The 57034-nt window shown below is 66.4% G+C and carries 54 protein-coding genes (1 of these 54 cut by a window edge); 37 read left to right on the forward strand and 17 right to left on the reverse strand.

Annotated elements, in window-relative coordinates:
• The 26 genes from QPK29_RS16370 to QPK29_RS16495 form a co-directional block, all read left to right on the forward strand.
• Positions 1–296: the 3' portion of a NuoB/complex I 20 kDa subunit family protein gene (locus tag QPK29_RS16370; protein ID WP_036230641.1), read on the forward strand. Its footprint begins 181 nt before the window's first position; the window shows 296 of its 477 coding nt (coding positions 182–477); its start codon lies off the left edge, out of view; the stop codon is at positions 294–296.
• Between the two features lie 18 nt (positions 297–314).
• Complete coding sequence (locus tag QPK29_RS16375) at positions 315–908, forward strand: NADH-quinone oxidoreductase subunit C (protein ID WP_056137042.1); 594 nt, start codon at positions 315–317, stop codon at positions 906–908.
• Positions 908–2161 (forward strand): NADH-quinone oxidoreductase subunit D, encoded by a 1254-nt coding sequence (locus QPK29_RS16380; RefSeq protein ID WP_056137044.1) that lies wholly within the window; start codon positions 908–910, stop codon positions 2159–2161. The genes QPK29_RS16375 and QPK29_RS16380 overlap by 1 nt, the downstream gene beginning before the upstream one ends.
• Before the next feature lie 17 nt (positions 2162–2178).
• A complete protein-coding gene (gene nuoE, locus QPK29_RS16385; RefSeq protein ID WP_036230634.1) occupies positions 2179–2655 on the forward strand; it encodes an NADH-quinone oxidoreductase subunit NuoE in 477 nt (158 codons plus the stop codon).
• Positions 2652–3947 carry an NADH-quinone oxidoreductase subunit NuoF gene (gene nuoF / locus QPK29_RS16390; protein WP_056137046.1) on the forward strand — a complete coding sequence of 432 codons (1296 nt, stop codon included), beginning with the start codon at positions 2652–2654 and terminating at the stop codon, positions 3945–3947. Before nuoE ends, nuoF begins: the two co-directional genes overlap by 4 nt.
• A 21-nt stretch (positions 3948–3968) precedes the next feature.
• A complete protein-coding gene (nuoG, locus tag QPK29_RS16395; protein WP_371768088.1) occupies positions 3969–6299 on the forward strand; it encodes an NADH-quinone oxidoreductase subunit NuoG in 2331 nt (776 codons plus the stop codon).
• Between the two features lie 21 nt (positions 6300–6320).
• Complete coding sequence (gene nuoH, locus QPK29_RS16400) at positions 6321–7403, forward strand: NADH-quinone oxidoreductase subunit NuoH (RefSeq protein WP_056137051.1); 1083 nt, start codon at positions 6321–6323, stop codon at positions 7401–7403.
• Between the two features lie 13 nt (positions 7404–7416).
• Complete coding sequence (gene nuoI / locus QPK29_RS16405; RefSeq protein ID WP_029757430.1) at positions 7417–7905, forward strand: NADH-quinone oxidoreductase subunit NuoI; 489 nt, start codon at positions 7417–7419, stop codon at positions 7903–7905.
• A gap of 26 nt (positions 7906–7931) precedes the next feature.
• The gene (locus QPK29_RS16410) at positions 7932–8597 is read left to right on the forward strand and encodes an NADH-quinone oxidoreductase subunit J (RefSeq protein WP_056137052.1); all 666 of its coding nucleotides are present in this window, start codon (positions 7932–7934) and stop codon (positions 8595–8597) included.
• Complete coding sequence (gene nuoK / locus QPK29_RS16415; RefSeq protein ID WP_029757428.1) at positions 8594–8902, forward strand: NADH-quinone oxidoreductase subunit NuoK; 309 nt, start codon at positions 8594–8596, stop codon at positions 8900–8902. Before QPK29_RS16410 ends, nuoK begins: the two co-directional genes overlap by 4 nt.
• Positions 8903–8947: 45 nt before the next feature.
• Positions 8948–11065, forward strand: coding sequence for an NADH-quinone oxidoreductase subunit L (gene nuoL, locus QPK29_RS16420; RefSeq protein ID WP_371768089.1), 2118 nt, complete (start codon positions 8948–8950; stop codon positions 11063–11065).
• Between the two features lie 16 nt (positions 11066–11081).
• Positions 11082–12608, forward strand: a complete 1527-nt coding sequence (locus tag QPK29_RS16425; protein WP_371768090.1) for an NADH-quinone oxidoreductase subunit M — start codon at positions 11082–11084, stop codon at positions 12606–12608.
• A 20-nt stretch (positions 12609–12628) separates the two neighbouring features.
• On the forward strand, positions 12629–14155 hold the full coding sequence (gene nuoN / locus QPK29_RS16430; protein ID WP_056137058.1) for an NADH-quinone oxidoreductase subunit NuoN: 1527 nt from the start codon (positions 12629–12631) through the stop codon (positions 14153–14155).
• 7 nt (positions 14156–14162) lie between these two features.
• On the forward strand, positions 14163–14483 hold the full coding sequence (locus QPK29_RS16435; protein ID WP_056137060.1) for a DUF2818 family protein: 321 nt from the start codon (positions 14163–14165) through the stop codon (positions 14481–14483).
• Between the two features lie 153 nt (positions 14484–14636).
• On the forward strand, positions 14637–15068 hold the full coding sequence (locus QPK29_RS16440) for a hypothetical protein (RefSeq protein ID WP_371768091.1): 432 nt from the start codon (positions 14637–14639) through the stop codon (positions 15066–15068).
• A 159-nt stretch (positions 15069–15227) separates the two neighbouring features.
• Positions 15228–15785, forward strand: a complete 558-nt coding sequence (locus QPK29_RS16445; RefSeq protein ID WP_056137065.1) for an NUDIX domain-containing protein — start codon at positions 15228–15230, stop codon at positions 15783–15785.
• Positions 15786–15795: 10 nt separating this feature from the next.
• Positions 15796–16488: a hypothetical protein gene (locus QPK29_RS16450; RefSeq protein ID WP_156404027.1), complete on the forward strand. Its 693-nt coding sequence runs from the start codon at positions 15796–15798 to the stop codon at positions 16486–16488.
• A 10-nt stretch (positions 16489–16498) separates the two neighbouring features.
• Positions 16499–17203, forward strand: coding sequence for a 2-C-methyl-D-erythritol 4-phosphate cytidylyltransferase (ispD, locus tag QPK29_RS16455; protein WP_056137421.1), 705 nt, complete (start codon positions 16499–16501; stop codon positions 17201–17203).
• 15 nt (positions 17204–17218) lie between these two features.
• On the forward strand, positions 17219–17731 hold the full coding sequence (gene ispF / locus QPK29_RS16460) for a 2-C-methyl-D-erythritol 2,4-cyclodiphosphate synthase (protein WP_036230599.1): 513 nt from the start codon (positions 17219–17221) through the stop codon (positions 17729–17731).
• A 92-nt stretch (positions 17732–17823) separates the two neighbouring features.
• Positions 17824–19047, forward strand: a complete 1224-nt coding sequence (locus QPK29_RS16465; protein ID WP_371768092.1) for an MFS transporter — start codon at positions 17824–17826, stop codon at positions 19045–19047.
• Positions 19048–19050: 3 nt separating this feature from the next.
• Positions 19051–19359: a hypothetical protein gene (locus QPK29_RS16470; protein WP_056137068.1), complete on the forward strand. Its 309-nt coding sequence runs from the start codon at positions 19051–19053 to the stop codon at positions 19357–19359.
• 69 nt (positions 19360–19428) lie between these two features.
• Entirely contained in the window at positions 19429–19983 is a 555-nt protein-coding gene (locus tag QPK29_RS16475; protein WP_371768093.1) for an NADPH-dependent FMN reductase, read from the forward strand.
• Positions 19973–20407 carry a VOC family protein gene (locus QPK29_RS16480; RefSeq protein ID WP_371768094.1) on the forward strand — a complete coding sequence of 145 codons (435 nt, stop codon included), beginning with the start codon at positions 19973–19975 and terminating at the stop codon, positions 20405–20407. Before QPK29_RS16475 ends, QPK29_RS16480 begins: the two co-directional genes overlap by 11 nt.
• Positions 20404–21321, forward strand: coding sequence for an ion transporter (locus tag QPK29_RS16485; RefSeq protein WP_371768095.1), 918 nt, complete (start codon positions 20404–20406; stop codon positions 21319–21321). Before QPK29_RS16480 ends, QPK29_RS16485 begins: the two co-directional genes overlap by 4 nt.
• Positions 21322–21405: 84 nt before the next feature.
• Complete coding sequence (locus tag QPK29_RS16490; protein ID WP_056137075.1) at positions 21406–23319, forward strand: two-component system response regulator; 1914 nt, start codon at positions 21406–21408, stop codon at positions 23317–23319.
• Positions 23320–23505: 186 nt separating this feature from the next.
• Complete coding sequence (locus QPK29_RS16495; RefSeq protein ID WP_056137077.1) at positions 23506–24069, forward strand: phasin family protein; 564 nt, start codon at positions 23506–23508, stop codon at positions 24067–24069.
• A 20-nt stretch (positions 24070–24089) separates the two neighbouring features.
• Here QPK29_RS16495 and QPK29_RS16500 read toward each other — a convergent pair whose 3' ends face one another.
• Positions 24090–25313 (reverse strand): acyltransferase family protein, encoded by a 1224-nt coding sequence (locus QPK29_RS16500; protein ID WP_371768096.1) that lies wholly within the window; start codon positions 25311–25313, stop codon positions 24090–24092.
• A gap of 343 nt (positions 25314–25656) precedes the next feature.
• Between QPK29_RS16500 and QPK29_RS16505 the strand changes: the two genes are divergently transcribed.
• Positions 25657–27786 carry a hypothetical protein gene (locus QPK29_RS16505; protein WP_371768097.1) on the forward strand — a complete coding sequence of 710 codons (2130 nt, stop codon included), beginning with the start codon at positions 25657–25659 and terminating at the stop codon, positions 27784–27786.
• A gap of 44 nt (positions 27787–27830) precedes the next feature.
• Positions 27831–28766 (forward strand): SMP-30/gluconolactonase/LRE family protein, encoded by a 936-nt coding sequence (locus QPK29_RS16510; RefSeq protein ID WP_371768098.1) that lies wholly within the window; start codon positions 27831–27833, stop codon positions 28764–28766.
• Between the two features lie 41 nt (positions 28767–28807).
• Here QPK29_RS16510 and QPK29_RS16515 read toward each other — a convergent pair whose 3' ends face one another.
• Positions 28808–29920 (reverse strand): Gfo/Idh/MocA family protein, encoded by a 1113-nt coding sequence (locus QPK29_RS16515; RefSeq protein WP_371768099.1) that lies wholly within the window; start codon positions 29918–29920, stop codon positions 28808–28810.
• A 166-nt stretch (positions 29921–30086) separates the two neighbouring features.
• On the opposite strand from QPK29_RS16515, the gene QPK29_RS16520 reads away from it, so the two are divergent.
• Complete coding sequence (locus tag QPK29_RS16520; RefSeq protein ID WP_371768100.1) at positions 30087–31694, forward strand: S53 family peptidase; 1608 nt, start codon at positions 30087–30089, stop codon at positions 31692–31694.
• On the opposite strand, the gene QPK29_RS16525 is transcribed toward QPK29_RS16520, so the two are convergent.
• Both QPK29_RS16525 and QPK29_RS16530 read right to left on the reverse strand, forming a co-directional pair.
• On the reverse strand, positions 31695–32411 hold the full coding sequence (locus QPK29_RS16525; RefSeq protein WP_371768101.1) for a LytR/AlgR family response regulator transcription factor: 717 nt from the start codon (positions 32409–32411) through the stop codon (positions 31695–31697).
• Positions 32412–32418: 7 nt separating this feature from the next.
• A complete protein-coding gene (locus tag QPK29_RS16530; RefSeq protein ID WP_371768102.1) occupies positions 32419–33492 on the reverse strand; it encodes a sensor histidine kinase in 1074 nt (357 codons plus the stop codon).
• Between the two features lie 90 nt (positions 33493–33582).
• Here QPK29_RS16530 and QPK29_RS16535 point away from each other — a divergent pair, with 90 nt between their 5' ends.
• Positions 33583–33894, forward strand: a complete 312-nt coding sequence (locus QPK29_RS16535) for a YciI family protein (RefSeq protein WP_371768103.1) — start codon at positions 33583–33585, stop codon at positions 33892–33894.
• A gap of 53 nt (positions 33895–33947) precedes the next feature.
• Here QPK29_RS16535 and QPK29_RS16540 read toward each other — a convergent pair whose 3' ends face one another.
• From QPK29_RS16540 to ribA, 4 genes are all read right to left on the reverse strand, one after another.
• Entirely contained in the window at positions 33948–34595 is a 648-nt protein-coding gene (locus QPK29_RS16540) for a dihydrofolate reductase family protein (RefSeq protein ID WP_371768104.1), read from the reverse strand.
• A gap of 86 nt (positions 34596–34681) precedes the next feature.
• A complete protein-coding gene (locus QPK29_RS16545) occupies positions 34682–35650 on the reverse strand; it encodes an FHA domain-containing protein (RefSeq protein ID WP_371768105.1) in 969 nt (322 codons plus the stop codon).
• A complete protein-coding gene (locus tag QPK29_RS16550) occupies positions 35647–37071 on the reverse strand; it encodes a S1 family peptidase (RefSeq protein ID WP_371768106.1) in 1425 nt (474 codons plus the stop codon). The genes QPK29_RS16545 and QPK29_RS16550 overlap by 4 nt, the downstream gene beginning before the upstream one ends.
• A 37-nt stretch (positions 37072–37108) precedes the next feature.
• Positions 37109–37756 carry a GTP cyclohydrolase II gene (gene ribA / locus QPK29_RS16555; protein WP_371764408.1) on the reverse strand — a complete coding sequence of 216 codons (648 nt, stop codon included), beginning with the start codon at positions 37754–37756 and terminating at the stop codon, positions 37109–37111.
• Between the two features lie 204 nt (positions 37757–37960).
• Here ribA and QPK29_RS16560 point away from each other — a divergent pair, with 204 nt between their 5' ends.
• Entirely contained in the window at positions 37961–40246 is a 2286-nt protein-coding gene (locus QPK29_RS16560; protein ID WP_371768107.1) for an ATP-binding protein, read from the forward strand.
• Here QPK29_RS16560 and QPK29_RS16565 read toward each other — a convergent pair.
• The 7 genes from QPK29_RS16565 to QPK29_RS16595 all read right to left on the reverse strand — a co-directional run bounded on the left by QPK29_RS16565 (position 40219) and on the right by QPK29_RS16595 (position 49569).
• Positions 40219–42387: a putative bifunctional diguanylate cyclase/phosphodiesterase gene (locus QPK29_RS16565; protein WP_371768108.1), complete on the reverse strand. Its 2169-nt coding sequence runs from the start codon at positions 42385–42387 to the stop codon at positions 40219–40221. The two genes, QPK29_RS16560 and QPK29_RS16565, sit on opposite strands and share 28 nt — an antisense overlap.
• A gap of 80 nt (positions 42388–42467) precedes the next feature.
• The gene (locus QPK29_RS16570; RefSeq protein WP_371768109.1) at positions 42468–44099 is read right to left on the reverse strand and encodes a family 43 glycosylhydrolase; all 1632 of its coding nucleotides are present in this window, start codon (positions 44097–44099) and stop codon (positions 42468–42470) included.
• A 102-nt stretch (positions 44100–44201) separates the two neighbouring features.
• Positions 44202–45827: a hypothetical protein gene (locus tag QPK29_RS16575; RefSeq protein WP_371768110.1), complete on the reverse strand. Its 1626-nt coding sequence runs from the start codon at positions 45825–45827 to the stop codon at positions 44202–44204.
• The gene (locus QPK29_RS16580; protein ID WP_400189782.1) at positions 45827–47248 is read right to left on the reverse strand and encodes a glycosyltransferase family 2 protein; all 1422 of its coding nucleotides are present in this window, start codon (positions 47246–47248) and stop codon (positions 45827–45829) included. Before QPK29_RS16580 ends, QPK29_RS16575 begins: the two co-directional genes overlap by 1 nt.
• Positions 47248–48342, reverse strand: coding sequence for a HEAT repeat domain-containing protein (locus QPK29_RS16585; protein WP_371768112.1), 1095 nt, complete (start codon positions 48340–48342; stop codon positions 47248–47250). The genes QPK29_RS16580 and QPK29_RS16585 overlap by 1 nt, the downstream gene beginning before the upstream one ends.
• 10 nt (positions 48343–48352) lie before the next feature.
• On the reverse strand, positions 48353–48733 hold the full coding sequence (locus tag QPK29_RS16590) for a response regulator transcription factor (protein ID WP_056137104.1): 381 nt from the start codon (positions 48731–48733) through the stop codon (positions 48353–48355).
• Positions 48734–48867: 134 nt separating this feature from the next.
• Complete coding sequence (locus QPK29_RS16595; RefSeq protein ID WP_371768113.1) at positions 48868–49569, reverse strand: pirin family protein; 702 nt, start codon at positions 49567–49569, stop codon at positions 48868–48870.
• A 155-nt stretch (positions 49570–49724) separates the two neighbouring features.
• Between QPK29_RS16595 and QPK29_RS16600 the strand changes: the two genes are divergently transcribed.
• A complete protein-coding gene (locus tag QPK29_RS16600; protein ID WP_371768114.1) occupies positions 49725–50162 on the forward strand; it encodes a MarR family winged helix-turn-helix transcriptional regulator in 438 nt (145 codons plus the stop codon).
• A gap of 12 nt (positions 50163–50174) precedes the next feature.
• On the opposite strand, the gene QPK29_RS16605 is transcribed toward QPK29_RS16600, so the two are convergent.
• The gene (locus tag QPK29_RS16605) at positions 50175–50588 is read right to left on the reverse strand and encodes an ester cyclase (protein WP_056137107.1); all 414 of its coding nucleotides are present in this window, start codon (positions 50586–50588) and stop codon (positions 50175–50177) included.
• 72 nt (positions 50589–50660) lie between these two features.
• A complete protein-coding gene (locus tag QPK29_RS16610; RefSeq protein WP_056137110.1) occupies positions 50661–50870 on the reverse strand; it encodes a DUF3820 family protein in 210 nt (69 codons plus the stop codon).
• A gap of 52 nt (positions 50871–50922) precedes the next feature.
• On the opposite strand from QPK29_RS16610, the gene QPK29_RS16615 reads away from it, so the two are divergent.
• The 5 genes from QPK29_RS16615 to sppA all read left to right on the forward strand — a co-directional run bounded on the left by QPK29_RS16615 (position 50923) and on the right by sppA (position 56979).
• A complete protein-coding gene (locus tag QPK29_RS16615) occupies positions 50923–51345 on the forward strand; it encodes a DUF1810 domain-containing protein (protein ID WP_371768115.1) in 423 nt (140 codons plus the stop codon).
• 93 nt (positions 51346–51438) lie between these two features.
• Positions 51439–52932 carry an NYN domain-containing protein gene (locus QPK29_RS16620; protein WP_371768116.1) on the forward strand — a complete coding sequence of 498 codons (1494 nt, stop codon included), beginning with the start codon at positions 51439–51441 and terminating at the stop codon, positions 52930–52932.
• Positions 52933–53131: 199 nt separating this feature from the next.
• Positions 53132–53575 (forward strand): hypothetical protein, encoded by a 444-nt coding sequence (locus QPK29_RS16625; protein ID WP_400189783.1) that lies wholly within the window; start codon positions 53132–53134, stop codon positions 53573–53575.
• Positions 53576–53620: 45 nt separating this feature from the next.
• Positions 53621–55096, forward strand: a complete 1476-nt coding sequence (locus QPK29_RS16630) for a sodium:solute symporter (protein ID WP_371768118.1) — start codon at positions 53621–53623, stop codon at positions 55094–55096.
• 11 nt (positions 55097–55107) lie between these two features.
• Positions 55108–56979 carry a signal peptide peptidase SppA gene (sppA, locus tag QPK29_RS16635; RefSeq protein WP_371768119.1) on the forward strand — a complete coding sequence of 624 codons (1872 nt, stop codon included), beginning with the start codon at positions 55108–55110 and terminating at the stop codon, positions 56977–56979.
• Positions 56980–57034: the final 55 nt, after the last annotated feature.

A 57034-nucleotide genomic window follows, 5' to 3' on the forward strand; every position in this document is an offset into this window, starting at 1 on the left:
CGTCGCCGCGCCAGTCCGACGTGATGATCGTGGCCGGTACCCTGTGCAACAAGATGGCACCTGCGCTGCGCAAGGTGTACGACCAGATGGCCGAGCCGCGCTGGGTCATCTCGATGGGTTCGTGCGCCAATGGCGGCGGCTACTACCACTACTCGTACTCCGTCGTGCGCGGCTGCGACCGCATCGTGCCGGTCGACGTCTACGTCCCGGGCTGCCCGCCGACCGCCGAGGCCCTGTTGTACGGCATCATCCAGCTCCAGAATAAGATCCAGCGCACCAATACCATCGCGCGATAATCCAAGCCGGTTTCAACCATGACGACAAAAATCGAAGCCCTCGAACTCGCCCTGAAGAATGCTCTGGGCGAGGGCGCTGCCATTACCGTGGCGCTGGGCGAAGTAACGGTAGTGGTGAAGGCCAGTGACTACCTGGCCTCCATGCAAAAGCTGCGCGACGATCCCGCGCTGCGTTTCCAGGAACTCGTCGACCTGTGCGGCGTCGACTACCAGTCCTACGGCGAAGGCACGTGGGACGGTTTGCGTTTCGCGGTCGTGTCGCACCTGCTGTCGATCGAGCACAACTGGCGTGTGCGCGTCCGCGTGTTCTGCCCGGACGACGACATGCCGCTGGTCGACTCCGTCACGAGCGTCTGGCGCAACGCCAACTGGTTCGAGCGTGAAGCGTTCGACCTGTTCGGCATCCTGTTCGAGGGCCACGGCGACCTGCGCCGCATCCTCACCGACTACGGCTTCATCGGCCACCCGTTCCGCAAGGACTTCCCGATCTCGGGCTATGTCGAGATGCGTTACGACCCCGAGCAGAAACGCGTGATCTACCAACCCGTGACGATCGAGCCGCGCGAAAACATTCCGCGTGTGATCCGCGAAGAAACCTACGGGATGAAATAATGGCTGAGCTTAAGAATTACACCCTGAACTTTGGTCCGCAGCACCCGGCAGCGCACGGCGTGCTGCGTCTCGTGCTGGAACTGGACGGCGAGGTCATCCAGCGCGCCGACCCGCACATCGGCCTGCTGCACCGCGGCACCGAGAAGCTGGCCGAGACCCGCACCTACCTGCAGTCGGTGCCGTACATGGACCGCCTCGACTACGTCTCGATGATGTGCAACGAGCACGGCTACGTGCTGGCCATCGAGAAGCTGCTGGGCATCGACGTCCCGATCCGTGCGCAGTACATCCGCACGATGTTCGACGAGATCACCCGTATCCTGAACCACCTGATGTGGCTGGGCGCGCACGCGCTGGACATCGGTGCGATGGGCCCGTTCCTGTACGCGTTCCGCGACCGCGAAGACCTGTTCGACGTCTATGAAGCCGTGTCGGGCGCGCGCATGCACGCGGCCTACTACCGCCCGGGCGGCGTGTACCGCGACCTGCCGGACGTGATGCCGAAGCACCGCGAATCGCCGCTGCGCAGCAAGAAGGCCATCGACGAGCTGAACGAGACGCGCCACGGTTCCGTGCTGGACTTCATCGAGTCGTTCACGAAGCGCTTCGACGGCTATGTCGACGAATACGAGACCCTGCTGACCGACAACCGTATCTGGAAACAGCGTACCGTCGGCATCGGCGTGGTGACGCCGGAAGACGCGATGGGCATGGGCTTCTCGGGCCCGATGCTGCGCGGTTCGGGCATCGCCTGGGACCTGCGCAAGCTCCAGCCGTACGCCGCCTACGACAAGGTCGAATTCGACGTCCCGGTCGGCACCAATGGCGACTCGTACGACCGCTATCTGGTCCGCATCGAGGAAATGCGCCAGGCCAACCGCATCATCAAGCAGTGCGTCGCCTGGCTGAAGGCGAACCCGGGCCCGGTGATGACGAACAACCACAAGGTCGCCCCGCCGTCGCGCGTGGACATGAAGACCAACATGGAATCGCTGATCCACCACTTCAAGCTGTTCACCGAAGGCTTCCACGTCCCGCCGGGCGAAGCCTACGCAGCGGTCGAACATCCGAAGGGCGAGTTCGGCATTTATATCGTCTCGGACGGCGCCAACAAGCCGTACCGCCTGAAGATCCGCACCCCGGACTATGTCCACCTGCAATCGCTCGATGAAATGGCGCGCGGTCACATGATCGCCGACGCCGTCACCATCATCGGTACGCAGGACATCGTGTTCGGCTCGATCGACCGATAAGAAGGGTAGAAAAGATTATGTTATCTGAGCAGTGCTTGAAAAAAATCGACCGCGAGTTGGCCAAGTATCCGGCCGACCAGCGCCAGTCGGCCGTGATGGCCGCGCTGGCCCACGCGCAGGTCGAAAAGGGCTGGCTGTCGCCGGAAACGATGCAGGAAGTGGCCGACTACATCGGCATGCCCGCCATCGCCGTGCAGGAAGTCGCCACCTTCTACAACATGTACAACATCAAGCCGGTCGGCAAGCACAAGATCACCGTGTGCACCAACCTGCCGTGCGCCCTGTCGGGCGGCGAGCGTGCCGCCCAGCGCATCAAGGATGCCCTGGGCATCAATTTCCGCGACACGACCGAAGACGGCCAGTTCACCCTGCTGGAAGGCGAGTGCATGGGCGCCTGCGGCGACGCGCCGGTCATGCTGGTGAATAACCACCGCATGTGCTCGTTCATGTCGGACGAGAAGATCGACGCCCTGCTGGAGGAACTGAACAAATGACCAGCCTGCACGACCGCCACATCAATCCGCTGATCCTGAAGGATCTGAACGGCGACAACTGGCACCTGGAAGACTATGTCAAGCGCGGCGGCTATTCCGCGTTGCGCCGCATCCTGGAAGAGAAGATCACCCCCGAGGCGATCATCGCCGACCTCAAGACGTCCGGCCTGCGCGGCCGCGGCGGCGCGGGCTTCCCGACCGGCCTGAAGTGGAGCTTCATGCCGCGCCAGTTCCCGGGCCAGAAATATCTCGTCTGCAACACCGACGAAGGCGAACCGGGCACGTTCAAGGACCGCGACATCATCCGCTACAACCCGCACGCGCTGATCGAAGGCATGGCCATCGGTGCGTACGCGATGGGTATCACCGTGGGCTACAACTACATCCACGGCGAGATCTTCCAGGAATACCTGCGCTTCGAAGAGGCGCTGGAGGAGGCGCGCGCCGCCGGCTTCCTGGGCGACAAGATCATGGGTTCGGAGTTCTCGTTCCAGCTGCACGCGCACCATGGTTATGGCGCCTACATCTGCGGCGAAGAAACCGCGCTGCTGGAATCGCTGGAAGGCAAGAAGGGCCAGCCGCGCTTCAAGCCGCCGTTCCCGGCCTCGTTCGGCCTGTACGGCAAGCCGACCACGATCAACAACACGGAAACGTTCGCAGCCGTCCCGTTCATCCTGAACATGGGCGCCGCCGATTACATGGCGCTGGGCAAGCCGAACAACGGCGGCACGAAGATCTTCTCGATCTCCGGCGACGTCGAGCGTCCGGGCAACTACGAGGTCCCGCTGGGCACCCCGTTCGCCAAGCTGATGGAGCTGGCTGGCGGCATGCGTGGTGGCAAGAAGATCAAGGCCGTCATCCCGGGCGGTTCGTCGGCACCGGTGGTGCGCGGCGACGTCATGATGCAGACCGACCTGGACTACGACTCGATCGCCAAGGCCGGTTCGATGCTGGGTTCGGGCGCCGTGATCGTCATGGACGAGACCCGCTGCATGGTCAAGTCGCTGCTGCGCCTGTCCTACTTCTACTACGAGGAATCGTGCGGCCAGTGCACGCCGTGCCGTGAAGGTACGGGCTGGATGTACCGCATGGTCCACCGCATCGAACATGGCCAGGGTCGTCCGGAAGACATGGATATGCTGAACTCGATCGCCGACAACATCCAGGGCCGCACCATCTGCGCGCTGGGCGATGCCGCCGCGATGCCGGTCCGCGCCATGATCAAGAACTTCCGCGAAGAATTTGAATATCACGTCGAGCACAAGCACTGCCTGGTGCCGACTTACCTCTAAACCAGGTCAGGTAACGATCAAATGGTTGAAATCGAATTAGACGGCAAGAAAGTCGAAGTCCCACCGGGTTCGATGGTGATGGACGCCGCAAACAAACTGGGAACGTACATCCCGCACTTCTGCTACCACAAGAAGCTGTCCATCGCGGCCAACTGCCGCATGTGCCTCGTGGAAGTGGAAAAAGCGCCGAAGCCGCTGCCTGCCTGCGCCACCCCGGTCTCGCCGGGCATGATCGTGCGCACGCACAGCGACAAGGCCGTGCAGGCGCAGAAATCCGTCATGGAATTCCTGCTGATTAACCACCCGCTGGATTGCCCGATCTGCGACCAGGGCGGCGAATGCCAGCTGCAGGATCTCGCAGTCGGCTACGGCAAGGGCGAGTCGCGCTACGCGGAAGAAAAGCGCGTGGTGGCACCGAAGGAAGCCGGTCCGCTGATCTCGATGGAAGAGATGACCCGCTGCATCCAGTGCACCCGCTGCGTGCGCTTCGGCCAGGAAGTGGCCGGCGTGATGGAATTCGGCATGCTGGGCCGCGGCGAGCACTCGGAAATCACGACGTTCGTCGGCAAGTCGGTCGACTCGGAAGTGTCGGGCAACATGATCGACCTGTGCCCGGTCGGCGCACTCACGTCGAAGCCGTTCCGCTACTCGGCACGTCCGTGGGAACTGCAGCGCCGCCGCTCGGTGTCGCCGCACGACTCGCTCGGCTCGAACCTGATCGTCCAGGTCAAGGGCGGCAAGGTGATGCGCGTGCTGCCGCTGGAAAACGAGAACATCAACGAGTGCTGGATCTCCGACAAGGACCGCTTCTCGTACGAAGCCCTCGACAACGCCTCGCGCCTCACGCAGCCGATGATCAAGCAGGACGGCAAGTGGATCGAGACCGATTGGCAGACGGCGCTGGAATACGTCGCCCACGGCCTGCGCAACATCCGCCACGAGCACGGCGCCGACAGCATCGCTGCGATCGGTACCGCGCACTCGACGGTCGAAGAACTGTTCCTGCTGCAGAAAGCCATGCGTGGCTTCGGCATCGAGAACGTCGACTTCCGCCTGCGCCAGACCGACTTCGCGCTGGACGGCAAAGTCGTCCCGCACCTGGGCATGCCGATCGCCGAACTGTCGACCCTGTCGCGCGTGCTGGTCGTCGGCTCGTTCCTGCGCAAGGACCACCCGCTGGCCGCGACGCGCCTGCGCGCCGCCGTCAAGTCGGGCGCCAAGCTGTCCATCGTCCACGGTTCGGCCGACGACAACCTGATCCCGACCGCGAACCGCATGATCGCCGCACCGAGCGACTGGCTGGCCGCGCTGACGGAAATCGCCGTCGCCGTCGCCGCTGCGAAAGGTATCGCTGCGCCGGCCGGCTTCGAGGGAGTCTCCGCCGGCGACGCTGCGAAAGCCGTTGCCGCGACGCTGGTCGTGGAAAACGCTGCCGACCTGCCGGGCGCTGTCCTGCTGGGCAATGCCGCGATGTACCACCCGCAGGCATCGAAGCTGCACGCCGTCGCCGAGTGGATCGCTGCCGAGACCGGTGCGAAATTCGGTTACTTCGTCGACGCGGCCAACACGGTCGGCGGCTACCTGGTCAACGCGACCTCGAAGAATGCCGCGAACCTGTTCGCACAGCCGAAGAAAGCGTACGTGCTGCTGAACGCCGAGCCGGAACTGGATGCCGCCAACCCGGCGCAAGCCGTCAAGGCCCTGCGTGGCGCGGAGATGGTCGTAGCGATGTCTGCCTTCAAGCACGGCACCGACTACGCCGACGTGCTGCTGCCGATCTCGCCGTTCAGCGAGACCGCCGGTACGTTCGTCAACTGCGAAGGCCGCGCACAGAGCTTCAACGGCACCGTCAAGCCGCTGGGTGAAACCCGTCCGGCGTGGAAAGTGCTGCGCGTGCTGGGCAACCTGCTGGGCCTGCAAGGCTTCGATTACGAGAACTCGGAAGCTATCCGCGACGAAGCGCTCGGCAAAGGCACCACGGACCTGTCCGCCAAGCTGAACAACCGTGCCAAGATCGCTCCGGCCGGCGCGTTCTTCGGCAACGGCGAGCAGCTCGAGCGCCTGGCCGACGTGCCGATCCACTTCGCCGACGCCGTCGCGCGCCGTTCCGAACCGCTGCTGCGCACGGCCGACGGCCAGGCGCCGCTGGCGACCATCTCGGCGGCACTGGCTGAAAAGCTGGGCGTCAACGCCGGCGACCAGGTCACGGTATCGCAAGGGCAGGGCAGTGTCGTCTTGAGCGCAAACATCGACGCACGCCTGCCGGCGAACGTCGTGCGCGTCGCGGCCGCCCACGAATCGACTTCGGTACTGGGCGACATGTTCGGTCCGATCAACGTAGCTAAAGCATAAAAGCAGGGGAGCCCAAGCAAAATGTCGGTACCTGACATGATCAACAACCTGAACAGCAGCGGCGCGAGCCTGCTCGGCACGACGGCCTGGCCGCTCGTGTGGACGCTGCTGAAAATCGTCGTCGTCCTGCTGCCGCTGATGGGCCTCGTGGCCTATCTCGTGCTGTGGGAGCGCAAGCTGATCGGCTGGATTCACATCCGTATCGGCCCGAACCGCGTCGGCCCCGGCGGCCTGCTGCAGCCGATCTCGGACGCCCTGAAGCTGTTGCTGAAGGAAATCGTGATCCCGGCGAAAGCCACGGCGAGCCTGTTCGTGATCGGCCCGCTGATGACCATCATGCCGGCGCTGGCCGCATGGTCGGTCATCCCGTTCGGCCCGCAAGCGGCCCTCGCCAACGTGAACGCCGGCCTGCTGCTGCTGCTGGCGATCACGTCGATGGAGGTGTACGGCATCATCATCGCCGGCTGGTCGGCCAACTCGAAGTACTCGTTCATGGGCGCGATGCGCGCATCGGCGCAGATGATCTCGTACGAAATCCCGATGGGCTTCGTGATGGTCGTCGTGCTGATGGTGTCGGGCTCGCTGAACTTCTCGGACATCGTCGCAAGCCAGGAGCGCGGCATGTTCGCCGCCCACGGCGTGAACATCCTGTCGTGGAACTGGCTGCCGCTGCTGCCGCTGTTCATCATCTACATCACGTCCGGCCTGGCCGAGTGCAACCGCCACCCGTTCGACGTGGTGGAAGGCGAATCGGAAATCGTGGCCGGCCACATGGTCGAATACTCGGGCATGTCGTACGCGATGTTCATGCTGGCCGAGTACGCCAACATGATCCTCGTCGGCACGCTGGCAGCTATCATGTTCCTGGGCGGCTGGTCCGCACCGTTCTCGTTCCTGGAATTCGGCGCCATCGGCGGATTCTTCTGGCTGTTCGCGAAGATGTTCCTGATCGTCTCGCTGTTCATCTGGGTCCGCGGCACGTTCCCGCGCTACCGCTATGACCAGATCATGCGTCTCGGCTGGAAAGTGTTCATTCCGCTGACCCTGATCTGGCTGGTGCTGGTGGCTGGCTGGATGCAGACGCCGTGGAACATCTGGAAGTAAGGAAGCACACAAAATGACACGAGTTAAAGAGATCCTCGGCAGCCTGATGCTGTCCGAGCTGATTAAAGGTCTGGCCCTGACCGGCAAGTACGCGTTCTCGCGCAAGATCACGGTCCAGTACCCGGAAGAAAAGACCCCCATCTCGCCGCGCTTCCGCGGCCTGCATGCGCTGCGCCGCTACCCGAACGGGGAAGAGCGCTGCATCGCGTGCAAGCTGTGCGAAGCCGTGTGCCCGGCGATGGCCATCACGATCGAATCGGCGCAACGCGAAGACGGCACCCGCCGCACGACGCGCTACGACATCGACCTGACCAAGTGCATCTTCTGCGGTTTCTGCGAAGAGTCGTGCCCGGTCGACTCGATCGTCGAGACCCAGGTGCTGGAATACCACGGCGAAAAACGCGGCGACCTGTACTACACCAAGGAAATGCTGCTGGCCGTGGGCGATCGCTACGAGAACGACATCGCCGCCGCGCGCGAAGCCGATGCCAAGTACCGCTAACAAAAAAAGGGCTCCTGCGTAACGTCATGGATTTCACAACTGTTCTGTTCTACGTCTTCTCGGCCGTGATGGTGCTGGCCGGGTTGCGCGTCATTACCGCCAAGAACCCGGTCCACGCCGCGCTGTTCCTGGTGCTCGCGTTCTTCAACGCTGCCGGTATCTGGATGCTGCTCAAGGCCGAGTTCCTGGCCATCGTGCTGGTACTGGTCTACGTCGGCGCCGTCATGGTGCTGTTCCTGTTCGTCGTGATGATGCTCGACATTAATATCGACCGCATGCGCGAAGGCTTCTGGGGCTACCTCCCGGTGGCGTCCGGCGTGGGCGCGCTGATCGTGCTGGAGATGGCCGCCGTCCTGTGGCGCGGCTTCCTGGGCCAGGGCGATGCCCCGACCGAGGCGACTGTGGGCCACATCGGCGGCACCCATGAACTGGGCCGCCTGATCTACACCCAGTACATCTACGGTTTCGAGATCGCCGGCCTGATCCTGCTGGTCGCCATCATCGCCGCCGTGGCGCTGACCCTGCGCAAGCGCAAGGACACCAAAGCCATCGACCCGGGCCTCGCCGTCCGCGTCAAGCGTAACGACCGTCTGAAGATCGTCAAGATGCAGACGGTGAACCAGAAGGCGATCGACGACGCGGCTGTTGCTGCCGCTGCGGCCGCCGCTGCTGCCAATAAGGAGGCGCAATGACTTTATCGCTCGCTCACTACCTGATCCTGGGCGCGATCCTGTTCGCGATCTCCGTGATCGGCATTTTCCTGAACCGGAAGAACATCATCATCCTGCTGATGGCCATCGAACTGATGCTGCTGGCGGTGAACCTGAACTTTGTGGCGTTCTCGCATTATCTGGGCGACGCGGCAGGGCAGATCTTCGTGTTCTTCATCCTGACTGTCGCGGCCGCCGAATCGGCGATCGGCCTGGCGATCCTGGTGGTCCTGTTCCGTAACCTGGACACGATCAACGTGGAAGACCTCGACAGCCTGAAGGGCTAAGCGGTTTGTCTGTCAACCTCCTGATAAATACACAAAAGGTTCAACATGGCGGGGCAAATTATTAACCCTAATCTCTTGCTGGCGGTGCCACTGGCGCCGCTCGCGGGCTCGGCGATCGCCGGCCTGCTCGGCACCAAGTTCTTCGGCAACGTCGTCGGCCGGGTCGTGTCGCACTCCGCGACCATCCTGGGCGTCTTCATTGCCATGGTCATCTCGATCATGACGCTGAACCAGGTCATCGACGGCGCCACGTTCAATGGCGACGTCTACACCTGGATGACGATCGGCACCATGAAGATGTCGGTCGGCTTCAAGATCGACGCGCTGTCCGCGATGATGATGTGCGTCGTCACGTCGGTCTCGCTGATGGTCCACATCTACACGATCGGCTACATGGCGGAAGACGACGGCTACAACCGCTTCTTCTCGTACATCTCGCTGTTCACGTTCTCGATGCTGATGCTGGTCATGTCCAACAACTTCCTGCAGCTGTTCTTCGGCTGGGAAGCGGTGGGCCTGGTCTCGTACCTGCTGATCGGCTTCTGGTACACGCGTCCGACCGCGATCTTCGCGAACATGAAGGCGTTCCTCGTGAACCGCGTCGGCGACTTCGGCTTCATCCTCGGCATCGGCCTGCTGCTGGCCGCGACCGGCACGATGAACTACGACGAGACGTTCGCCAAGGCCGGCGCGCTGTCGGCCATGTTCGTGCCGGGCACGACCTGGCCGCTGCTGACGGCCGCCTGCATCTGCCTGTTCATCGGCGCGATGGGCAAGTCGGCGCAGTTCCCGCTGCACGTCTGGCTGCCGGACTCGATGGAAGGCCCGACCCCGATCTCGGCACTGATCCACGCCGCGACGATGGTTACCGCCGGCATCTTCATGGTGACCCGCATGTCGCCGCTGTTCGAGCTGTCGGACACGGCACTGTCGTTCATCGTCGTCATCGGCTCGATCACCGCGCTGTTCATGGGCTTCCTGGGCATCATCCAGAACGACATCAAGCGCGTCGTCGCGTACTCCACGCTGTCGCAGCTGGGCTACATGACGGTCGCACTGGGCGTGTCGGCCTATAACGTCGCCGTGTTCCACCTGATGACCCACGCGTTCTTCAAGGCGCTGCTGTTCCTCGGTGCCGGTTCCGTCATCATCGGCATGCACCACGACCAGGACATGCGCAACATGGGCGGCCTGCGCAAGTACATGCCGATCACGTGGATCACGTCGCTGCTGGGTTCGCTGGCACTGATCGGTACGCCGTTCTTCGCCGGTTTCTACTCGAAGGATTCGATCATCGAAGCCGTGCATGCGTCGCACCTGTGGGGTTCGGGCTTCGCGTACTTCGCCGTCATCGCCGGCGTGTTCGTGACCGCGTTCTACTCGTTCCGCATGTACTTCCTCGTGTTCCACGGCGAAGAGCGTTTCGGCAAGGCGCATGCCCATGACCACGGCCACGCGCATCACGACGACCACGCACACAATGGGGAAGGCAAGGATCCGCACGCGCTGCACGACTCGGACGCCCACCACGAAGAGGAAGACGACGATCATGGCCACCACGGCCTGGCCCCGGGCCAGAAGCCGCACGAGTCGCCGCTGGTCGTGACGCTGCCGCTGATCCTGCTGGCGATCCCGTCCGTCATCATCGGCTTCTTCGCGGTCGGCCCGATGCTGTACGGTAAGTTCTTCGAAGGCGTCATCACCATCAACGCCGAACGCCACCCGGCGATGGAAGAGCTGGCGCACGAGTTCCACGGCGCCGCCGCGATGGGCGTGCACGCGTTCACGTCGCTGCCGTTCTGGCTCGCGCTGGCCGGCGTCGCCGCCGCGTTCTACTGCTACATGATCAATCCGCGCGTGCCGGCCGCCTTCTACAAGGCGCTGCGTCCGATCCACACGCTGCTGGACAACAAGTACTACATGGACAAGTTCAACGAAGTCGTGTTCGCCGGCGGCGCACGTCTGCTGGGCAAGGGCCTGTGGCAGGTGGGCGACCGCGCGCTGATCGACGGCCTCGTCGTCAACGGCTCCGCGAAGCTCGTGGGCTGGTTCTCGACCATCGTCCGTACGTTCCAGACTGGTTACATCTACCACTATGCGTTCGTGATGATCCTGGGCGTGCTGGGTACGCTGCTGTACTTCTTCCCGTTCTGGCACGCTTAAAAGAGAGAAAAACAAGATGCAGTCTACGATTTCTACCTTTCCTCCTTACCTGAGCCTGTCGGTCTGGTTGCCGATCCTCTGCGGCATCATCGTGCTCGCAGTCGGTCGTGACAGCCGCGCGGGCTTCACCCGGCTGCTCGCGCTCGCCGGTGCTATCACCAGCTTCCTGCCGACGATCCCGCTGTTCACGCAGTTCAGCAACACGGCCCACGGACCCCAGTTCGTGGAGAAGGCCGCCTGGATCGAGCGCTTCAACATCCAGTACTACCTGGGTATCGACGGCCTGAGCCTGTGGTTCGTGCCGCTGACCGCGTTCATCACGATCATCGTCGTGATCTCCGCCTGGGAAGTGATCCAGGAACGTGTCGCCCAGTATATGGGGTCGTTCCTGCTGCTGTCGGGCCTGATGATCGGCGTGTTCGTCGCGCTGGACGGCCTGCTGTTCTACTTCTTCTTCGAAGCCACGCTGATCCCGATGTTCATCATCATCGGCGTGTTCGGCGGCCCGAACCGCGTGTATGCGTCGTTCAAGTTCTTCCTGTACACGTTCATGGGCTCGCTGCTGACGCTGATCGCGATCATCTACCTGTACAACAAATCGAACGGCAGCTTCGACATCCTGGCATGGCACAACCTGCCGCTGACGATGAAGGAACAGGTCCTGATCTTCATCGCGTTCCTGATGGCGTTCGCCGTCAAGGTGCCGATGTGGCCGGTGCACACCTGGCTGCCGGACGCCCACGTGGAAGCGCCGACCGGCGGTTCCGTCGTGCTGGCCGCGATCATGCTGAAGCTGGGCGGTTACGGCTTCCTGCGATTCTCGCTGCCGATCGCGCCTGACGCCTCGCACTACCTGGCCCCGCTGATCATCGTGCTGTCGCTGATCGCCGTGATCTACATCGGCCTGGTCGCGATGGTGCAGGTCGACATGAAGAAACTGGTCGCGTACTCGTCGATCGCCCACATGGGCTTCGTCACGCTCGGCTTCTTCATCTTCAACGAGATCGGCGTGCAGGGCGGTATCGTGCAGATGATCTCGCACGGCTTCGTGTCGGGCGCGATGTTCCTGTGCATCGGCGTGCTGTACGACCGCCTGCATTCGCGCCAGATCGCCGACTACGGTGGCGTCGTCAACGTGATGCCGAAGTTCGCCGCGTTCTCCGTGCTGTTCGCGATGGCCAACTGCGGCCTGCCGGCGACGTCGGGCTTCGTGGGCGAATTCATGGTCATCCTGGGCGCCGTCAAGTTCAACTTCTGGACCGGCCTGCTGGCCGCCACCGCCCTGATCCTGGGCGCGGCGTACTCGCTGTGGATGGTCAAGCGCGTCGTGTTCGGCAAGATCGGCAACAAGCACGTGGCCGAACTGACCGACCTGAACGGCCGCGAGTTCTTCATGCTGGGCGTGCTCGCGATCCTGACCATCTACATGGGCCTGTATCCGGCGCCGTTCACCGACACGATGCAGGTGTCGGTCGCGGACCTGCTGCAGCACGTGTCGGTCAGCAAGCTGCCGCAGGCAGTCGCTGCGGTCGCCGCGCACTGAATAGAGGCACAAACAACGATATGAATCCGATGATTAACACCCAAGCCGTGCTGGCCGCCAACAACCTGGGGCCGGTCTCTGCAGAAATCTTCCTGGTCATCGCGTCCTGCGCCATCCTTCTGATCGATATGTTCCAGAAGGAAGGCAAGCGCACGCTGACCTACGCACTGTCGCTGCTCACCCTGGTGGGCTGCGCCGTGATCACCTACGGCGACTTCACCGCCGGGCATACGACCTACACGTTCTACAACATGTTCGTGTCGGACCCGATGGCGAACCTGCTCAAGCTCTTTACGTACCTGGCCGTGGGCGTGACCCTCGTGTACTCGCGCCAGTACGCCGGCGAGCGCGGCATGATGTCGGGCAACATGGGCGGCGAGTTCTACGTGCTCGCGCTGTTCACGCTGCTGGGCCAGATGATCATGATTTCTGGCAACAATATGCTGCCGATCTACCTGGGCCTGGAACTGATGTCGCTGTCGCTGTACGCGCTGGTGGCGATGCGCCGCGACCACGCGATCTCGACCGAAGCCTCGATGAAGTACTTCATCCTGGGTTCGCTGGCCTCGGGCTTCATGCTGTACGGTATCTCGATGATCTACGGCGCCACCGGTTCGCTGGACATCACGACGATCGCCAAGCTGGTGTCGAGCAACGCCGCCAACCACACGATCCTCGTGTTCGGCCTCGTGTTCGTCGTGGCCGGCATGGCCTTCAAGCTGGGCGCCGTGCCGTTCCACATGTGGGTCCCGGACGTGTACCAGGGCGCGCCGACCGCCGTCACGCTGCTGCTGGGCGCCGCGCCGAAGCTGGCATCGTTCGCGATGATGATCCGCATCCTGGTCGAAGGCCTGCTGCCGCTGGCGATCGACTGGCAGCAGATGCTGCTGGCGCTGGCCGTGCTGTCGCTGCTGGTCGGTAACCTGACCGCGATCGCGCAGACCAACCTGAAGCGCATGCTGGCATACTCGACCATCGCACAGCTGGGCTTCGTCCTGCTGGGCATGATGGCCGGCGTCGTCGGTACCCGCGATGCCACGAATGCCGCGAACATCGCCAACGCCTACAGCGCGTCGATGTACTACACGATCACCTACGTGCTGACCACGCTGGGCACCTTCGGCATCATCATGATGCTGGCGCGCTCGGGCCACGAAGCGGAAGAAGTGGCCGACTTCAAGGGCCTTGCGAAGCGCAGCCCGTGGTACGCGCTCGTCATGACCGCCCTGATGTTCTCGCTGGCCGGCGTGCCGCCGATGATGGGCTTCATGGCCAAGTGGGCCGTGCTGGACGTCGTCGTCGGTTCGGGCCAGCTGTGGCTCGCGATCATCGCCGTGGCCGCGTCGCTGGTGGGTGCGTTCTACTACCTGCGCGTCGTGAAAGTCATGTGGTTCGACGAGGTGGCCGATGCATCGCCGATCTCGACCCCGCTGGACATGCGCGTCGTGCTGTCGTTGAACGGCATCCTCGTCGTGGTCCTGGGCATCCTGCCGGGCCCGTTGCTGGCGGCCTGCCTGTCGGCCATGTCCGCAACCCTGAAGTCCTAAGGCCACGGTGGACGCCTCCCTGGCCAGCTGGTTGGTGATCGCGGTCGCACTCGCGTTCGCCAACCTGCCGTTCCTCAACGAGAGCGTGCTCGGCTTCATTCCCATGAAGCCGGCACTCAACAAGGCGCACGCGAAATACTTCGTCGTGCGCCTGCTCGAGTTGATCGTCCTGTACTTCGTCGTCGGCCTGCTGGCCCGCGGCCTCGAATCCCGCATCGGTACCGCGTTTCCCCAGACCTGGGAGTTCTACGCGATCACCGCCTGCCTGTTTCTCGTGCTGGCCTTCCCGGGCTTCGTCCTGCGCTACCTCCGCAAGCGCCGCGGTTGACGCCGCGCACATCTCCTGCTGACCCTCGTGTCATCGACGCGGTGATCGTGCACGCACGCACGATCATGGTACATTGTTTCCAAGGAGCATCTTCGGCACGGCCGATACTTACGCGGATTCAAACTGATTGTCGATAACGCGAGGAAGAGAAACTTGAAACATAACCATGTAAAAATCGTATGTCTCATAGTCTGTGCAGCAGTGAGCCCGGTTACCTGCGCGGCGAAAGCAAAGTCGCCCGTCGAAGAAGCGAAAGCGGCAGTCAAGGAAATTCTTAAAGACCCGGCTTCCGCTCAGTTCAAGAACATCAAGGTAAATACTGTTGGTGACGTGTGTGGACAGTTCAATGCCAGGAATTCTTTTGGTGGATATGGGGACTACGAGAACTTCCGCTACGAAGTGAAAGACAAGAAACTCACCAATGTCGAGGTTCAGCGCCTGGAGGAAGAGATCGCGCAAGAGAAGAAGATGCGCTACGAGCCTGGTTTTACCGACCCCGATTTTGAGAAGTTCAAAGCAATGAAGGAAAAGATTTCCAAGAAATTCGAGGTTATCAAGAAGATTGACGGATGTGCTCTTGAGTGAAGATTGATGCGTCGAAGCCGGCCCCGGCGAAGCAGAAATCCAACGGCATGGCTCAATACGTTAGCTCTGCGTAAAAGCGGAGGAACGACTGATTGTTTTATACTTCGGGCTCGCCGCACCGCCGGTGCGGCCGTGTTCACCACGACTTCCGGACCGCCCATGGACGACCACCTCAAAGAAACAAAAATCGACGGCCAGCTCGCCTACGACGGCAACTTCCTCAAAGTCTCGCGCGACCGCGTGAAACTCCCCGACGGCAAGATCACGCAACGCGAATTCATCCGCCATCCCGGCGCCGTCGTGATCCTCGCGCTGTTCGACGACGGCCGCGTGCTGCTCGAACGCCAGTTCCGCTATCCGAACGACCAGGTCTTCATCGAATTCCCGGCCGGGAAGATCGATCCGGGCGAGGCATCGCTCGCCTGCGCCAAGCGCGAACTGGAAGAAGAGACCGGCTACACCGCCACCGACTGGCATTTCGTCTGCACGATCCACAACGCGATCGCGTATTCGGACGAGCACCTCGACCTGTTCCTCGCACGCGGCCTGACGGCGGGCGACGCAAAGCTGGACGATGGTGAATTTCTCGAGACCTTCACGGCGACCATCCCCGAGATGCTGGAGATGGTGCAACGGGGCGACATCACGGATGTGAAAACCGTGATCGGCACGTTCTGGCTGGAGAAGATCGCCGCCGGCACCTGGACGCCGGCTTAGTTTGAAGCCTGTGCGCCCGGCCGCGCTCGGCTTGATGCTGCTCGCCTGGAGCGGCTTCGCATCCGCCCGCACGCCGTTCGAGGCGAGTTGCGAAGCCGCGGCCCGGGATGCCGGCGCGACGTTCTCCACGCGCGAGAGCGGCTGGCGCGTCGACAATACGGTGTCCTACCGCGACCTGACGCGCATGAAGCGGCCCGGCGTACGCAACGGCTACGTGCTGGGCCTCACGCGCACGGAGTCGCGCGTCGCGATCCAGGTCGACGGCACCCTGCTCACGTCGCCGGACGGCGCGGCCGAATGCGTGATGCCGCGCATCGCGGTGACCTTGTACTACCAGCCCATCGTCGTGTACGTCAGCCGCGAATTCGAGCCGGACTCGTGCACGTATGACGAGATACTTGCGCACGAAATGCGCCATCTCAAGTCTTACCTGGACTATCTGCCGAAAGTGGAAGAGCGGGTGCGCGCACGCCTCGGCGGCCGCTTTGCCGGCAAACCGTTGTATGCGCGCGCCGGCGAGTCGCGCACGCTGCTCCAGCGCGAAATCGACCGCAACTGGATGCCGTACATTAAGGCCGAGATGGGACGTGTCGAACGCTTGCAGGCCGCGATCGACAGTCCGGCGGAGTACGCGCGTCTGAGCAAAGTTTGCCAAGGTGAGGTACAGTCTCTTATTGGATCGACAAGACGTTCCCGATCGTAGATTGAACAACATGACTCAAGCACCACGTTATTTCGCCCTCATTCCCGCCGCCGGCGTCGGCGCCCGGATGGGCGCCACGAGCCCCAAGCAGTACCTGAAAATCGGCGGCAAGCCCATGCTCAGGCACACGCTCGACGCATTCCTGTCCAGCGAGCTCATCGCGCACACATTCGTCGTCGTGAGCCCGGACGACCCGTACATCGACGCCGTCGCGCCCCATCACGGCGTGACGGTCCTGCGCTGCGGCGGGGCGAGCCGCATGGAATCCGTGCGCAACGGCCTGGCCGTGCTCGCCAACACCTTGTCGCCCGCCGACCGGGTGCTCGTGCACGACGCCGCGCGTCCCGGCCTGACTGCCGAACTGATCGAAAAACTGATCACGGGCACGGGCGACCACCCGGCCGGCGGCCTGCTGGCGCTGCCGGTCGTCGACACGGTCAAGCGCTGCATCGACGGCGAAGCGGCCGGTACCGTGCCCCGCAACGGCCTTTGGCTCGCGCAGACCCCGCAGATGTTCCGCTATGAATTGCTGCGCGAAGCGCTGGCGGCGGCTAAAGATCCGGATTCGATTACCGATGATGCCAGTGCGGTTGAAGCCCTCGGATTGAGCCCCAAGTTGGTGGAAGGGCATCCCCGCAATCTCAAAGTGACATTGCCGGACGATATCCGGATCGCCGAGATGTACCTGGCAGTGTCCCAACCTGAATTCGTATAGCGTGTAAAGAACATCATGGCTCTCGCATCGTACAACCCGACCCCGCCGTTCCGCATCGGTACCGGCTATGACTGCCACGCCCTTGTCGAAGGGCGCAAACTGATCGTCGGCGGCGTCACCATCCCGCACCGGCTGGGCCTGCTCGGCCACTCGGACGCGGACGTGCTGCTGCACGCCATCATCGACGCCATGCTGGGCGCCGCCGGCCTCGGCGACATCGGCAAGCACTTCCCGGACACCGACCCGATGTTCGCCGGCGCCGACTCGCGCGTGCTGCTGCGCGAAGCGGCCAACCGCGTGCTGGGCACCGGCTACACCATCGGCAACGTGGACGCGACCATCATCGCGCAGCAGCCGAAGATGGCGCCGCACATCCCGCAGATGGTGTCGCGCATCGCCGAGGACATCGGCGCGTCGCCCCAGCAGGTGAACATCAAGGCCAAGACCAATGAAAAACTCGGCTTCCTCGGCCGCGAAGAAGGCATGGCGGCGCAGGCGACCGTGCTCCTGATCCGCGCGGCGGGCTGATCAGTCGTTCGGTGGGCACGGCGTGCCCACCTTCAACCTCCTTGGCGTTTCCGTTGTAACATCGTCGGTCTGACGATGACAACGGGGACGACATGACCACCAACACGCCACGTGCGGCCTGGACGCTGATCCTGGCCGCCAGCGCCATCCTGATGATCACGATGGCGGCGCGTCTCACGACGGGCCTGTTCCTGTCGCCGCTGAACACGGCGACGGGCCTCGGCGTCGCGTCGATCAGCTTCGCCATGGCCGTCGGCCAGTTCATGTGGGGCGCCTCGCAACCCGTCTTCGGCGCCGTCGCCGACAAATACGGTTCCATGCCCGTCATCGTGCTGGGCGCCGTGCTGCTGGCCGGCGGGCTCGCGGCGACGCCTTTCGTCTCCACCCAATGGGGCCTGCTCGTCACGCTGGGCATCCTGTCCGCGAGCGGGGCGGGCGCGGGCAGCTTCTCGATCCTCATCGGCGCCACCGCGCAGCGCCTGCCGGCCGAGCGGCGCGCGTTCGCGTCCGGCTTCATCAACGCGGGCGGTTCGTTCGGCCAGTTCGTGTTCGCACCGCTCGTCCAGTTCCTCATCGCGACCACCGGGTGGATCACGGCGATGCTGGCGCTGGCCGCGACGAGCCTCTTCACCATCCCGCTCGCGTGGCCGCTGCGCGGCAAGCCGCCGGCGCAGTCAGTCGTCGGCCACGGCGCGCTTTCGTCCGACCTTACGCTGGGACGCCAGGTGCGCGACGCGATGCGCGACCGCAGCTACCTGTGCCTGCACGCCGGCTTCTTCACGTGCGGCTTCCACATCGCCTTCCTCGTCACCCACCTGCCGGGCGAGGTCGCGCTGTGCGGCCTGCCGGCGGGCGTCTCGGCGACGGCGCTGGGCCTGATCGGCCTGTTCAACATCGCCGGGTCGCTGGCGGCGGGCGCGCTGGCGCAGCGCTACCGCATGAAATGGCTGCTGGCGTTCACCTACGGCAGCCGCGCCGTGATCATCGCGGCATACCTGCTGGCGCCGAAATCCGGCTGGACGTTCTACGTGTTCGCCGCCGCCCTCGGCTTCACGTGGCTCGCGACGGTGCCGCCCACGGCGGGCCTCGTCGGCAAGCTGTTCGGCATGCGCTACCTCGCCACCCTGTTCGGCCTGACGCTGCTGTCGCACCAGATCGGCGGCTTCTTCGGCGCCTGGCTGGGCGGCCTCGCGTTCGTGAAGTTCGGCGACTACTCGTGGATGTGGTACGCGGACATCGCGCTGGCGCTCGCCGCCGCCTTCGTCAACCTGCCGATCCGCGAGGCGAAGCCGGTCCCCGCGGCCGTGGCGGCGTAACGCATGGCACGCGATCCCTGGGCCTACCGCGACGTGGCGGTCGAATCGGTACCGGACCCGCGCACGGGCCGGCTGCGCATCAAGCCGATGGCGGGGCAGGCGTACGCGACGTCGATGCGCGTGCAGTGCGCGCGGGCGCTGTCCGACCCCGAGCGCTATCGCGCCGGCACCCGGTTCCTCATCCGCGCCAAGCTGACGGACCGCGCGGGCGGGCCGCCGTTCCTGTATGCGTGGCATGGCGATCCGGTGCGCGTGCTGACGGCGCGCGAGGTGCGTTCCTTTCTCGACGAATACCGGCGCCGGCGCATCTGATCCGCACGGTCCGCGGAAAATCGTTACACTCTGGGCATCATACGACCCATCAAGACCGAAAGGACCGTCATGGCAACAAGGAAGATTGCAGTGCTCGTCGGCAGCCTGCGCAAGGAATCGTTTACGCGCAAGCTGGCCAAGAGCCTGATGCTGGCCGCACCGCCCACGCTCGAACTGGAGATCGTCGAGATCGGCGACATGCCGCTGTACAACCAGGATGACGAGACCGACACGCCGCCCGCCACCTGGACCGAGTTCCGCGGCCGCATCCGCGACGCCGACGGCGTCCTGTTCTGCACGCCGGAATACAACCGCTCGCTGCCCGGCGTCCTCAAGAACGCCATCGACGTCGGCTCGCGCCCGTACGGCCAGGCCGCGTGGACGGGCAAGCCGTGTGCGGTCGTGTCCAACTCGCCGGGTGCGCTGGGCGGCTTCGGCGCCAACCACGCCGTGCGCCAGTGCCTCGTCTTCCTCAACATGCCGTGCATGCAGTCGCCGGAAGCGTACATCGGCGGCGTGGCCAACAAGTTCGACGGCGACACGCTGACGGACGAAGGCCTGAAAACCTTCCTGCAGCAGTTCATGGAGTGTTTTGCGACGTGGGTGGAGCGCCATGCCGACTGATGCCGTAAAGAGTCCGATCGCGATCCGCGAAATCGATCACATCGTGCTGCGCGTGGTGGATCTCGCGCGCATGCAGGCCTTCTACGGCGACGTGCTGGGCTGCCGCGAAGTGCGGCGCCAGGACGAGATCGGCCTCGTGCAGCTGCGCGCCGGCAGTTCGATGGTCGACCTGATCCCGATTTCCGGCAAGCTGGGGGCGGCGGGCGGCGCGGCGCCGGGCACGGAAGGGCGCAATGTCGATCACTTCTGCTTCCGCGTGGAGCCGTTCGACGAAGACGCGATCCGCGCCCACCTGGCCGCGCACGGCATCGAGGCAGGGCCGGCCGCGTCGCGCTTCGGCGCCGAAGGAGAAGGCCCGTCGATCTACCTGGCTGACCCGGAAGGCAATATGATCGAGCTGAAGGGGCCGCCGACCGCGTCATGAGGCAGGAAGACGACAGCGCGCCGCCGAATGTGCCACCGTATGTGTCGCAGGCGCCCACTGCCTACGGCAAGCCGCCGCCCGGGTGGCGGCGGCACATGTACGACGTCATCTTCGAAGCCGACACCCCGGCCGGGCGGCGCTTCGACATCGCCCTCGTGTGCGCCATCCTGCTCAGCATCCTCGTCGTCGTGCTGGACAGCGTGCCGCGGCTGCACCGCGACCATGCCGACCTGCTGAACGCGTTCGAATGGGGCTTCACCGCGCTGTTCACGGTGGAATACGTGGCGCGCCTCGTGTGCGTGCAGCGGCCGTGGCGCTATGCCGGCGGCTTCTACGGCGTGATCGACCTGCTGGCCGTGCTGCCGTCGTATTTTTCGCTGCTCATGCCGGGCACCGAACTGCTGCTCGACATCCGCATCCTGCGCCTGCTGCGCGTGTTCCGCATCTTCAAGCTGACCCTGTACATCGAGGAGTACACGCGCCTGGGCGAAGCGCTCGCCGCCAGCCGGCGCAAGATCCTCGTGTTCCTGTCCGTCGTGCTGATGGCGATCCTCATCCTCGGCACCGTCATGTACGTCGTCGAGGGACCGAAGAACGGCTACACGAGCATCCCCGTCGCGATGTACTGGGCAACCGTCACCATGACCACCGTCGGGTATGGCGACATCACGCCGCATACCAACCTGGGCAAGGCGATCGCCTCGTTCATGATGCTGATGGGGTGGGGCATCCTTGCCGTGCCGACCGGGATCGTGACGGCCGAGATGACGCTGCGCCGCGGCGACCGAAGGACGGGGCCGGCGCGTTCGACCCTGCATTGTCCTGCGTGCGGCAGCGGCGGCCACGACGCCGCCGCCCGGTTCTGCAAGGATTGCGGGACGGCGCTGCCGGTGCACCGCGCTGGCGCAAAATGAGGGTTGCTCTAATGTTAGAATCGGATAGAATCGTCATTACAGCGTAAGTCTCCGCGAATCGATGGACCAGTGGACGGAACCGATATGACGACTTCTGTCGCGCCCCAGGATGTGGGCACCCCGACCGTCCTGATTGTCGACGATACGCCGGCCAATGTGGGCATCCTCGTCGAGTATCTCGAGGGGCGCCAGGTCCGGGTGGCGGTCGCGCAAGAAGGCGAGGAGGGCCTGGCCCGCGCGGAATTCGTGCAGCCGGACCTGATCCTGCTCGACGTGATGATGCCCGGCATGGACGGTTTCGAGACGTGCCGGCGCCTCAAGGCGTCTCCCCGTACGCGCGACATCCCCGTGATCTTCATGACGGCGCTGTCCGAGACCCACGACAAGGTGGCCGGCTTCGCGGCGGGCGGCGTCGACTACGTCACCAAACCGTTCCAGATCGACGAAGTGTGGGCGCGCGTCACGACCCATCTGGCACTGCGCAGCGCGCAGAAACGTCTCGCCGAACAGAACGCGCAGTTGCGGCGCGCGGAAGCCGAGCTGCTGGCCGCCAATGATCTCCTCGAACAGCGCGTGGCCGAGCGCACCGCGGAGCTGGTCCGGACCAACGCCAGGCTGGAACAGAAGATCGCCGATTACAACCAGGCGGAGCGGCGCATCGACTACATGGCGCACCACGATGCGCTGACGGGGCTGCCCAACCGCCTGCTGCTGGAAGACCGGGTCAACCAGGCGGTCGCCCAGGCGCGGCGCCACCAGGACGAGATGGTCGCGCAACTGCACATCGACCTGGACCACTTCAAGACCATCAACGATTCCCTCGGCGAGCGGATCGGCGACCGCCTGCTGCAGGCCGTCGCCTCGCGCCTGCAGCAATGCACGCGCGAGGGCGACAGCCTCGGCTGCCTGGGCGGGAACGCGTTCGGGATCTGCCTCGCGGCCCTGCGGTGCAGCAACGACGCCGCGCTCGTGGCGGGCAAGATCCTCGAGACCCTGAGCCGGCCGTTCCACGTCGAAGACCACGAACTGCACGTCAGCGCCAGTATCGGCCTGGGCCTGTTCCCGTCCGACGGCAGCGATGCGTCCGCGCTGCTGCGCGCGGCCAATGCCGCCATGTACCAGGCCAAGCAGAAGGGACGCAACACATACCAGTTCTTCACACCGGCCCTGCACGAAGCGGCGAAGCGGCGCATGGCGGCGACCAGCCAGCTGCGCCAGGCGCTCGCCCACGACGAGTTTTCCGTGTACTACCAGCCGCAGGTCGACATGGAGAGCGGCCGGATCTTCTCGGCGGAAGCGCTGCTGCGCTGGACGCCGCCCGGCAAGGCGGCCCGCTCCTGCGCGGAATTCATCGCCATCGCCGAAGAAACCGGCATCATCGTGCCGATCGGCGAATGGGTGCTGCGCCAGGCCTGCGCGCAACTGAGGCGCTGGCGCGACGGCGGCCATCCGGACATGCGGATCGCCGTCAACCTCTCGGCGCGCCAGTTCACCCAGGCCAACCTGACGGAATTCGTGGCCCAGGTGCTGCGCGACACGGGCGTCCCTGCCGACGCGCTCGAACTCGAGCTGACGGAAAGCCTGACGATGCAGCCCAGCGACGACAACCTCGCCGTCATGCGCCGGCTGAGCGCCATGGGCGTCCAGCTGTCCATCGACGATTTCGGCACCGGCTACTCCAGCCTCGCCTACCTGCAGAACTTCCCCATCCACGCGCTCAAGATCGACCGCTCGTTCGTCATCGGGATCAACGAGCAGGCGCACGACGCCGCGATCGTCACGGCGATCATCGCGATGGCGCACAGCCTGCACCTGAACCTGATCGCGGAAGGCGTCGACAGTCCCGAGCACGTCTCCTTCCTGACGGCGCACGGCTGCCTGGCCGCGCAGGGCTATTACTATAGCCAGGCAGTGCCGGCGGAGGTGATGACGCGGTTGCTCGACCAGAGAAACCTGACGCCGAACGGGGGCGCCAGGGTGGGGGCGATTGCGCGCTAGTCTGTCTCATGAGTGCAGGAACTTGGACCGCTGCAAAGTTCAGACCGACATTCGCTACTTCAGGCCGACAAGCCCGGCACGATTAGCCCAGATCAAAGGTAACCAGCCTCGCGCCCTTAGTCTGTGAGCTTCGCGCCGCGGCGCCTGCTGCGGCCCGTTCAACCCAAAACTTTGCGAGGCAAAACCATGTATCCATTTCCACAAACGATCGCCCCGGCGGTGCGCACCCACATCGATGCCCAGACCGCGTTCCTGAACGACATGTCGAAGTCGCTGTTCAGCTCGTTCCAACAAATGTGCGACCTGAACATCCAGCTCATGCAGACGATGCTGGAAGAAACGACCCTGGCCAGCAAGCACGTGCTGAGCGCCGACCGCCAGTCCGAGCTGCTGAGCGCCGCCACGGCGCGCACGCAGCCCACGACGGACAAGCTGCGCGCCTACCAGCAGCACATCGCGCGCCTGGCGGCCGACTCCCAGGTCGAGCTGGCCCGCGTGACGGAGCAGCACGTGCAGAACACGACCCGCACCGCGCGCGCCCTGGCGGACGAGGTGGCGCGCGACGCCACCGAGCAGACGGAGCGCGGCCTGCGCGCCCAGCAGGAAACCGTGCGCCAGTTCAGCGATCCGTTCATCCGGCCGGGCAATGGTGCCGCCCAGCCGCACGCATCGGGTAGCACGGGCCAGACGCAGCAAATGCCGCCGAGCCAGCAGCAGGGCAGCAAGGACCAGCGGGCCGCCACACACTGACCCGGCGCAGTTCCCGGATCTTACACGCCGCGCCCGGCTACCGGGTGCGGCGCGATGATGTCCTGTGCAGCCGGGGCCGCGGTGCGGATGCGCGGCCCGAGGCCGAACAGCGGACGCAGCAACGGCACCCGCCGCACGATCTCGAAGCCGGCGAAGCTGAGCACCGTCACGAGCACGACGAGCAGCACGGCTTCCAGGCCCGGCGCAAGGTGCAGCGGCTTCGATGCATGGGCCAGGACGACGATCAGGCTCTGGTGCAGGATATAGACGGGGAACACGGCCTCGGTCAGGTAACGCCGGGCGGGGCCGTCGCGGTCCAGGTGGCGCTGGGCAAAGCCGCAGGCGGCCAGGATCGCGCTCCACGCCAGCAGCGCGTAATCGGCGCGCATCGGCTTCGCGAGCATTTCCCAGCGCGTGCCGTCGATGCCGCCGGCGTTGTCCAGCGCGATCCACAGCATCAGGAGGGCCCAGCCGGCGAGGGCCAGCGCGAGACACGTCCAGCGCAGCGCCGCGACACGGAGCCAGAAGTCGGGAACGCGCGCCATCAGGGCGCCGAGCAGGAAGACCGGCAGGTACGTCGCATGGTTGTACCAGTCGTCCACGAGCGCGTGGGTGACCGGAAAACGGTTCAGCATCAGGATGCGCGCCAGCGCCAGCACGGCCGCCGGCAGGACGATGATCTTCCAGCCCTCGAGCACGCGGCCGAGCACGGCGGCGAGACCGTCGAAGCGCGGACCCAGGGCCAGCACGACGAGCGCGAGGACGGCCGTATAGGCCCACAGGTAGGCGACAAACCACAGGTGGTTCCAGGTCGGCAGGATCAGGCAGCCGTCCTGGCAGAAGCCGTGGTAGCCGCGCACGTACAGCCGCATGAAGTCGGCGTAGCTGCCCGCATAGCCGAGCTTCTCGACGACTTCGAGATACGACTGCGGCGGCACGATGACGAGCATGCCGAACAGCAGGGGGATCAACAGGCGCCAGCTGCGCTTGCGCAGGAAGGCGAGGGGCCGCAGCTTCGCCAGCATGATGCTGGAAGCGACGCCGGACACGAGGAACAGCAGCGGCAGCCGCCACGGCGACGACAGCATCATGAAAGGTTCGAGGGCGGTGCCGGCGTGCGGGCTCTTCACGTGCCAGCCCCACGTCACGTAATACATGCCCACGTGATACAGGATCAGCAGGAAAAAGGCGATGATGCGTACCCAGTCGAGGAAGTGATGGCGTGGAAGATGTCGGGTGTTCATGGCGGATCGTCGTCGGTTGGTCGATGAAGGAAACGACGTCAGACTAGATCGGCGCAGGTCGCGATGCGAGCGGATTGTGGCGAGGCGGGAGTCGGGTGGGGCGGGCCGGACGGATGCCAAAAAAAAGCCCGCTTGCGGCGGGCTTGAATCTATTTTCTTGGAGGAAGATAGAGGAGACGGTTCGGAGTATGCAGGGGCACAAGAAATAAATCCAATTTGATTTTCAGATATCAATCATACAAATTTCGAATAATATGGCTGAGACAATTGGTGATGTTTGAGCGCGTACGTACGATCTAGAATGGAATGCTGTATTGCAAGCATTCAATTCCTGTTCCCGCTCATGAAAACCGCTCTCATCGGCCGCGCCCTGTCCCTCCTGTTCCTGGCGATGCCGCTGGCGCAAGCCGGCAACATCAACGATCTCGTCGACCAGAACTGGATCGAAATCGACAGCCCGAATTTTCGGGTGGTCACCGACCAGCCGGAAGACGTTGCGCGCCACATGATCGTCGACCTGGAAAACCTGCGATACATCTCGAACCGCGTGCGCGGTGCGCAATCACTGGCCGGGCCGCCGCTGACGATCGTCGCGATGGGCCGGAGCAGCTTCGCGACGCTGGGGCTGCCCCAGAACATGGCCGGGGTGTTCCAGTTGTCGCGCCTTGGTTACGCGGCCGTCGCAAGGATCGAGGATTACGTCACGTCGGCGGCGGCAAGCGACGTGTCGCGCGCGATCATCCTGCATGAATACCACCATTTCCTCCTGCACTATTCGCCCGAGACGACGGCGTATCCGCGCTGGTACGACGAAGGGATGTCGGAGTACTGGTCGTCCCTGGTCATCCAGGACGGCATGGCATGGTTCGGCCACCCGGTGGAAGGCAGCCATCGCGAGGACTGGCTGGTCGACCGGGCGGGCCGGATCAACCTCGATACCAAATGGCTGTTCAACACGAACAAACTCTCTTACGACAACAGCACGCGGGCCGGCAAGATCGACATGGCCCGCTTTTATGCCTGCGCAAAGTACGCGATCCACTACTTCAATTCGAGCCCCGAATTGCGCAGGCAACTCGCGCACTACCTGCGCCTGCATAATATGGGGCTGTCCGAAGACCAGGCCGTGCGCATCGCTTTCAAGAAGTCGTACGAGGAACTCGATGTCGACATGCGGCGCTACGTGGAGCGCCGCTTGATGGCCCGCGGATTCTCGACGGGCAAGGATGGGCTCGACCTGCCGCAAGTCCAGGTAAAGGTCACGAAGCTCGACCGTCCTGCGACCTACGCCGTCCTGGCCGACGTGGTGCCCCGCTTCGCGAAGCACGACGCCAACATGATGCGGGAACTGGTCGAGACGAATCTCAAGCTCCACCCGGACGATCCGAAGGCGACCATCCTTGCCGTCAATCGCCGCGTCGTCGACGACGGCATGGCGCGCCTGGATGCGTTGCTGAAGCGCTACCCGAACGATGCAAACCTGCTCGCCGCGCGCGCCGAAGGCCTGGACATGGCGGCGGCCGCGATGCACGACACCGGCGTGCCCGGCTGGGAAGCGCCGCTGAAGGAGGCGCGCGACCTGGCCCGGCGCGCCATCACGGCGGATCCGTCCAATCCGCTGGCCTACTTCACCCTGGGCCATGCGTACAAGCTTGCGCCCGACATCGGACCGGTACAGGAAGGAATCGCCGGCCTGGACACCCTCGTCATCTACGAACCGGCGCCAGGCAGTCTGCGCGCACTGGCGCACCTCTACCTGCGCAACAAGCAATTGCCGGAAGCGGTCAAGAGCATCCGCAGCGCCGTCGCGTTCGATGCGGCGGGCAAGAATCCGCTCGACGCGTTGTTGATGGAAAACCTGGAACTCGTCGTCGACATGGCCTCCAGTGCGACGCCGGAAGGTAAAGGATTGCGCTACGCGAGCGGCGCCGTCTACGAAGGCCCTGTGACCAGCGGCAAACCGGACGGGAAGGGCAAGTGGCTGCGTCCGGAAGGCAGTTATTACGAAGGCGACTTCGTGCAGGGCCAGCCGTCGGGGCACGGCAAGCTGGTGAGCGAGCGGGGCGTCGCGTACGAGGGCGCGTTCGCGGCGGGCATGGCCCGTGGCACCGGGCGCATCAGTTTCCCGGCCGGCGGCAAGATGGTCTCGTACGAGGGCGGCGTCGAGGATGCCGTGCCATCCGGCCCCGGCGTCCTCGTGACGAAGGAAGGGCGGCTGGAAGCCACGTTCGTGCAGGGCGAGGCGCACGGCGACGGCGTGTTCGTACCCGCCCACGCCGCCCCCATGCGCGGCACATGGCACTACGGCGCGTACCAGTGGCCGGTGGCCGACAAGCTCGTGTTCGTCGGCGGCATCGATGGCGAAGGGCGGCGCCAGGGCCTGGGCTGGTGCCGGGCGGACGCCTCGCCGCGGATCGACCTGTGCCGCTACAAGGAGGATCGCAAGATTGCGTTGGACACGGAAAACGATTGACGCGCTACAATCAATTTCTCCGACCATCGAACGAAAGGCTTTCCATGCAAGCGCGTACCGTCCTCGCCCTCCCTGGCCTCCTGCTGGCCCTGTCGTATGCGGCAAGCAGCCACGCCGCGTCCGCCTGCGGCACGGCACCGTCCGGCGAACTGCGCGCGGAGCGCGTCGCGAGCGTCAAGCCGTCGCGCACCGAGGCCGGCCTGTACGAAGGCCCCGTGTGGATCAAGGACGCGCTGTATTTTTCCGATTTCAGCCTCGGGCCCGGCTTCCCGTCGCGCATCCGCAAGCTGGCGGCGGACGGCACGGTGACGACGGTGGTGGAGGACAGCGGCAGCAACGGCCTGGCCGTCGATGCGCACGGCGACCTCGTCGCGGCCACGCACAAGTACAAGGCGCTGTCCCGCTATGCCATGGCGGACGGCAAGCGCACGACGCTGGCCGGGGAATATAACGGCCAGGTGTTCGACTCGCCGAACGACATCGCCATCGCGAAAGATGGCACGATCTATTTCACGGACCCGGATTTCCAGAAGGCGGCGGCGCCGGGCGGGCAGCCCGTCACGGGCGTCTATCGCGTGGGCACGGACGGCAAGATTACGCTCGTGGACGGCAGCCGGCCGAATCCGAACGGCGTCGCGCTGTCTCCGGCCGGCGACGTGCTGTACGTGAACGCGGGCGACGGCTTCCTGCGCGCCCACCCGATCGTGAACGGCGTGCCGGGGCAGGGGAAAGACATCGTCAAAGGGCTCGACATCCCGGACGGCATGGCCGTCGATTGCCACGGCAATATCTATGTGACCGAGCACCCGGCCAGGCGGGTGCGCGTGTTCTCGCCGCAGGGGAAAGAGCTGGCGACGATCCGCACGGACGCCAACGTGACGAATGCCGCGTTCGGCGGCGCCGACGGCAAGACCCTGTTCCTGACCGGCGCCGGCGCCGTGTGGCAGATCCGGCTGGACGTGACCGGATCGCCGTACTGACAGACGCGGTGCGCGTGCGGTCGCACGCGCACGTGATGGCGTCAGGCCTTCAGCACGATGCGCTTCTGCTCGCGCGCCGACTGGTAGATCGCCTCGATGATGCGCAGGTCGCGCAGGCCTTCCTGGCCGCCGACGATCGGCTCGCGGTCCTGCAATACGCATTGCGCCATGTGGTCCAGCTGGCCGGCCCATTGCGTGGCGCCCGGACCCGGCGGCGGCGTGACTTCCTTGTCGCGGCCATTGCCGCCGACCCACATCCGGTTGCCTTGGTAGCCGGTCGCCGGTTCCATCTCGATGCGGCCTTTATCTCCCACCAGCAGGATGTGGTTCTGGTTGGCGCTGTACATCGACTGGCATGAGCCGATCACGCCGGACGGGAACTCCAGCTGGAAGCCGATCATGTCTTCGACCTCGCGGAAGCGCGGGTCCTTGCGGTCCGTCGTTTCCTGGGCATAGACGGCGGTCGGTTCCTCCCCCGTCATGTAGCGCGCCGCGTTGAGGGCGTAGATGCCGATGTCCATCATCGAGCCGCCGCCCGCCAGCGCCTTTTTCAGGCGCCAGGCGTTCGGGTCGCGGAAATTGAAGCCGTGCTCGGAGCGGAAGTAGCGCAGCTTGCCGATCTCGCCCGCGCGCGCGATGCGGCGCGCTTCCAGGTTGTACGGCTCGAAGTGGCAGCGGTAGCCGATCATCAGCTTCTTGCTGGCCTGGCGGCACGCCGCGATCATCGACTCGCATTCCGCCGACGACACGGCCATCGGCTTTTCGCACAGCACATGCTTGCCGGCCTTGGCCGCGCGGATCGTGTACTCGGCATGCATCGAGACGGGCAGGCAGACGTAGACGATGTCGATGTCCGGATTGTTGCGGATCTCGTCGTAGTTCTGGTAGTTGTAGAGGTTCTTTTCCGGAACGCCGTATTCCTGCGCCACGCGCTTCGCCTTGGCGGCATCGCCGCTGACCAGCGCGACGAGCTTGCTGTTCTTGCAGTTCTTGAATTGCGGGATGATGATGCCCAGGCCATAGGAACCCAGCCCGACGATCGCATAGCCGAGCTTGCGATCGGGCGGGGCCGCCCATGCCATGTCACCCACCGCACCCGCTGCCAGCACGCCGCCGGCGGCAAGGACCAGACCTCGCCGATTCCTGTCGATCATCACGTCTCCTTTGTTATCGATGTTAGCGCTCACAGTCGCGTTCTCATTTTAATACGAATGCACGGGCTCGCCCACAATTGGCGCCAATCAAGAGTCAACCCACCCCGAGGCGCACACTGACAAATGGTGCCCGGACCGGCCGGGCCATCTTCCAGCGAGGTGAATCATGGTCAAACTCCAGGGCAGCGTGCCCGCAACCAGCGCCGACATGCGGTCCCTCGGACCGGCGCCGGACGACGAACGCATCGACGTCACCGTGTTCGTGCGCCGCCGCGCGCCGCTTGCGCCCCATTCGCTCGACGCGAAACCGGGGCAGCGGCGCTATCTCACGCGCGCCGAATTCGCCGCGCAGCATGGCGCCAGCGATGCCGACCTCGACGCCGTCGCCGCGTTCGCGCAGCGCGCCGGGCTCGTCGTCGTCGAACGCCGGCCGGCCGCGCGCAGCATCGTCCTGTCCGGCACGGCGGGCCAGGTGACCGCCGCGTTCGGCACGGCGATCGAGCGGGTCGAGCACGCGGCCGGGATCTCGCGCCGCCGCACCGCGCCCGTGCACGTGCCGCCCGAGCTGGACGGCATCGTCGAAGGCGTGTTCGGCATCGACGACGTCCCGATCGCACGGCCCCATTTCAAGTTCTCCAAAGAATCCGCGCAGGCCGCGATGCTGGCCTCGATGTCACCCGGCGCCGAGCCGTCCGACGCGCAGGCTGCATCCGGCTTCACGGGCATCGACATGGCGAAGCTGTACGACTTTCCGGCCGGCCTGGACGGCAGCGGCCAGTGCATCGCCATCATCGAACTGGGCGGCGGCTACCGCAGCACCGATCTGAAAGCCTATTTCAAGAGCCTCGGCCTGCCGGCGCCGCATGTGACGGCCGTGTCCGTCGACGGCGGCAAGAACAGCCCGTCGCTGCCGTGGAGCGCCGATGCCGAGGTCATGCTGGACATCGAGGTCGCGGGCGCCGTCGCGCCGAAGGCCGACATCGCCGTGTATTTCGCGCCGAACAGCGAGCAGGGCTTCGTCGATGCGATCGCGGCCGCCGTCCACGACGACGTGCGCAAGCCGTCCGTGATCTCGATCAGCTGGGGCGCGCCGGAATCGGAATGGACGGACCAGGGCCTGGCCGCGATGGACCAGGCGTTCGAGGCCGCGGCCGCGCTGGGCGTGACGGTGTGCTGCGCGGCGGGCGACGCCGGCGCGCACGACCAGAACCCGCAGAACGGCACGCCGGACGGCCTCGCGCATGCGGACTTCCCCGCGTCGAGCCCGTACGTGCTGGGCTGCGGCGGCACGCGCCTGACGGTCAGCGGCCATACCATCACCAGCGAGACCGTGTGGAATGACGATCCCACCACCAGTGCGACGGGCGGCGGCGTCAGCGACAAGTTCGCGCTGCCGTCCTGGCAGGCAGATGCGCGCGTGCCGGCGTCGATCAACCCGGGCGGACACGTCGGGCGCGGCGTGCCGGACGTGGCCGGCAATGCGTCGCCGGCGACGGGCTACCGGGTGCGGGTCGACTTCCTGACGACCACGATCGGGGGCACGAGCGCCGTGTCGCCGCTGTATGCGGGGCTCGTCGCGCTGCTGAACCAGAAGCTGCCGCAGCACGTGGGCTGGCTCAATCCGCTGCTGTACGGCCCGCTGGCGGGCAGCGGCGCGATGCGCGACATCACGAGCGGCGACAACGGCGGTTATGCGGCCGGGGCGGGCTGGGATGCGTGCACGGGCTGGGGCGTGCCCGTCGGCTCGACGCTGCTGGCCGCACTCGAAGCTTGATCACCCCAACCGCGCCATCACGTCGGCGCGGTACTGGCGGCTGCACGGCACCCGTGCGCCGCCGCGCAGCAGCAATTCGCCGTCGCCCTTGTCCAGCGTGACCACCCGTTCGATCCAGCCGACTTGCACGGCGGCGCGCCGGTGACAGCGAATAAAGCCGGCGCCGAGCCGGCCGACGAGGCCGGCGAGGGTCTGGCGCAGCAGCGGGCTGCCCGCGGCCGTGTGCAGCACGACGTAGTTGTCGGCCGTCTCGATCCACTGGATCTCCGCGACGCGCACGACACGCGTGACGCCGCGTTCACTCACAAGCAATTGCTCCAGCGGCGAGCGCGGCAGCGCGGCCGGCTGGCCGTCGGCGCCGGCCGCCAGCTTCCGACGCAGGCGCGCCAGCGCGCGCGCGAGGCGGTCGCCGTCGTAGGGCTTGAGCAGGTAATCGATGGCGTCGCAGTCGAACGCCTGGCACGCGTAGCGTTCGTACGCCGTCACGAACACGACGAGCGGCGCCGGTTCCGGCAGGGATGCCGCCAGCTCGATGCCGGACAGCTCGGGCATCTCGATGTCGAGCAGCAGCGCGTCCGGGCGGAAGCTGGCGATCCGCTCCAGGGCAGCGATGCCGTCGGCCGCCTCCTCGACGGCCGTGATGCCGTCCTGCTGCGCGAGCAGGTGGCGCAGTTTTAGGCGCGCAGGGCGCTCGTCGTCGACGATCAGCAGACGCATACGAACCTCAGCAAGGCAACCTCATCTCCGCGCGCACGCCCCCTTGCGGCCGCGCCGCAATGTCGAGCCGGCCCGCGTCGCCGTACAGGGCCTGGATGCGGGCGCGCAGGTTCGACAAGCCGATGCCGCCGGGGCGTTCCGTCGCGGCCAGCTGGCCGGCATCGTCCTCGACGCCCAGCACGATCTCGTCGCCCTCGCGGCGGACGGAGACGGCGATGTGCGTCTGCCCGCGGCGCCGCTCGACCGTGTGCTTGAACACGTTTTCCAGCAGCGGCTGCAGGCTCATCACGGGCACTTCGCGGTCGAGCAGCGCGTCGTCGACCTGCCACGCGATAGCCACGCGGTCGGCGAAGCGCTCGGCCATCACGTCCGCGTACCCGCGCGCGAGGCGCAACTCGGTGGCGAGCGGCGCCGCGTGGCGGTCGCCCAGGGCCAGCGTTTCGCGCAGCACATCGGCCAGTTGGGTGAGCGTCGCGTCAGCGCGGACCGGGTCCGTCCAGATCAGTGCCGACACCGTGTTCAACGCGTTGAACAGGAAATGCGGCTGCATTTGCTGGCCCAGCCGCTGCAATTGCGCCTGGCGCAGCAGCGTGTTCGAACGTTCCGCGCGCAGCCGCGCGTCGAGCAGGGCGCGGTAGGACTGCACGCCGAAGCGGATCGCCATGAACAGGCCGAAGAAGATCGTGATCTTCATCGATTCGTACAGGAACAGCTGCGGCACGGGGTCGTGCCGGTAGGTTTCGCCGACGAGCGCATACACGCCATGGCGCAGGCCGAAGGCGAGGGGGACGAACGCGATCCAGTACATCGACAGCCAGCGCGACTGGCGCGCGAACCAGCGCCAGGGCGTGCCGAGCAGATGGTCGTCCGTATGCGACCAGCGCAACTGCACGAGGGCGAGCAAGGTCACGACGAGCGCCGACGACCCTTCCCACAGCAGCGGTTTCCAGATCGCGTGGCTGTGCTCGTTGCGCATGAAGTCCTGCACGGCGACGAGCATCATCAGGATCCAGAACAGGATCCACGCGGACACGAAGACGGCGTTGCGGCGCAGGAAGGTCATGCGGGGATAATCGGCCATCACCGAGAGATTGTCAAAAGGCACAGGTGCGTCGCGGCCGCCGCGCTTCTGCTAACGTCGAGCCGATCAAACCAACCCCAGGAGAAAGCCATGGAACGTTTCCTGTTCGTGTACCACGGCAAACCGGGCGCCGATGCGGATACGCACCACGATTTGTCGCGCTGGGCCGCGTGGTTCGACGGCATGGGTTCGCGCGTCCTCGAGCGCGGCAGCCTCACGCACAGCGCCGTCGACGTGCCGCGCCGCCTGCTCGGGCCGAAGGAATCCGCCAGTTCGCTGTGCGGCTATTCGGTCGTCGAGGCGGCGGATTTCAACGAAGCCGTCGAGATCGGCGAGCGCTGTCCCATCTTCGACGAGGGCGGCTCGGTCGAGATCGCGCGGCTGACGATCCCGTTGACGTAGGAACCACCGTCGTTCCCGCCTGCGCGGGGGCGACGTGCTAGCGTCGCAGGATCTTACTCCTTGCTCAACACCACATGCGTGGCCGCCTCCGTCGCCACATGCCCGGCGACCTTGAACCCGAGCGCGGGCAGGTCGATGCCGGCCAGCAGCGCCTCGCCGGACCCCAGCAGCACGGGCGAGATCGCCAGGTGCATCTCGTCCACGAGACCCGCCTGCAGGTATTGCCGGATGGTCGATACGCCGCCGCCCAGGCGCACGTCCTTGCCGCCCGCGGCTTCTTTTGCGCGGGCGAGGGCGGCCTCGATGCCGTCCGTGACGAAGTAGAAGGTCGTGCCGCCCTTCATCTCGAGCGGGGGCCGGGCGTGGTGCGTGAGCACGAACACGGGCACGTGGTAGGGCGGCTCGTCGCCCCACCAGCCCTTCCACGCGTCGTCCGGCCACGGGCCGCGCACGGGACCGAACATGTTGCGGCCCAGGATCCACGCGCCGACATTCTCGAAGCCGCGCGCGGCGAACGTCTCGTCCGGACCATCGGTTCCCTTCGATTCATCGCCCAGCATGCGCTGGAACGTGCGGGTCACGCGGAACCATTGGTGCAATGTCTCGCCGCCTTCGCCCAGCGGATTCTGCAGGCTCTGGTTCGGGCCGGCCCCGTAGCCGTCGAGGGATATGGCAAAGCATCGGACAGTCAGTCTGGACATCGTCGTTCTCCTGTTGGACAGGACGCGGGCCGCGTCCCTCGTTCATACGACGAACGGGGCCGCTCCATTTCGACAACGCGGCGCCGTCAATCGTTGATCTCGTCATCGCCCGGCTTGCGCCCGCGGCTGCGGTCGAGCGGGCCCTTCATCGCTTCCACGTCGCGCATGAACTCGTCCACGCCATGGTCGGGGCTCACGCGGATGGCGGGCGGCATCAGCACGGACATGTACAACTCGTCCGATAGACGGCCCGTGCGCTGCACATTGCCAGCCAGAATCAGCCCGGAGCATAGCACGGCAAGGCCGGCGCAGACCCAGCGGTAGCGGATGCGATTGCGGGGGCGAATCGTGCACAGGTGAAAATAAATCATCCCGGCCAGCAGCACCGTCGCGACGTGCGAGGCGTAATGCGTGAATCCTTCGGCGGACAAGGCGTAGCCGAGCGTGCTGCCCAGCAGCGCATAGCCGGCGAGGGCCGCGGCGCCGCAGCCGAACACGAACACGTGCCGGCCCAGCCGCGCGTGGCGCGCGAACAGCCGGTTGGCGCACGCCCAGATGCCGCCCCACAGCAGCGCGGCCGCGAGTCCGCCCGCGAGCGCCTCCGCGTAGCGCGCCAGCTGGAAATATTCCGTGTCGCTGAGCCAGCGCGCCAGCAGGGCCACGCCGCCCGCGAGCGCCAGGCCCGCGGCGGCGGGCAGCACGCCCTCCCAGCCGTGGAACGTGCGGTCGAGGAGTTCCGGCACGACGGGGAAGTCGGCCGCGCGCACGCGCAGCGCCGTGTGGCCGATGCGGACGACCGTGCCGCCCGTCAGCTCGGCGTCCTGCCGGCGCTTGCCCTGGATGACGATGCCGTTGCGCGTGCCCAGGTCGTGCAGCAGCAGCCGGCCGGATGCATCCTGCTCGACGACGGCGTGCGCCGCGGCCGCGTAGTCGTCGTCGAGGATCACGTCGTTGTCGTAGCCGCGCCCGATGCGGATCGGCAGGCCGTCGACGCGCTGGCGGTGCAGCACGTCGCCGTTCCTGGCCAGCAGCTCGACGAACCATGGGCCGTTCATCTGCGGCTCCGTCCGAGGGCCGATAAAAATGCCCGCGTCGCGCGCATGCCGTTCTCGTACGAGACGCCCGCCAGGTCGAGCCGGCTCTGCAGGCTGGCGTGCGGATCGTCCGTGCTGGCAGCCAGCAACGTGAAGTTGTACAGCCCGGCGAACTTGCGGTAGGCGCGCACGCACGTCACGGCGCGCACGGGCAAGGTCGCCGTGTGCACGAACATCTCGGCGCAGGCGGGCCGCGTCAGGCGCGTGTCGCGGCCGGTGCCGATGCTGTCGACGCGAAAGCGGCTGCTTGCCAGCACGGCGAACTGCAGCGGGTGCAGGGAACTCGAACGGAGCACCTGGTGCGTCATCGACACGTGGCCCGTCTGCTGCGTATCCGACACGTAGATCGCCGCTTCCATCGCGCAGCTGACGGAGTCGACCGTGTACTCGGCCTCGGCGCGGAAGTTCGAGCGGCCCCAGCAGCGCAACTGCTGCGATTCGCGCACGGGCACCTGGTACGGCCCCATCGCGCGCATCGACAGCGGCTCGGCCAGCAGGCGGTCGATCAGCGCGCGCTGGTGCGCCAGCAATTGCTGCCCGATCAGCGGATTGAAATCCTTGGGCGGATGCGGCTGCGCCGACGCCTGCCGCAGCAGCGCCTGCGCATACTTGACGGGCACGAGGAAGCTGACCAGCTCGCCGTCGCGGCGCTTGGAGACGTTCACGCCGGCCACCACGCCGGCCGCCGTCACGCTGGGCCCGCCGCTCATCCCGGAGTTGATGGGGCCCGTGAAAATCAGCTGCTCGTAGAAGCTGCGCGTGACGATGCCGTTGTACGAGCCTTCCGAGATCGCGAAGCCGAGGTCGAGCGGATTGCCGAGCGAATACAGGTACTGGCCCTGCACGAGTTTCACGGGTTTTTCTCCGACCTGGAAAAAGCCCGTGCCGTTGCGGTTCACGCGCACGACGGCCAGGTCGTGCAGCACGTCCACCGCAAGCAGTTCGATGGGGCCGCTCTTGCCGTTCGTGTCGACGTATTCGCCGAGGTAGACGTCCGGGTCGAGCGCCATCTGCGACACGACGTGGTAATTGGTCAGCACGAGGTTGCCCGTGCCGACGAGGAAGCCGGAACCGACGCTGGACTGGCTGCGGCCGTTGCGCAGCAACATGCGGATCTGCAGCAGGTCGGCGCTGGCGGCGGAATAGAGGGTTTGCGCGGCGCTGGAGGGCGTGGGCAGCGCGGCCGTTTCGTCCGTCTCGCCGGGGCCGGGCGCGGGTGGCGTCGTCGCGGGCGGCGTGGCGGGCGGGATCACGAGCGGCGGCTGCGGCGCCGGTTTCGCGCGCTGATCCGCCTTGCCCGCAGCACCGGCTAGTGAAGCGGCGACAAGCGAAGCGGCGGCGCCGAAGACGAGGGCGGCAAGGGCGGCGGATGGGAGGCGCATGGTGCCTCCATCTTGCCAGAACCGCCCGCGGCGAGGCTTACGACTCGCCGTCGAGCACCGCTTCGGTGGCCGAGGTCATCATGTGCCCCAGCTTGGCCTGCTTGGTGTTCAGGTAATTCTCGTTGTAGACGTTGCGGTTGACGAGCAGCGGCACGCGCTCGGCGACCTTGATGCCCAGCTTGCCGAGGGCGTCGATCTTGCGCGGGTTGTTCGTCATCAGGCGCACGGCCTCGATGCCGAACTGCTCCAGCATCGGCAGCACGAGTTCATAGTTGCGCGCGTCGGCGTGGAAGCCCAGCTGCAGGTTCGCCTCGACCGTGTCGGCACCGGCTTCCTGCAGGCGGTAGGCGCGGATCTTGTTCACGAGGCCGATGCCGCGGCCTTCCTGGCGCAGGTACAGCAGGATGCCGCGGCCTTCGTCGGCGATGCGGCGCAGCGCGGATTCCAGCTGGGCGCCGCAGTCGCAGCGCTGCGAGAACATCACGTCGCCCGTCAGGCATTCGGAGTGGATGCGCGCCAGCGGGGCGTCGCCCGTGGACAGGTCACCCAGCGTCATCGCCAGATGCTCCTTGCCGGTCGAATGCTCGACGAACGCATGCAGGGTGAACTGCGCCCATGGCGTCGGCAGGGAGCACGACGTGACGTAGTCGACGAGGTTGGACGGCGCGGTGGCATTGTCTTGCATGGCTTTTCCTGGGCGATAGCGCGAATAATGGTTACGTAACAGGCGAGTTTACCGGAAATCGGACATGGCCGTGTAATCAGCCCTTCCGCCTCCCCATCCGATATGGGTGCTGCTGGTCGGAAATACAACAATGCATCGCGGGTGTTCACGTGGTGCAACACAATTCCCGCACGGAATCTTGGCTGTGCTAGGCTCCAAATCGTCATGCCAAATCCCCTGAAATCCATCCGCCGCCTGCTCCCGCGCGCCCTCGGCGCCTGGCTCGCCCTCGCTTTCGTGCTGCTGTCCGTCGTCCTCACGCTGGTGCTGACGTCCATCATCGAACGCAAGTCGGCGGAACAGGTGCAGACGAGCATCGGCCACGGCCTGGCCGAGCTGGCGATGCAGACGTCCGACAAGCTGGAACGCGGCATGTTCGAACGCTACCGCGAGGTGGGCCTGCTGGCCCGGCGCCGCGTGCTGGCCGAAGGGCAGCCGCAGGAGCGCCGCCGCGCCACGCTGGACGGCATCCAGCACAGCCTCGGTTACTACAGCTGGATCGGCCTGGCCGGCCTGGATGGCAAGGTGCAGGTCTCGGCGCAGGGCCTGCTGGAAGGCGCGGACGTGTCCAAGCGCCCGTGGTTCCGCAATGCCCTGCGCGGCATCCACGCGGGCGACGTGCACGAAGCCGTGCTGCTCGCGCGCTACCTGCCCAGGCAGGACGAGCCCTGGCGCTTCGTCGACGTCGCCTTTCCCTACGTCGACGACGAGGGCGTGACGCGCGGCGTGCTGGGCGCGCACCTGTCCTGGCAATGGGCGCGCGATGTCGAGCGTTCCGTGATGGCCGGGATTGCCGCAAGGCGCCAGGTCGAGGCGTTGATCGTGGATGCGGACGGCAACGTGCTGCTCGGACCGGCCGACGTGACGGGCCGGCGCCTGACCCTGCCGAGCCTGAAGGCCGCCCATGCGCAGCGGCGCGGCGGCTACGTCGTCGAGACCTGGCCGGACGGCCGTTCGTACCTCGTCGGCTACCAGTTGGGCCACGGCTACGGCGCGTATCCCGGCCTGGGCTGGACCGTGCTCGTGCGCCAAAACGTCGACGACGCGTTCGCCCCCGTGCGCCGCCTGCGCGAATACGGCCTGGCCTCCGGCGTGGTGCTGGCGGGCGCATTTTCGCTGGCGGGCATGTGGCTGGCGCGCCGCATCACGCGGCCGCTGGGCGACCTGGCCGATGCCGCGCAGCGCATCCGCGCGGGCGAGACGACCCCCATCGAAATCCGGCGGGGCGGCTATGCGGAGGTGCGCGCGCTGGCCACCACGCTGAACGCCCTGGTGGCGAACCTCGTGCGGCGCCGGCGCGCGCTGGAAGACTTGAACGCGACGCTGGAAGCGCGCGTCACCCAGCGCACGCGCGAGCTGGAACAGGCCCTGGCGAGCGTGCGCGCCAACGAGCAGCGCATCGCCACCATCATCGAGACGGCGCAGGATGCGTTCGTCGGCATCGACATGCGCGGCCGCATCTGCGACTGGAACTCGGCGGCCGAGAAGATGCTCGGCTGGTCGCGCGACGAGGCGCTGGGGCGCGTCGTCTCGGACCTCGTGATGCCGGAGCGCTTCCGCGCCCGCTCGCGCGAACTGCTTGCCGGCTTCCTCGAGACGGGCGCACTGGACATCCTCGGCCAGCGCGTCGAACGCATCCTGCTCGCGCGCGACGGCCGCGAAATCCCCGTCGAAATGACGCTGGGCCTGGCCGGTACGGGCGACGGCCTGTTCTTCTCCGCGTTCGTGCACGACATCTCGGCGCGCAAGGAAGTCGAACGGATGAAGGACGAATTCGTGTCGACCGTGTCGCACGAACTGCGCACGCCGTTGACGGCGATTTCGGCGTCGCTGGCGCTGCTGGCCGACGGCATGGCGGGCGAGCTGCCGCCCGATGCGAAAGGCCTCGTCGACGTCGCCAACGCGAGCTCGGGACGCCTCGTGCGCCTGGTCGGCGACGTGCTGGACATCCAGAAGATGGACGCCGGCAGCATGGCGTTCGAGAAGGAAGTGCAGCCGCTGCTGCCGCTGGCGGAGGATGCCGTCGCCGCGATGCAGAGCTTCGCCACGCAGTCCGGCATCGAACTCTCGTGCGTGGCGGCGCCCGGCGCGGAACACGCGCGCGTGGACGTCGACCGCGACCGCCTGGCCCAGGTGCTCACGAACCTGCTGTCGAACGCGATCAAGTTTTCCGAGCCGGGATCTACCGTGCGCACGCAGGTCGAAGCGGGCGCGGAGCACGTGCGCCTGGCCGTGGCCGACGAAGGCGTGGGCATTCCGGAAGCGTTCCGCGAGCGCGTGTTCCAGCGCTTCGCCCAGGCCGACGGCGCCGATTCGCGCCGCCAGGGCGGCACGGGCCTCGGCCTGTCGATCTGCAAGACGATCGTCGAGGAACTCGGCGGGAATATCTGGTTCGACAGCGCCGAGGGCATCGGCACCACGTTCTACGTCGAACTGCCGCTCGCGGCCTGAGCCTGCGCGCGGCCGTAGCGCCGCTCGAATTCGTCCATGGCGACGGGGCGGCCCAGCAGATAGCCCTGCATCACGTCGCAGCCGTGCGCGGCCAGGAACGCGTGCTGCGCATCCAGTTCGACGCCTTCGGCGATCGTCGCCAGATGCAGCTTGCGTGCCAGTGCGATGATCGCTTCGACGATCGACGACGCGTTCGGGTCGTGGTCGACGTCCTGCACGAACGAGCGGTCGATCTTCAGCGCCGCCAGCGGAAACCGGGCCAGGTAGGCCAGCGACGAATAGCCGGTGCCGAAATCGTCCAGCGCGAAATGCACGCCGAGCCTGCGCAGCTGCTGCATGCGGTCGACCAGGTCGTCCGGGTTGCGCGCGAAGACGCTTTCCGTCAGTTCCAGCGTGAGGCGGTCGGCGGGCGCGCCCGTCGCGGCCAGCAGGGTGGCGACGGCGTGCGGGAAATCCGGGTCGCGCAACTGGTGCACGCTGATGTTCACCGCGAGCTTCAACGTGGCGAGATGCGGCGCCCTGGCCCAGCGCGCGAGCGCGTGGCAGCCCTGTTCCAGCACGTCCATCCCCAGCGCGGCGATCAGGCCGCCGGATTCGGCCGCGCCGATGAATTCGCCGGGGGCCACCAGTTCGTCGACGCCGCGTTGCCAGCGCACGAGCGCCTCCGCGCCGACGAGACTCCCGTCATGGCCGAACTGCGGCTGGAAGTACAGCACGAACTGGCGCCGCGCGAGGCCCGTGCGCAACGCGGCCGACAGCGCGGCCTGGCGGTCGACGGCCGCCTGCATGCCGGGATCGAAGAAGCGCAGCGTGTTGCGGCCCTCTTCCTTGGCGCGGTACATCGCGAGGTCGGCCTGGCGCAGCAGCGCGTCGATGCTGGTGGGCGCACCGTCGAACAGGGTGACGCCGATGCTCGGGCTGCTGGCGCACTGGCGCCCGGCCAGCTCGAACGGCTCGCCCAGTACGTCGAGGATCTTGCGGCCTACGGCATGGACTTCGACAGTCGCCTCGTCCGGGCTGGCGCCCAGGTTTTCCAGCACGATCACGAACTCGTCGCCGCCCAGGCGCGCCAGGTGATCGCCTTCGCGCAGCGCCCGGCGCAGCCGCCGCGCCACCTCGCGCAGCAGCAGGTCGCCGACGTCGTGCCCCATCGTGTCGTTCAGCAGCTTGAAGTTGTCGAGGTCGAGGAACAGCAGGGCGCCGTGGCGGCCCGCGCGGCCGTTGCGCGCGAGGATCTGCCCCAGCTCGTCGATCAGGAAGCGCCGGTTCGGCAGGCCCGTCAACTGGTCGAAGTACGCCAGTTCGTGGATGCGGTGTTCGACCTGCTTGCGTTCCGTGAGGTCGGTATTCGTGCCGGACAGGCGCAGCGCCTTGCCGGTGCCGTCGCGCAGGATGAAACCGCGGCTCAGCACGGGGACGTAGTGGCCGTCGCGGTGGAGCAGGCGGAATTCGATGCTGTAGGCCTGGCGCGGGCCGGCCAGCAAGTCTTCCAGGAACGCGGCCACCCAGGCGCGGTCTTCGGGATGCGTCAGGCGCACCCATGCCTCGGGATCGGCCCGCATCTCGCCGGGCACGTAACCGAGCATTTCCCAGTAGCGCGCCGAGTAATAGAGTTCGCCCGTGACGAGGTCCCAGTCCCACGGCGCATCGGTCGAGCCCTGCAGCGCGAGACGCATGCGCTCCTCGGACTTGTGCAGCGACTGTTCCGCGTCCTTGAGGGCCGTGCAGTCCGTGAAGCAGACGACGACGCGGTGGATGGCGCCATGCTCGTCGCGCTCCGGATACGCGTTGCAGATCGCCCAGCGCACGTCGCCGTGGGCCGGGCGGGACACGCCGACGACGAAGTCCGATACCTTGGCGCCCGTGCGCAGCACCGCGTTCACGGGATATTCGGAGGGCGGCATGCGCGAGCCGTCCGCGCGCACGAAATGCCAGGCGTCGTCGCCGCCCGGCGCTTCCTGCGCCTCGCACTCGGTGCGCCCGAGCAGCGCCAGCGCCTGGCGGTTGGCCGCCACCACGCGGCCCGCGGCATCGTGCATCACGACGCCGGCCGGCAGGTGGGCGAGCAGATCGTCGAAGCGGCGCTGGGCGTCGTCGGGGACGTCGCCGGCGCGGCGGGTGCTTGGCGGGTTCGCGGTCATGTGGACTTTTGGTTACGATTCCCGCGCATGCTAGCAGTTCCGGAACACCCGTGGCGCGCGCCCGGGCCGCTTTTGTCGCGTCAACCCGACGGCAGCGCGTGGTAGCGGAAATCACGCAGGCGCACGGTTCCTTTGCCCGCCGCGTACACGCCCACTTTCAGGCTCAAGAAGCCGCCGAACACGTTGTGGTGGATGCCCGACACTTCCATGCGCGTGCCGTGCAGGATCCATGTCTTGCCGCCGTCGAACGAGTAACGGAAGGTCACCACGTTCGCATCGTTCGTCAGGCGCACGCGGACGCTGGAAATCGCTTGCGGACGCCGCGCCCACGGCTGCTCCTCGGCGTACTGGTACGTCTTGATCGTATCCGGCGTGAAGCCGACGCCGACGAACGCCTTCGGGTTGTAGTACAGGAGCAGGCCGCCCTCGGCCGGGCCGACCAGGTCGAGCGTGATCTCGGCCTCGTACGACCGGTCGCCGACGCCGCACGTGAGCGGCGTGCTGTCGGCCGGCATCGACCCCTTGCCCCGGATTTCCAGGCCGCCGTTCGCGAAGCGCACGCGCGTCATCTCGTCCGGCGCCGGGTCGTGGAACGACCACTGGACGCCGAAGCGGTCCTTCGAAAAGTCGTCGGACAGCGCGAAGCCGTTCGGCCCCGCCTTGCCGCCGCGCGGCTTTTTGATCGGCTTCGAGAGGTCGCCGCCTTTCGCGCGGAACCAGCCGTCGGCCGTCCATTCCATCGGCTCGAGCAAGGTCTGGCGGCCCAGGGTGCGGTAGCCGTTCTCGTAGCCGTGGTAGATCATCCACCAGTCGCCGCCCGGTCCTTCGACGAGGGACGCGTGGCCGCGCGACCACCACGGTTCATTGGTGCCGGTCGTGCGCACGAGCGGGTTGTGCGGGCAGTGCTCCCACGGCCCGTCGATCGACTTCGAGCGGGCCGCGATCACCATATGGCCCGTCACCGGACCGGCCGTGCCGCCCACCGCCGTGATCAGGTAGAAGTAGTCGCCATGGCGCAGCAGCTTCGGGCCTTCCGGCGCGAAGTTCTCCGTGACCCAGTCTTCCGGATAGCGCCACGGTTGATAGGCCGGTTCCACGGTGCCGTCGGTCGCGAGGCCGTCGTCCGTGAGGCGGATGCGGCGGATGCCGTTGACGAACAGGTAGCGCTTGCCGTCTTCGCCCACGACGTGGCCCGGGTCGATGCAGCCCGAGATTTTCAGGTCGACCGGGTCGCTCCACGGCCCCTCGATGCGGTCGGCCCAGATGGCGTAGATCGACCACGCATTGCCGTCCGGCGCGGCCGGGATGTAGATGAAGTAGCGGCCGTCGTGCTTGCACAGGTCGAGCGCCCAGATCGTGCCCAGCGGCTTTTTCAGGGCCGGGCCGACGGGCGCCCAGTTCACGAGATCGGTCGAATGCCAGATCACGATGCCCGGATACGAGAAGAAGGACGAGAAGGTCATGTAATAGTCCTTGCCGTCCTTGAGGATCGTCGGGTCCGGGTGGTCGCCCGCGATGATCGGGTTGACGTACGTGCCGTCGCCGCGGTCGGCCTTGCGCTGCCCTTCGATCCCGCGGCCCCAGCCCGGGAAGGCGGGCGCGCAGGCGGCGGTTCCGGATGCAGCGGCTTGCGCGGGCAGGATGGGGAGCGATGCGGCGCCGGCGCCGGCCAGCAGGGTTTTGAAGGCGTTGCGGCGGGATGGATTGGTCAAGCGGGTCTCCAGGTCTTGTGCGTGATGATCGTCGTCAAGATTATATGAAAACGATTTCATCGACAAGGCCGGCCGGCGCTTGCCGCAGTTGACGCGAAGCCGTTACCGCAGCTCGTGGACGGCGATGCCGCCGAAGCCGTCCCACGCGCCGAATTCCGCTTCCAGGCCGGGCAGCAGGCGCAGCAGGGCGGCCTTGTCCTTGTGGAAGGTGGTGGCGCTGCCGTCGATGTCGCGCGTCGATTGCAGGCGGTACAGCCGGGCATCCTTTGCTGTGAGCGGCTGGCGCAGCAGGGCCAGCACCTGGCGGCCGGCGACGTCCACGGCCAGCAGGTCGCCGGGACCGTCCGCGGCCCGCACGTAGCGGCGCTGGACTTCCGGATCGATGGGCCCCGCTTCGAGCGCGATGCGCACCTGGCGGCCATGGGCGCCGGCCCAGTCGAGGAACGGGATCGCGAAATCGACGATCTGCTCGCGGTCGGTGCGGTAATCCATCACGGCGAGGGCGTCCGCGTGGGGCGCCAGCGCATCCAGCAGCGCCTGGTTCTTGCCCCACCAGAACGGCACGACGAATTCCACGCGCAGCGTCTCGCCGGCCGCCGCTTTCACGGCGCGTGCCATGTCGATATAGGCGGCGTCGCGCCTGGCCGCGGGCAGCACGTCGTCCGGCAGCAGATAGGGCTCCACGTCGAACTGGACGCCGCGCAAGCGGGCTTCCGGAGGCTGCGCGGCGTTGTAGGCCGCACAGGCCTGCACGCGCTTCGCGACGGCCGGGATGGCGTCCGCCAGCACCATGTGCGGGTCGCCGTCGACGCTATGGATGCCGATGCCCTTGGCGCCCGCCTGGCGCACGAACGCGGCCAGCAGGTCGGGCGCGCGCACGGCGGCGCCGTCCTTCAGCGGTACCGTGACGAACAGTTCGCCGATGCCCTGGGCCGCGGCCCAGTCGAGCAGGGCGGGGCCGCCGTCGATCCAGTCGCCGGGGCGCCAGACCCACGTCGAACGGGGTGCCGGTGCGGACGCCGCGGCCGGTTCCAGCGCGAGCGAGTCCACGTCGATGCTCGCCTGCGTCGCGGGGCACAACAGCACGAACTGGCGCCAGCCGGCGCGGTCCAGTCGCGCCGGCAGCACGAAGCGCGCGGCCTTCGCATCCGGCGCGGCGGTGCCCAGGTCGAACGCGTCGTCGCGCGCGCGGCGGACCTCGTCGGCCACTTGCCACGTGAACGATCCGCCCTGCGCCGTGTAGGCGGCGGCCAGCAGCGCGTTCGCGCGCGTCATGAACCACGGCCCGGTGAGGATCACGCCGGCGGCGCGCTGGCCGGGGCGGCAGGTCACTTGCAGGCGGCCGTCCGTCAATGTCGCCTGCACGCGTTCCTCGACGCCGAACGTGCGTGCGCGCATCCGCGCCAGCAGGTTCGCGTGAAGAGGCATCGGCCTAGGACGTTCCGGACCGGCTTTCAGTGACGGCAGTTCGTGCTCGCTGACGGCGAAGCGGCCGTCGGCCACGTTGCCGTGCAGGAGAATGGTGTTCTCCGGGGTCTCGCCGGGCGCGAGCGGGTACACCGTCTCGACCAGCGCGCCGGGCGGCAGCGCCACGCTCGTGCAGCCCGGCCTGCGGGGCTGGTCGTCGACGACGTAGCGCACCTTGCCGTCGGCGGCGCACTGGTGCAGCGTGGCGGCGTGGGCCGGCAGGGCCATGGCGAGCAGGGGGAACAGGAATCGATGGATCATCAGGGACCTTTCGGCGTGCTGGCCTGCCAGTCGCCCTTGCGCTTCATCGTACCCCACGTCGATTCCTTCTGCATGACCCAGCGCCACAGGCCGATCAGGCGCCACATCGTGTTGAGTTGCCGGTAGCCGAGGTTCTCCAGCAGCACGACGGCGGCCAGCGCCAGCAGCTGTTTGCCGCGCGGGTAGATGTGGAAGGACATCTCTTCCAGCAGCAGCCCCGAGGCCGACAGCAGGATGCCGAGGCCGATCGCGACGAACATGAACGTGGTGAACGCTTGCCACGAGATCTCGCCCGTGAGGAACGACCAGGTCATGAAGATGTAGCCGCCCACTTCGACGAGGGGACCAAGCCACTCGAACAGCAGCATGAACGGGAAGGCGAGCCAGCCCGGCACGCCGCCGTTGCGCGAAAACATCAGGCCCCAGTTGGCGTTCAGGCTCTCGGCCAGGCCGCGCTGCCAGCGGATGCGCTGGTTTTTCAGCGTCTTGTAGTCTTCCGGCGCCTCGGTCCAGCACACGGGATCGGGCACGAATTCGACCTTGTACGGCTGGCGCTTCTCGCGCAGCAGGCGGTGCATGCGGACGATCAGTTCCATGTCCTCGCCGATCGTGTCGGGACGGTAGCCGCCCGCCATGATCACGGTGTCCTTGCGGAACACGCCGAACGCGCCGGAGATGATCAGCATGCCGTTCACGGACGACCAGCCGAGCCGCCCGAACAGGAACGCGCGCAGGTATTCCACGACCTGGAACAGCGCCCACACGTTCTTCGGCAGGCCGACCTTCGTGAGGAATCCGCCCGTCACCTCGCAGCCGTTGGCCACGCGGATCGTGCCGCCGGTCGCGACGACGGTCCGGTCGCGCAGGAACGGCTCCGTGACCTTTTCCAGGCTGTCGCGCTGCAGGATCGAGTCGGCGTCCACGCCGCACACGAGCGGGTAGCGCGAGGCGTTGATGCCCGCGTTCAGCGAGTCGGCCTTGCCGCCGTTGTCCTTGTCGATCACGCGCAGGTTCGGGAAGCGCGTGGAGCGGTAGACCTGGCGGATGTCCTTCGTCCTGATCTGGCGGCGGTAGGCTTCGGGGAAGGGCAGCAGGCCGAATTCGCGCTTCAGCACGGCGAGCGTGTCGTCCTTCGAGCCGTCGTTCACGACCAGCACTTCGTATTCGGAATACGTCAGCTGCAGCATCGAGCGCACCGAGGCCGCGATCGTCGCTTCCTCGTTATACGCGGGCACGAGGATGCTGACGGGGGGCTCCAGGCCGGAATAGGCGCGCGGCAAATCGTCGAGCATCTCTTCCTGGCCCTTGCGGTGCAGCATGCGCAGCGACAGCATGTTCAGCACGAGGTAGCCGCCGTTGAGCAGGATGAAGTAGCACAGGACGAACCAGGTGACGAACTGGATGAGCAGGTGGTGCGTCATCATGCGGTCCTTTCGGCGATGACCTGGCCCAGGATGTCGGCGGCGAAGCGGTCGGTGAGCGATGCCCGCAGGGCGTCGAGTTGGGCGCGGCCCAGCCAGGGCAGGTCGACGATGGCCTGCGCGGCGCGGTAGCGCACCCACCACTCGCGGTCGGCCAGCAGGGCGGTGAGGCGGTCGACGTCGGATGCCTCGCCGATGCGGCCCAGCGCCTTGGCGGCCAGCACGCGCACCTGCCAGTCCGCATGCGCGAGCAGGCCGCGCACCTGGTCGCGCAGGCCGGGCGTGGCGACGATGCGCAGCGCGGCCGTCACGAGTTCGAGATCGGCGCTGGCGAGGGCTGCGGACAGCGTGTCCGCCGGCAGGTCGATGCGCAGTGCTTCCGCGATGCGCAGCGCGCGCGGCAAACGCGCCGGCGGCAGCGCCGGCAGCAGGTCCGCCAGCACGCCGGCGACGGGCGCGCTCGCTTCCTTCAGGATGCCGGCCACGTGCGACATCGCCCAGTCGTCGCGTGCGACGAACAGCGGTGTGAGGTAGTCCGCGGCCGCGTGCGGATCGATGCGCACGAGCGCCCACAGCGCGGACAGCGACAGGGTCGGGTCGGGGCTTTCGGCCAGCGTGCGCAGCGTGTCCCACGAGTCGCGGTCGCCCAGGTGGCCCAGGAGAAGCGTCGCGAGCAGGCGTTCCGTGCGCGGGCCGCGCGCGAGCATGGCGCGCGCGTCGCGCTCCACGCCGAGGCGGCGCGCGACGTCGTTCAGGGCGGCGCCCGCTTCGCCACGCAACGAGGCCTGCAGATGGACCCACAGCTTGATGAAGTGCGGACGCTCCGCCTTGCCGAGCGACGGCAGCGTTGCTGGCGTCTCGCCGACGATGGCCGCATTCAGGACGGGACGCCAGCGCGCCAGCGCGCGCGCCGCGCGGCGTTCGCGCCGGCGCAGGGCCATGCGCAGGCGGATGATCTGCGCGCCGAGGAGCAGGGTCAGGAGGAGGGCGCCGATGCCCGTCCAGTACGCCGCCGCCAGGACCGGATCGGCGGGCGCCGTGAACGCGGCCGCCAGCGCGTGGGTGGGAATTTCGCCTCCCGTCGGCAGGATCATGCGGGCGGGTTCACGAAACTGCGAGGAAGCGGCGTAGGCGCGCCAGCAATTCCTGCGGCTGGAACGGCTTGATGATGAAGTCGTTGGCGCCGGCGTCGAGGGCGCGCACGGTGTCGCGCTCCGTGTTCTTGGCGGTCAGCATGAGGACGGGGACGGCTTCCCAGCCGGCCTGCGCGCGGATCAGGCCCACGATCTCGAACCCGTCCACGTACGGCAGCATCACGTCCAGCAGCACGAGGTCCGGCGCCGGCTGCGACACGACGTGCTGGACGGCGGCGCGGCCGTCGGCCACGTGGATGACGCGATAACCCTGGCGCTCGAGCATGAAGCCGAGGACGTGGGCGATGTGGACGTCATCCTCGACGACGAGGACGCTGGGTTGTGCGCTCATGTTGTTGGAGTCGAAAGTTGCTGTAGGGCTTCATTATACCGGGGGCATTTAACATTCGACGCGCGATTGTGGCGGGCGCACGACTACCAACGGCCGCTTTTTTGCGACCCGTTGGCAGTCTGGCACGCAGCCGGTCAGGCCGGCAGGTCGAACAGCAGGAGTTCCGCCGCCTCGGCCTTGTCGAACACGACCCGTTCCTCGCCACCGATCTTGAGCGCATCGCCATCCTTCAGCGGCACGCCGTTGACCGTGACGTCGCCGCGGATCACGTGGACGTAGGCCAGGCGCTCGCTGTCGAGCGCATGTTCGACCTTGTCGCCTTCGTCCAGGATGGCGGCGTAGATCGACGCGTCCTGGTGGATCAGCACGGTGTCCTGGCGGCCATCGCGCGAGGCGACCAGGCGCAGCTTGCCCTTCTTGCTGTCGGTCGAAAAATGCTTTTCCTCGTAGCTGGGCGGGATGCCTTTCGTGTCCGGCTCGATCCAGATTTGCAGGAAGTGCACGGGATCCGTCTTCGACCCGTTGAACTCGCTGTGGCGCACGCCGCTGCCCGCGCTCATGCGCTGCACGTCGCCGTAGTGCAGCACGGAGCCGGTGCCCATGCTGTCCTTGTGTTCCAGCGCGCCGTCCAGCACGTACGAGATGATCTCCATGTCGCGGTGGCCGTGCGTGCCGAAGCCGGCGCCCGGGGCGACGCGGTCTTCGTTGATCACCAGCAGCGGGCCGAAGCCGCTGTGGCGCGGGTCGAAATAATCTGCGAACGAAAAGCTGTGCTTGGACATCAGCCAGCCGTGGTGGCTGGCGCCCCGTTCTTCGCTCCTGCGGACTTCCATCATGATCTGCTCCTTGTGTGTTTGGGTGTCGATGGAAGCCAGTATAGGGACAGCCCGCGCTGTTGAAAAACGAGTTATTTTCCGTTCTTGCATCGAAAAATTCGATGATGGTGCCGGCCCATGCGGTACACTCCGCCCGCCCCGTCTAAAGGAAAGCCATGACCCGCCCGAGCCCCGACGTCGTCGACCTTGCCGAAGCGCTGCGCAGCGCCGTGAGCGCGTTCGTGCGGTCCGTCCGCTACGACACGGACACGCCCCGTTCCGCCGGTTCGGACACGCTGGAACTGCTCGACCGTGGCGGCCCGGCGAACATCGCCGCGCTGGCCCAGGTCCGCAACGTCAAGCACCAGAGCATGCGCCTCGTGACGGCGCAGCTGGAAGAAGACGGTCTCATCGAGCGCACGCCGGACCCGCAGGACGGCCGCAGCGTGCTGTTCGCCGTCACGGCGCAGGGCCGCGAGCGGCTGCGCGCGATGCGCGCCACGCGCGCCGCCCACATCGCGGACACCATCGTCGAGCGGCTGACGCCCGGCGAATGCGCCGAACTGCGCGCGGCCGTCCGCCTGATCGAGCGCCTGGCCGATCCGGCACGCTGAGCTTTTCCCCGGTCAGCCCTGGCGCAGGCCGGCCAGCACGGCCGCCAGCGTGTTCACGCCCCAGTGCTCGGCGTAGCGGCCGTCCTCGACCCGGACGATGTCGATGACGTCGATCGCCACGTCGCGGCCCGTCGCGGCGACGCCCAGCAGCGTGCCCGTGTGGCGGCCGCGGATGGTCTTGCGCGACGTGACCTTCGCGCCTTCCGCCACCTGGTCGTGGATCTCGACCCGCAGGTCCGACAGCGCCGGGCGCAGCACGTGGTCGAACGTTTGCCACATGCTTTCCGGGCCATCCGCCGCGCCGGGCGGCGCCGTGCGGTTGACGAACGACGGCAGCATCAACGCCTCGAAGGCCGCGCGGTCGCCGCGCTCGATGACATCCAGGTTGAAACGGCGTACGACATCCTTCGGGTCTGCATGGGGCATGGGAATTCCTCGGTCACTGTCCGACGGTGGACGCGTCCGATAATATACAGGCTGGACTGTATAGTCAACGCTTCAACGCTTCAACGGATCGAGCAGGCTGCGCAGGTTGTTATGGTCGAGTTCGTACATGAGGGCGAGCAGCTCGCCCAGCTCGCCCTTGGGAAAGCCTTCGCGGGCGAACCAGCCCAGGTAGTGGCCGGGCAGGTCGGCGATCGTGCGGCCCTTGTACTTACCGTAGGGCATTTCGCGGGTGAGGAGGAGGGTGAGGTGTTCGGGTTTCATGGTGGCGCCACTTTAACAAACATGGCGTAGCATGCGGTCAGGAGGACACTCGATGGCAACCGACTTCAACCTCGAACGCTTCGTGGAAGCCCAGGACGGCGTCTACGACGCGGCGCTGGCCGAGCTGCGCGCCGGCCACAAGCGCACTCACTGGATGTGGTTCATCTTTCCGCAGATCGCGGGGCTGGGCCACAGCGCGATGGCGCAGCGCTACGCGATCCGTTCCGCCGACGAAGCCGCGGCCTATCTCTCGCACCCCGTGCTGGGCCCGCGCCTGCGCGCCTGCGCGACGGCCGTCGCGGGCCACGACGACCGCGGCGTCGACGAGATCTTCGGCCACCCGGACAACCTGAAATTCCATTCCTCGATGACCCTGTTTGCCGACGTCGCGCCCCACGAAGCGATCTTCCAGACCTGCCTGGACCAGTTCTTCGATGGCCGTCCCGACCCGGCCACGCTGGAGCGGCTGGGCTGACCGCGCGGACACCGGACGCGTCCGCGACGGCGCCGCCGACGTTGTTGCGTATAATCCGTGGTCAGCTTGTCTACCAACCACACAACAACACACATGGCTTCATCTCCAGACAATATCAGCATGGCGGTGTTCTGCGACTTCGAAAACGTCGCACTCGGCGTGCGCGATGCGAATTACGAGAAGTTCGACATCAAGCCCGTCCTCGAACGCCTGCTGCTCAAAGGCAGCATCGTGGTCAAGAAATCCTATTGCGACTGGGATCGCTACAAGGGCTTCAAGGCGACGATGCATGAAGCGAACTTCGAACTGATCGAAATCCCCCACGTGCGCCAGTCGGGCAAGAATTCCGCCGACATCCGCATGGTCGTGGACGCGCTCGACCTGTGCTACACGAAATCGCACGTGAACACGTTCGTGATCGTCTCCGGCGACTCGGACTTCTCGCCGCTCGTCTCCAAGCTGCGCGAGAATGCGAAACGGGTGATCGGCGTGGGCGTCAAGCAGTCGACGTCGGACCTGCTGGTCGCCAACTGCGACGAATTCATCTTCTACGACGACCTCGTGCGCGAACAGCGCCGCGCCGCCGCCAAGCGCGACGAGCGCAAGGCCCAGCCGCAGCAGGGCCGCCGGCCGTCGGACGAGAACAACCGCAAGCGCGAAGACATGGAAGCGCGCAAGCTGCAGGCGCTGGAGATGGTCGTCGAGACGTTCGACGCGCTCGTCTCGGAACGCGGCGACACCGGCAAGATCTGGGCCTCGCTGCTGAAGGACACGCTGAAGCGCCGCCGTCCGGACTTCTCCGAGACCTATTACGGTTTCCGCACGTTCGGCAACCTGCTGGAAGAGGCGCAGACGCGCGGCCTGTTCGAATTCGGCCGCGACGAAAAATCCGGCACCTATGTCTTCCGCGGCGCCAACGCCCAGGTCGACCTGCAGCCGGTCGATGCCGCGCCGCTGGAGTCGCCCGTCGAGCAGCCGCAGGTGGCGTCCGAGCCGGCTGCCCAGGAAGCCGGCGACGAACTGGCGGCGGAAACCCAGGGCGAGCAGCCGACGGAAATCCCGGCCGCCGCCCGCGAACCGCGCCGCCGCGGCGGCCGCGGACGCAAGGGCCGCGAAGGACAGGCACCCGCGGCCGCGCTGGAAGCGGTGCAGGACGCCGTGCCGGTTTCCGAGGAAGCCGCGATCGCCACCTGGCCCGCGCCGACGCCGGACCTGGCCGAGGCGCCGGAGCCTGTCGTTGCAGCCGAGGAACCCGTCGGCGCCGCCGAAGACGCGCCCGCGCCGGTGAAGGAACGCCGCCGCGCGACGCGCGCGCCGCGCAAGCGCAAGGAAGAGGCCGCCGGCACGGCCGTGACCGCGGAGGCAGTGGCGCAGGAAGACAGCGCCGCGGCGCTGGACGCGCAGGCTGCCGTCGCGGAAGCTGCGCCCGCCGAGTCCGTTGCGGCGGAAGGCGAGGACGAGGAGCAGGGCGCGAAATCGGCCCGCAAGAAGTCGGCCCGCCCGTCGCACAAGGCGCCGTCGCGCAAGCCGGCCGCGCGCGCACCGCGCCGGCCGGCCAAGCCGAAGACGCCGCCGGAGAACGGCTGATACACCGTCATTCCCGCGCACGCGGGAATCCATGCTGAATTTCCGGATTCGAGCGTCGGACAGGCCCGCAAGGCATCCGACGTAGCGATCTCCTGTCGCTCAGCATGGGTTCCCGCTTTCGCGGGAACGACGATTAGCTGCGCGCGTGTCCCATCCGGGCCTGTGCAATAATGACAATAACGCCCCCGCGTCCACTGTCATGCAAAGGCCCACCATGCGCACGCTCACCGGTCTCTTCGCCTGCCTCCTCGCCACCGCCGCGCTGCCGTCCCAGGCCGCCGCACCTTCCGCGGCGCATCCCTTGCTGGGCATCTGGATCCTCGCGATCCCGCAGCTCGGCTGTTCCGAGACGTACCACTTCCGCGGCGACGGCACCACGCTCGTGAAAAGCGCGGACGAAGTGTCGGAAAGCGAATTCACGGTCGCCGAACAGCCCAGCGCCAAGGGGTTTTATAAACTCGACGACAAGATCGTGAAGGACAACGGCAAGCAGGATTGCTCCGGCGAGATCATGAAGCCGGGCACGCGCGCCACCAACTACATCCGCTTCCACCCGTCCGGCGCGCGCTTCGTGATGTGCCGCGACGAGACGATGGAGGCGTGCATCGGGCCGTTCGAGCGGATGCCGGGGCAGGGGATCTAATATCAGGTATATTGCCGGGCGATCAAATAACTTTTTGGATCCCCGATGTCCCCGGCTTTACTTTTCTGCATCCTCATCGCGTATTTCGCCCTGCTGCTCGGCGTCGCCTGGGCCACGGGGCGGGGTGCCAACAACGACAGTTTTTTCATCGGTAACAAGAGCAGCAACTGGATGCTCGTCGCGTTCGGCATGGTCGGCACCACGCTGTCCGGCGCCACCTTCATCAGCGTGCCTGGCGCAGTCGGGGCCGACGGCTTCGGCTATGCGCAAATCCTCATCGGCTACGTGATCGGCTACATCGCGGTCGTCTACCTGCTGCTGCCGCTGTACTACCGTCTCCGGTTGACCTCGATCTACCACTACCTCGACGTGCGCCTCGGCCGGCGCGCCTACCAGAGCGGCGCCGGGTTCTTCATCCTGTCGCGCCTGTTCGGCGCCACGGCGCGGCTGTATCTCGTCGTCGCGGTCCTGCAGACCATCATCCTCGACAGCCTCGGCGTCCCGTTCTGGCTCACGACCTTCGTCATCCTCGGCATGATCCTGCTGTACACGGTCCAGGGCGGGGTGAAGACCATCGTCTGGACCGATACGCTGCAGACGACGTGCATGCTGGCCGGCCTGTTCGCCTGCGTCGCGTTCATGCTGGGCCAGCTCGACCTGACGATCCCCGAGGCGTTGCGGCAGATGCAGGACAGGGGCCTCGCGCGCGTGTTCACGCACGACCCGGACAGCCCCGGCTACTGGCTCAAGCAGATCGTGGCCGGCGTCTTCATCGTGCTGACGATGACGGGCATGGACCAGGAAATGATGCAGAAGACGATCTCCGTGAAGACCCTGCAGGATTCGCAGAAGAACCTCTTGAGCCTCACGGCCGTGCTGGTCGTCGTGCTGTGCGCCTTCCTGTTCCTGGGCGGCCTGCTGTACCTGTACGCGCCCAGCGCCGGCGTGACGGCGACGGGTGACAAGATCTTCCCGGCGGTCGTCATGGGCCACCTGCCCGCCGCGGTGCAGATCATCTTCCTGGTCGCGCTGATCTCGGCGCTGTTTCCCAGTGCCGACGGTGCCATCACGGCGCTGACGTCCACGTTCTGCATCGACATCCTCGGCATCAAGCGCCGCACCGACCTGACGGAACGCCGGCGCGTGCGCCTGCGCCGCCATGTGCACCTCGCGTTCGCCGCGCTGTTCCTGGCCATGGTGCTCGTGTTCAAATGGGTGGACAATCCCAGCATGATCGTCGTCATCCTGAAACTGGCCAGCTATACATACGGACCCTTGCTCGGTCTGTTCGCCTTCGGCATGATGACGACGCGGACGCTGCACGACCGCCTCGTGCCCGTGGTGACCATCGGTGCGCCGATCGTGTGCGCGCTGCTGGAGTATAACCAGCATGCGCTGCTGGGCAGTTACCGCCTCGGCCTCGAATTGCTGATCGTGAACGGCGCCCTCGTATTCGCCGGCCTGTTCGCGATCTCGCGCCGCGCCGAGCCGTCCGCACTGACCGAACCGAAACTCAACTAGCCGGAGCCTCAATGTCATTCAAGCCTTTCTCCTCCCTGCGCCGCGGCATTGGCGCGCTGTGGCGCGGCCTCGACGCCACCCGCCGCTTCGTGCTGAACCTCATCTTCCTGGTCATCCTGATCGCCTTCTTCTGGGCCCTGTTCGGCGGCGGCCTCAAGCCGCTGGCGCCCAAGACGGCACTCGTGCTGGACCTGAAGGGCGAACTGGTCGAGGAACGCGCGGGCAGCGTGCGCGATTCCGTCGTCGCCGGCCTGGCGGGCAACGGCCGCCGCCTCGTGCGCCTGCCGGACGTGCTGAAGGCGCTGGACGGCGCCGCGAAGGACAGAAACGTGAGCGAAGTCCTCGTGCTTCTGGACGAGCTGGATGGCGGCGGCCTTGCCTCCGTGCGCGAGATCGGCGCGGGCATCGAGCGCGTGAAGGCGGCCGGCAAGCGCGTCGTCGTCTGGGGCGGCAACTTCGACCAGAAGCGCTACCTGATCGCCGCGCACGCCAGCGAGATCTATCTGCATCCGATGGGCATGGTGCTGATCGAAGGTTTCGGCCGCCACCGCAATTACTACCGCGACGCGCTGGACAAGGTCGGCGTCACCGTCAACCTGATGAAGGTCGGCACGTATAAAAGCTTCGCGGAGCCGTTCATCGGCAACGGCCCGTCGCAGGCCGCGCAGGAGGCGGACGCGTTCCTGTACAACGGGCTGTGGACCGCGTACACGGCCGAAGTCGAGAAGGCGCGCAAGCTGCCGGCGGGGGCGATCGCGAAAGGCATCGACGAGTTGCCGCAGCGCCTGCAGGCGGCCAACGGCAACGCGGCCAAGGTGGCGCTGGACTGGAAGCTGATCGACGGCGTCAAGACCCGCGACGAAGTGCGCGACATGTTCATCAAGCGCGGTGCGTACGACGACCGCATCAAGAGCTTCCGCCAGGTGAGCTTCGGCGACTACATGGCGCGCAATCCGGAGAAGCCGTTCGGCGACGCGGTCGCCGTGGTCGTCGCGGCCGGCGACATCACGGAAGGCACGGGCGGCCCCGGCATGGTCGGCGGCATCTCGACGGCGAACCTGATCCGCAGCGTGCGCGAGGATTCGTCGGTGAAGGCCGTCGTCCTGCGCGTCAATTCGCCGGGCGGCAGCGCCTACGGTTCGGAACTGATCCGGCGCGAGCTGGAACTGACGCGCGCGGCCGGCAAGCCCGTCGTCGTGTCGATGGGCGACGTGGCCGCGTCGGGCGGCTACTGGATCTCGATGGCGGCCGACGAAGTCATCGCCGACCCGTCCACCGTCACCGGTTCGATCGGCGTGTTCGCCATCCTCCCGACCGCGGACAAGGTCGTCGACAAACTCGGCATCCACACGGCCGGCGTGACGACCACGTGGCTCGCGGACGCCTACAATCCGCTGCGCCCCCTCGATCCGCGCTTCGGCCAGCTGATCCAGTCGAGCATCAACCACGTGTACGACGAGTTCACGACCAAGGCCGCCATCGCGCGCAAGACGACGCCGGCCAAGATCGACGAAGTGGGCCAGGGCCGCGTGTGGACGGGCACGCAGGCCAAGGAACGCGGCCTCGTCGACCGCCTGGGCAGCTACGGTGACGCGCTGCGCTCGGCGGCGAAGCGCGCCAGGCTGGGCGACGATTTCCGCGTCATGTATGCCGAGCAGCCGACCACGCTGGCCGAGCGCGTGCTCGAGCGCATGGGCCTGTCGAATGCGCAGATCCTGAACGTGCAAGTGAAGCTGGGCCTGCTGCCGGTCGACCTCGGCGCGGCCGCGCTGGGCGGCAACGCGACGGCGGGCATCACCAGGGACCTCGGCTGGCTGTCGGCCGTCGCGGACCGCAAACAGCCGTTCGCGGCCGTCACGCACTGCCTGTGCGGGGTGCCCTGAACCTTTCCGGAGCGTTAATCTTTGTAACAGCATGTAGTCGGGCAACCCTACACGG

This window comes from Massilia orientalis, from assembly GCF_030411975.2.
Classification (GTDB): Bacteria; Pseudomonadota; Gammaproteobacteria; order Burkholderiales; family Burkholderiaceae_D; genus Telluria; species Telluria orientalis.

Coding starts and splice junctions, on each gene's coding strand:
- QPK29_RS16375 (WP_056137042.1), top strand. CDS start 315: ATGACGACAAAAATCGAAGCCCTCGAACTCGCCCTGAAGAATGCTCTG.
- QPK29_RS16380 (WP_056137044.1), top strand. CDS start 908: ATGGCTGAGCTTAAGAATTACACCCTGAACTTTGGTCCGCAGCACCCG.
- nuoE (WP_036230634.1), top strand. CDS start 2,179: ATGTTATCTGAGCAGTGCTTGAAAAAAATCGACCGCGAGTTGGCCAAG.
- nuoF (WP_056137046.1), top strand. CDS start 2,652: ATGACCAGCCTGCACGACCGCCACATCAATCCGCTGATCCTGAAGGAT.
- nuoG (WP_371768088.1), top strand. CDS start 3,969: ATGGTTGAAATCGAATTAGACGGCAAGAAAGTCGAAGTCCCACCGGGT.
- nuoH (WP_056137051.1), top strand. CDS start 6,321: ATGTCGGTACCTGACATGATCAACAACCTGAACAGCAGCGGCGCGAGC.
- nuoI (WP_029757430.1), top strand. CDS start 7,417: ATGACACGAGTTAAAGAGATCCTCGGCAGCCTGATGCTGTCCGAGCTG.
- QPK29_RS16410 (WP_056137052.1), top strand. CDS start 7,932: ATGGATTTCACAACTGTTCTGTTCTACGTCTTCTCGGCCGTGATGGTG.
- nuoK (WP_029757428.1), top strand. CDS start 8,594: ATGACTTTATCGCTCGCTCACTACCTGATCCTGGGCGCGATCCTGTTC.
- nuoL (WP_371768089.1), top strand. CDS start 8,948: ATGGCGGGGCAAATTATTAACCCTAATCTCTTGCTGGCGGTGCCACTG.
- QPK29_RS16425 (WP_371768090.1), top strand. CDS start 11,082: ATGCAGTCTACGATTTCTACCTTTCCTCCTTACCTGAGCCTGTCGGTC.
- nuoN (WP_056137058.1), top strand. CDS start 12,629: ATGAATCCGATGATTAACACCCAAGCCGTGCTGGCCGCCAACAACCTG.
- QPK29_RS16445 (WP_056137065.1), top strand. CDS start 15,228: ATGGACGACCACCTCAAAGAAACAAAAATCGACGGCCAGCTCGCCTAC.
- ispD (WP_056137421.1), top strand. CDS start 16,499: ATGACTCAAGCACCACGTTATTTCGCCCTCATTCCCGCCGCCGGCGTC.
- ispF (WP_036230599.1), top strand. CDS start 17,219: ATGGCTCTCGCATCGTACAACCCGACCCCGCCGTTCCGCATCGGTACC.
- QPK29_RS16465 (WP_371768092.1), top strand. CDS start 17,824: ATGACCACCAACACGCCACGTGCGGCCTGGACGCTGATCCTGGCCGCC.
- QPK29_RS16470 (WP_056137068.1), top strand. CDS start 19,051: ATGGCACGCGATCCCTGGGCCTACCGCGACGTGGCGGTCGAATCGGTA.
- QPK29_RS16475 (WP_371768093.1), top strand. CDS start 19,429: ATGGCAACAAGGAAGATTGCAGTGCTCGTCGGCAGCCTGCGCAAGGAA.
- QPK29_RS16480 (WP_371768094.1), top strand. CDS start 19,973: ATGCCGACTGATGCCGTAAAGAGTCCGATCGCGATCCGCGAAATCGAT.
- QPK29_RS16485 (WP_371768095.1), top strand. CDS start 20,404: ATGAGGCAGGAAGACGACAGCGCGCCGCCGAATGTGCCACCGTATGTG.
- QPK29_RS16490 (WP_056137075.1), top strand. CDS start 21,406: ATGACGACTTCTGTCGCGCCCCAGGATGTGGGCACCCCGACCGTCCTG.
- QPK29_RS16495 (WP_056137077.1), top strand. CDS start 23,506: ATGTATCCATTTCCACAAACGATCGCCCCGGCGGTGCGCACCCACATC.
- QPK29_RS16500 (WP_371768096.1), bottom strand. CDS start 25,313: ATGAACACCCGACATCTTCCACGCCATCACTTCCTCGACTGGGTACGC.
- QPK29_RS16505 (WP_371768097.1), top strand. CDS start 25,657: ATGAAAACCGCTCTCATCGGCCGCGCCCTGTCCCTCCTGTTCCTGGCG.
- QPK29_RS16510 (WP_371768098.1), top strand. CDS start 27,831: ATGCAAGCGCGTACCGTCCTCGCCCTCCCTGGCCTCCTGCTGGCCCTG.
- QPK29_RS16515 (WP_371768099.1), bottom strand. CDS start 29,920: ATGATCGACAGGAATCGGCGAGGTCTGGTCCTTGCCGCCGGCGGCGTG.
- QPK29_RS16520 (WP_371768100.1), top strand. CDS start 30,087: ATGGTCAAACTCCAGGGCAGCGTGCCCGCAACCAGCGCCGACATGCGG.
- QPK29_RS16525 (WP_371768101.1), bottom strand. CDS start 32,411: ATGCGTCTGCTGATCGTCGACGACGAGCGCCCTGCGCGCCTAAAACTG.
- QPK29_RS16530 (WP_371768102.1), bottom strand. CDS start 33,492: ATGGCCGATTATCCCCGCATGACCTTCCTGCGCCGCAACGCCGTCTTC.
- QPK29_RS16535 (WP_371768103.1), top strand. CDS start 33,583: ATGGAACGTTTCCTGTTCGTGTACCACGGCAAACCGGGCGCCGATGCG.
- QPK29_RS16540 (WP_371768104.1), bottom strand. CDS start 34,595: ATGTCCAGACTGACTGTCCGATGCTTTGCCATATCCCTCGACGGCTAC.
- QPK29_RS16545 (WP_371768105.1), bottom strand. CDS start 35,650: ATGAACGGCCCATGGTTCGTCGAGCTGCTGGCCAGGAACGGCGACGTG.
- QPK29_RS16550 (WP_371768106.1), bottom strand. CDS start 37,071: ATGCGCCTCCCATCCGCCGCCCTTGCCGCCCTCGTCTTCGGCGCCGCC.
- ribA (WP_371764408.1), bottom strand. CDS start 37,756: ATGCAAGACAATGCCACCGCGCCGTCCAACCTCGTCGACTACGTCACG.
- QPK29_RS16560 (WP_371768107.1), top strand. CDS start 37,961: ATGCCAAATCCCCTGAAATCCATCCGCCGCCTGCTCCCGCGCGCCCTC.
- QPK29_RS16565 (WP_371768108.1), bottom strand. CDS start 42,387: ATGACCGCGAACCCGCCAAGCACCCGCCGCGCCGGCGACGTCCCCGAC.
- QPK29_RS16575 (WP_371768110.1), bottom strand. CDS start 45,827: ATGATCCATCGATTCCTGTTCCCCCTGCTCGCCATGGCCCTGCCGGCC.
- QPK29_RS16580 (WP_400189782.1), bottom strand. CDS start 47,248: ATGACGCACCACCTGCTCATCCAGTTCGTCACCTGGTTCGTCCTGTGC.
- QPK29_RS16585 (WP_371768112.1), bottom strand. CDS start 48,342: ATGATCCTGCCGACGGGAGGCGAAATTCCCACCCACGCGCTGGCGGCC.
- QPK29_RS16590 (WP_056137104.1), bottom strand. CDS start 48,733: ATGAGCGCACAACCCAGCGTCCTCGTCGTCGAGGATGACGTCCACATC.
- QPK29_RS16595 (WP_371768113.1), bottom strand. CDS start 49,569: ATGATGGAAGTCCGCAGGAGCGAAGAACGGGGCGCCAGCCACCACGGC.
- QPK29_RS16600 (WP_371768114.1), top strand. CDS start 49,725: ATGACCCGCCCGAGCCCCGACGTCGTCGACCTTGCCGAAGCGCTGCGC.
- QPK29_RS16605 (WP_056137107.1), bottom strand. CDS start 50,588: ATGCCCCATGCAGACCCGAAGGATGTCGTACGCCGTTTCAACCTGGAT.
- QPK29_RS16610 (WP_056137110.1), bottom strand. CDS start 50,870: ATGAAACCCGAACACCTCACCCTCCTCCTCACCCGCGAAATGCCCTAC.
- QPK29_RS16615 (WP_371768115.1), top strand. CDS start 50,923: ATGGCAACCGACTTCAACCTCGAACGCTTCGTGGAAGCCCAGGACGGC.
- QPK29_RS16620 (WP_371768116.1), top strand. CDS start 51,439: ATGGCTTCATCTCCAGACAATATCAGCATGGCGGTGTTCTGCGACTTC.
- QPK29_RS16625 (WP_400189783.1), top strand. CDS start 53,132: ATGCAAAGGCCCACCATGCGCACGCTCACCGGTCTCTTCGCCTGCCTC.
- QPK29_RS16630 (WP_371768118.1), top strand. CDS start 53,621: ATGTCCCCGGCTTTACTTTTCTGCATCCTCATCGCGTATTTCGCCCTG.
- sppA (WP_371768119.1), top strand. CDS start 55,108: ATGTCATTCAAGCCTTTCTCCTCCCTGCGCCGCGGCATTGGCGCGCTG.